This window comes from Burkholderia alba (assembly GCF_034721475.1).
Lineage (GTDB): Bacteria > Pseudomonadota > Gammaproteobacteria > Burkholderiales > Burkholderiaceae > Burkholderia > Burkholderia alba.
The window spans coordinates 213114-269711 of record NZ_JAWJWL010000007.1 but is presented as its reverse complement, the minus strand read 5'-3'; the positions used below and the strand labels follow the sequence as shown (position 1 = coordinate 269711).

General features: G+C 69.1%; 50 protein-coding genes (2 of these 50 running past the window's edge). 31 read left to right on the top strand and 19 right to left on the bottom strand.

Translation table 11 applies throughout. The features are described from left to right. The 3 genes from RZR99_RS10685 to metH form a co-directional block, all read left to right on the top strand. A protein-coding gene (locus RZR99_RS10685; protein ID WP_323119721.1) for a BTH_I0359 family protein crosses the window boundary here: on the top strand, positions 1 to 243 show its 3' portion. It extends 15 nt beyond the left edge of the window; the window shows 243 of its 258 coding nt (coding positions 16-258); its start codon lies beyond the left edge, outside the window; it ends in the stop codon at positions 241 to 243. Positions 244 to 456: 213 nt separating this feature from the next. Further along, entirely contained in the window at positions 457 to 1542 is a 1086-nt protein-coding gene (locus tag RZR99_RS10680) for a homocysteine S-methyltransferase family protein (protein WP_323119720.1), read from the top strand. Positions 1543 to 1591: 49 nt separating this feature from the next. After that, positions 1592 to 4309 carry a methionine synthase gene (metH, locus tag RZR99_RS10675; protein WP_323119719.1) on the top strand — a complete coding sequence of 906 codons (2718 nt, stop codon included), beginning with the start codon at positions 1592 to 1594 and terminating at the stop codon, positions 4307 to 4309. A gap of 112 nt (positions 4310 to 4421) precedes the next feature. Here the strand turns inward: metH and RZR99_RS10670 are convergent, their stop codons facing one another. Further along, positions 4422 to 4745 carry a DUF1840 domain-containing protein gene (locus RZR99_RS10670; protein ID WP_323119718.1) on the bottom strand — a complete coding sequence of 108 codons (324 nt, stop codon included), beginning with the start codon at positions 4743 to 4745 and terminating at the stop codon, positions 4422 to 4424. A gap of 200 nt (positions 4746 to 4945) precedes the next feature. Between RZR99_RS10670 and argS the strand changes: the two genes are divergently transcribed. The 4 genes from argS (at position 4946) to RZR99_RS10650 (ending at position 9112) form a co-directional block, all read left to right on the top strand. Beyond that, positions 4946 to 6730, top strand: coding sequence for an arginine--tRNA ligase (gene argS / locus RZR99_RS10665; RefSeq protein ID WP_323119717.1), 1785 nt, complete (start codon positions 4946 to 4948; stop codon positions 6728 to 6730). A gap of 81 nt (positions 6731 to 6811) precedes the next feature. After that, entirely contained in the window at positions 6812 to 7615 is an 804-nt protein-coding gene (locus RZR99_RS10660; protein WP_323119716.1) for an SPOR domain-containing protein, read from the top strand. 64 nt (positions 7616 to 7679) lie between these two features. Continuing rightward, positions 7680 to 8318, top strand: coding sequence for a thiol:disulfide interchange protein DsbA (dsbA, locus tag RZR99_RS10655; RefSeq protein WP_323119715.1), 639 nt, complete (start codon positions 7680 to 7682; stop codon positions 8316 to 8318). Between the two features lie 20 nt (positions 8319 to 8338). After that, positions 8339 to 9112 carry an SDR family oxidoreductase gene (locus tag RZR99_RS10650; RefSeq protein WP_323119714.1) on the top strand — a complete coding sequence of 258 codons (774 nt, stop codon included), beginning with the start codon at positions 8339 to 8341 and terminating at the stop codon, positions 9110 to 9112. Between the two features lie 21 nt (positions 9113 to 9133). On the opposite strand, the gene RZR99_RS10645 is transcribed toward RZR99_RS10650, so the two are convergent. Continuing rightward, the gene (locus RZR99_RS10645) at positions 9134 to 9847 is read right to left on the bottom strand and encodes an SDR family oxidoreductase (protein ID WP_323119713.1); all 714 of its coding nucleotides are present in this window, start codon (positions 9845 to 9847) and stop codon (positions 9134 to 9136) included. Between the two features lie 205 nt (positions 9848 to 10052). Between RZR99_RS10645 and RZR99_RS10640 the strand changes: the two genes are divergently transcribed. From RZR99_RS10640 to RZR99_RS10625, 4 genes are all read left to right on the top strand, one after another. After that, a complete protein-coding gene (locus RZR99_RS10640; protein ID WP_323119738.1) occupies positions 10053 to 10469 on the top strand; it encodes a MarR family winged helix-turn-helix transcriptional regulator in 417 nt (138 codons plus the stop codon). Positions 10470 to 10562: 93 nt separating this feature from the next. Then, positions 10563 to 11135: a TetR/AcrR family transcriptional regulator gene (locus RZR99_RS10635; protein WP_323119712.1), complete on the top strand. Its 573-nt coding sequence runs from the start codon at positions 10563 to 10565 to the stop codon at positions 11133 to 11135. Positions 11136 to 11499: 364 nt separating this feature from the next. Continuing rightward, entirely contained in the window at positions 11500 to 12684 is a 1185-nt protein-coding gene (locus RZR99_RS10630; protein ID WP_323119711.1) for an acetyl-CoA C-acyltransferase, read from the top strand. Positions 12685 to 12861: 177 nt separating this feature from the next. Beyond that, the gene (locus tag RZR99_RS10625; RefSeq protein WP_323119710.1) at positions 12862 to 14451 is read left to right on the top strand and encodes an ABC transporter substrate-binding protein; all 1590 of its coding nucleotides are present in this window, start codon (positions 12862 to 12864) and stop codon (positions 14449 to 14451) included. Between the two features lie 314 nt (positions 14452 to 14765). Here the strand turns inward: RZR99_RS10625 and ctlX are convergent, their stop codons facing one another. Both ctlX and RZR99_RS10615 read right to left on the bottom strand, forming a co-directional pair. Continuing rightward, positions 14766 to 15698: a citrulline utilization hydrolase CtlX gene (gene ctlX / locus RZR99_RS10620; RefSeq protein WP_323119737.1), complete on the bottom strand. Its 933-nt coding sequence runs from the start codon at positions 15696 to 15698 to the stop codon at positions 14766 to 14768. Positions 15699 to 15733: 35 nt separating this feature from the next. After that, positions 15734 to 16810: an ornithine cyclodeaminase gene (locus RZR99_RS10615; RefSeq protein WP_323119709.1), complete on the bottom strand. Its 1077-nt coding sequence runs from the start codon at positions 16808 to 16810 to the stop codon at positions 15734 to 15736. A 200-nt stretch (positions 16811 to 17010) separates the two neighbouring features. Between RZR99_RS10615 and RZR99_RS10610 the strand changes: the two genes are divergently transcribed. The 4 genes from RZR99_RS10610 to RZR99_RS10595 all read left to right on the top strand — a co-directional run bounded on the left by RZR99_RS10610 (position 17011) and on the right by RZR99_RS10595 (position 20585). After that, positions 17011 to 17442, top strand: a complete 432-nt coding sequence (locus RZR99_RS10610; protein WP_323119736.1) for an Lrp/AsnC family transcriptional regulator — start codon at positions 17011 to 17013, stop codon at positions 17440 to 17442. A gap of 190 nt (positions 17443 to 17632) precedes the next feature. Beyond that, entirely contained in the window at positions 17633 to 18391 is a 759-nt protein-coding gene (locus tag RZR99_RS10605; protein ID WP_323119708.1) for a dimethylarginine dimethylaminohydrolase family protein, read from the top strand. Positions 18392 to 18475: 84 nt separating this feature from the next. Then, positions 18476 to 18940: an Lrp/AsnC family transcriptional regulator gene (locus RZR99_RS10600; RefSeq protein ID WP_323119707.1), complete on the top strand. Its 465-nt coding sequence runs from the start codon at positions 18476 to 18478 to the stop codon at positions 18938 to 18940. A gap of 127 nt (positions 18941 to 19067) precedes the next feature. Further along, a complete protein-coding gene (locus RZR99_RS10595; RefSeq protein WP_323119706.1) occupies positions 19068 to 20585 on the top strand; it encodes an amino acid permease in 1518 nt (505 codons plus the stop codon). 175 nt (positions 20586 to 20760) lie between these two features. On the opposite strand, the gene RZR99_RS10590 is transcribed toward RZR99_RS10595, so the two are convergent. Next, positions 20761 to 21840 carry an MBL fold metallo-hydrolase gene (locus RZR99_RS10590; protein WP_323119705.1) on the bottom strand — a complete coding sequence of 360 codons (1080 nt, stop codon included), beginning with the start codon at positions 21838 to 21840 and terminating at the stop codon, positions 20761 to 20763. A 293-nt stretch (positions 21841 to 22133) separates the two neighbouring features. On the opposite strand from RZR99_RS10590, the gene aceK reads away from it, so the two are divergent. From aceK to bioB, 10 genes are all read left to right on the top strand, one after another. Next, positions 22134 to 23942 (top strand): bifunctional isocitrate dehydrogenase kinase/phosphatase, encoded by a 1809-nt coding sequence (aceK, locus tag RZR99_RS10585; RefSeq protein ID WP_323119704.1) that lies wholly within the window; start codon positions 22134 to 22136, stop codon positions 23940 to 23942. Between the two features lie 37 nt (positions 23943 to 23979). Continuing rightward, positions 23980 to 24750: a carbonate dehydratase gene (gene can, locus RZR99_RS10580; RefSeq protein ID WP_323119703.1), complete on the top strand. Its 771-nt coding sequence runs from the start codon at positions 23980 to 23982 to the stop codon at positions 24748 to 24750. Then, on the top strand, positions 24737 to 25930 hold the full coding sequence (locus RZR99_RS10575; protein WP_323119702.1) for an acetyl-CoA C-acetyltransferase: 1194 nt from the start codon (positions 24737 to 24739) through the stop codon (positions 25928 to 25930). Before can ends, RZR99_RS10575 begins: the two co-directional genes overlap by 14 nt. 26 nt (positions 25931 to 25956) lie before the next feature. Further along, entirely contained in the window at positions 25957 to 26634 is a 678-nt protein-coding gene (locus RZR99_RS10570; protein WP_323119701.1) for an SDR family oxidoreductase, read from the top strand. A gap of 33 nt (positions 26635 to 26667) precedes the next feature. After that, positions 26668 to 27102, top strand: a complete 435-nt coding sequence (locus RZR99_RS10565; protein ID WP_323119700.1) for a YchJ family protein — start codon at positions 26668 to 26670, stop codon at positions 27100 to 27102. 367 nt (positions 27103 to 27469) lie between these two features. Beyond that, positions 27470 to 28750 carry a dienelactone hydrolase family protein gene (locus RZR99_RS10560; protein WP_323119699.1) on the top strand — a complete coding sequence of 427 codons (1281 nt, stop codon included), beginning with the start codon at positions 27470 to 27472 and terminating at the stop codon, positions 28748 to 28750. Between the two features lie 354 nt (positions 28751 to 29104). Further along, positions 29105 to 30451: an adenosylmethionine--8-amino-7-oxononanoate transaminase gene (gene bioA / locus RZR99_RS10555; RefSeq protein ID WP_323119698.1), complete on the top strand. Its 1347-nt coding sequence runs from the start codon at positions 29105 to 29107 to the stop codon at positions 30449 to 30451. Continuing rightward, positions 30448 to 31668 (top strand): 8-amino-7-oxononanoate synthase, encoded by a 1221-nt coding sequence (bioF, locus tag RZR99_RS10550; RefSeq protein ID WP_323119697.1) that lies wholly within the window; start codon positions 30448 to 30450, stop codon positions 31666 to 31668. The genes bioA and bioF overlap by 4 nt, the downstream gene beginning before the upstream one ends. Then, positions 31665 to 32384: a dethiobiotin synthase gene (bioD, locus tag RZR99_RS10545; RefSeq protein ID WP_323119696.1), complete on the top strand. Its 720-nt coding sequence runs from the start codon at positions 31665 to 31667 to the stop codon at positions 32382 to 32384. The genes bioF and bioD overlap by 4 nt, the downstream gene beginning before the upstream one ends. 42 nt (positions 32385 to 32426) lie before the next feature. Next, a complete protein-coding gene (gene bioB, locus RZR99_RS10540; RefSeq protein WP_323119695.1) occupies positions 32427 to 33446 on the top strand; it encodes a biotin synthase BioB in 1020 nt (339 codons plus the stop codon). Positions 33447 to 33518: 72 nt separating this feature from the next. On the opposite strand, the gene RZR99_RS10535 is transcribed toward bioB, so the two are convergent. From RZR99_RS10535 to RZR99_RS10500, 8 genes are all read right to left on the bottom strand, one after another. After that, complete coding sequence (locus RZR99_RS10535; protein ID WP_323119694.1) at positions 33519 to 34229, bottom strand: copper homeostasis protein CutC; 711 nt, start codon at positions 34227 to 34229, stop codon at positions 33519 to 33521. A gap of 63 nt (positions 34230 to 34292) precedes the next feature. After that, on the bottom strand, positions 34293 to 35033 hold the full coding sequence (locus RZR99_RS10530; RefSeq protein ID WP_323119693.1) for a hypothetical protein: 741 nt from the start codon (positions 35031 to 35033) through the stop codon (positions 34293 to 34295). Positions 35034 to 35043: 10 nt separating this feature from the next. Further along, positions 35044 to 36450, bottom strand: coding sequence for an alkaline phosphatase (locus RZR99_RS10525; RefSeq protein ID WP_323119692.1), 1407 nt, complete (start codon positions 36448 to 36450; stop codon positions 35044 to 35046). Between the two features lie 32 nt (positions 36451 to 36482). Next, positions 36483 to 37928: an alkaline phosphatase gene (locus RZR99_RS10520; protein ID WP_323119691.1), complete on the bottom strand. Its 1446-nt coding sequence runs from the start codon at positions 37926 to 37928 to the stop codon at positions 36483 to 36485. Positions 37929 to 38219: 291 nt separating this feature from the next. After that, positions 38220 to 38630, bottom strand: coding sequence for a hypothetical protein (locus RZR99_RS10515; protein WP_323119690.1), 411 nt, complete (start codon positions 38628 to 38630; stop codon positions 38220 to 38222). A gap of 2 nt (positions 38631 to 38632) precedes the next feature. Continuing rightward, the gene (locus tag RZR99_RS10510; protein ID WP_323119689.1) at positions 38633 to 39028 is read right to left on the bottom strand and encodes a hypothetical protein; all 396 of its coding nucleotides are present in this window, start codon (positions 39026 to 39028) and stop codon (positions 38633 to 38635) included. A 104-nt stretch (positions 39029 to 39132) separates the two neighbouring features. Beyond that, the gene (locus RZR99_RS10505) at positions 39133 to 39660 is read right to left on the bottom strand and encodes a GNAT family N-acetyltransferase (protein ID WP_323119688.1); all 528 of its coding nucleotides are present in this window, start codon (positions 39658 to 39660) and stop codon (positions 39133 to 39135) included. Positions 39661 to 39730: 70 nt separating this feature from the next. Then, the gene (locus RZR99_RS10500) at positions 39731 to 41014 is read right to left on the bottom strand and encodes a sensor domain-containing phosphodiesterase (RefSeq protein WP_323119687.1); all 1284 of its coding nucleotides are present in this window, start codon (positions 41012 to 41014) and stop codon (positions 39731 to 39733) included. Positions 41015 to 41302: 288 nt separating this feature from the next. On the opposite strand from RZR99_RS10500, the gene RZR99_RS10495 reads away from it, so the two are divergent. Further along, on the top strand, positions 41303 to 42970 hold the full coding sequence (locus RZR99_RS10495; RefSeq protein ID WP_323119686.1) for a Na+/H+ antiporter: 1668 nt from the start codon (positions 41303 to 41305) through the stop codon (positions 42968 to 42970). 86 nt (positions 42971 to 43056) lie between these two features. Here the strand turns inward: RZR99_RS10495 and RZR99_RS10490 are convergent, their stop codons facing one another. Then, positions 43057 to 44196: a nucleoside hydrolase gene (locus tag RZR99_RS10490; RefSeq protein WP_323119685.1), complete on the bottom strand. Its 1140-nt coding sequence runs from the start codon at positions 44194 to 44196 to the stop codon at positions 43057 to 43059. A gap of 385 nt (positions 44197 to 44581) precedes the next feature. Next, positions 44582 to 48154, bottom strand: coding sequence for an indolepyruvate ferredoxin oxidoreductase family protein (locus RZR99_RS10485; RefSeq protein WP_323119684.1), 3573 nt, complete (start codon positions 48152 to 48154; stop codon positions 44582 to 44584). 369 nt (positions 48155 to 48523) lie between these two features. Between RZR99_RS10485 and RZR99_RS10480 the strand changes: the two genes are divergently transcribed. Further along, entirely contained in the window at positions 48524 to 49138 is a 615-nt protein-coding gene (locus tag RZR99_RS10480; protein ID WP_323119683.1) for a glutathione S-transferase family protein, read from the top strand. Here the strand turns inward: RZR99_RS10480 and RZR99_RS10475 are convergent. Both RZR99_RS10475 and RZR99_RS10470 read right to left on the bottom strand, forming a co-directional pair. Beyond that, entirely contained in the window at positions 49125 to 50066 is a 942-nt protein-coding gene (locus RZR99_RS10475) for an ion channel (RefSeq protein ID WP_407655431.1), read from the bottom strand. The two genes, RZR99_RS10480 and RZR99_RS10475, sit on opposite strands and share 14 nt — an antisense overlap. Before the next feature lie 184 nt (positions 50067 to 50250). Then, a complete protein-coding gene (locus tag RZR99_RS10470) occupies positions 50251 to 51270 on the bottom strand; it encodes a sulfate ABC transporter substrate-binding protein (RefSeq protein WP_323119682.1) in 1020 nt (339 codons plus the stop codon). A 161-nt stretch (positions 51271 to 51431) separates the two neighbouring features. Here RZR99_RS10470 and RZR99_RS10465 point away from each other — a divergent pair, with 161 nt between their 5' ends. The 3 genes from RZR99_RS10465 (at position 51432) to RZR99_RS10455 (ending at position 53735) form a co-directional block, all read left to right on the top strand. Then, entirely contained in the window at positions 51432 to 51557 is a 126-nt protein-coding gene (locus RZR99_RS10465) for a hypothetical protein (RefSeq protein ID WP_323119681.1), read from the top strand. Positions 51558 to 51692: 135 nt separating this feature from the next. Beyond that, positions 51693 to 52577, top strand: a complete 885-nt coding sequence (gene dapA, locus RZR99_RS10460; RefSeq protein ID WP_323119680.1) for a 4-hydroxy-tetrahydrodipicolinate synthase — start codon at positions 51693 to 51695, stop codon at positions 52575 to 52577. Positions 52578 to 52616: 39 nt separating this feature from the next. Then, a complete protein-coding gene (locus tag RZR99_RS10455; RefSeq protein WP_323119679.1) occupies positions 52617 to 53735 on the top strand; it encodes a hypothetical protein in 1119 nt (372 codons plus the stop codon). Here the strand turns inward: RZR99_RS10455 and RZR99_RS10450 are convergent. Continuing rightward, on the bottom strand, positions 53680 to 54597 hold the full coding sequence (locus RZR99_RS10450) for a LysR substrate-binding domain-containing protein (protein ID WP_323119678.1): 918 nt from the start codon (positions 54595 to 54597) through the stop codon (positions 53680 to 53682). The two genes, RZR99_RS10455 and RZR99_RS10450, sit on opposite strands and share 56 nt — an antisense overlap. Before the next feature lie 108 nt (positions 54598 to 54705). Here RZR99_RS10450 and RZR99_RS10445 point away from each other — a divergent pair, with 108 nt between their 5' ends. Then, positions 54706 to 55986, top strand: coding sequence for an MFS transporter (locus RZR99_RS10445; protein WP_323119677.1), 1281 nt, complete (start codon positions 54706 to 54708; stop codon positions 55984 to 55986). 32 nt (positions 55987 to 56018) lie between these two features. Here RZR99_RS10445 and RZR99_RS10440 read toward each other — a convergent pair whose 3' ends face one another. Continuing rightward, positions 56019 to 56598, bottom strand: the 3' portion of a protein-coding gene (locus RZR99_RS10440; protein ID WP_323119676.1) for a glutathione S-transferase family protein. Its footprint extends 59 nt past the window's final position; 580 of the gene's 639 nt are visible here — the last part of the coding sequence; the start codon falls outside the window, past its right edge; the stop codon is at positions 56019 to 56021.

Below are 56598 nucleotides of genomic sequence, written 5' to 3'. Positions count from 1 at the left end.
AACAGCCCCAACTACTGCGTCGTCGAATTTCCGCCGCAGGACGGTCACCACGCGATGAATTCGGGTGGTTATGAAATCGTCGACAAGAACGCGCAACGCGAAATCTTCATCGACGGCGAACTGGCTGCGCGTTTTCGCGAGCACGTGAAGCAACTGATCCAGGAAGAGCCCAGTCTCGACGAGGTCGATGAATTCCTCGGACAGTTCGACAGCCTGATGACCCAGCCGGTCGTGCTGCACTGACGATATCGCGTGCGCCAAGCGGCCCGCCGGCCGCGACGTGCCCGCCCATTCGTCTGGCTGATGTCGTAGAGCATTTCGTTTCAGCGCACTCCCCGCCCCCGTCCGGTTCGCCGCACGGGGGTTTTGTTTGGCGCGGCCGCCCGCGCCGCGCCCGGCGGGTGCTGTGCCCAGCGGCTACAATGGCGGTTTCCAAGATTCGCCGGTTATCCGCTCATGTCCGCGCCCTCCCCGTTCGCCTCGTCCGTCAAGTCAGCCGCCCTCGCTGCCCGCTATACGCGCGGCGCGGCGCTGCCGCAGCTGCTGCAGCAGCGCATCCTGATCCTCGACGGCGCGATGGGTACGATGATTCAGCGCTACAAGCTCAATGAAGCCGCCTATCGCGGCGACCGCTTCAAGGACTACCCGCGCGACATCAAGGGGAACAACGAGCTGCTGTCGATCACGCAGCCGCAGGTCATCCGCGAGATCCACGACCAGTACTTCGCCGCGGGCGCCGACATCGCCGAGACCAACACGTTCGGCGCGACCACCATCGCGCAGGCCGACTACGGGATGGAAGACCTCGCCGTCGAGATGAACCTCGAATCGGCGAAGCTCGCCCGCGAATCCGCGCTCAAGTACGCGACGCCCGACAAGCCCCGCTTCGTCGCGGGCGCGATCGGGCCGACGCCGAAGACGGCCAGCATTTCGCCCGACGTCAACGATCCGGGCGCGCGCAACGTGACCTTCGACGAGCTGCGCGCCGCCTACTATCAGCAGGCCAAGGCGCTGCTCGACGGCGGCGTCGACCTGTTCCTCGTCGAAACCATCTTCGACACGCTGAACGCGAAAGCCGCGCTGTTCGCGCTCGACGAGCTGTTCGAGAACACCGGCGAATGCCTGCCGGTGATGATCTCCGGCACCGTCACCGACGCCTCGGGCCGCATCCTCTCCGGCCAGACGGTCGAAGCGTTCTGGAATTCGCTGCGCCACGCGAAGCCGCTCACGTTCGGCCTGAACTGCGCGCTCGGCGCCGCGCTGATGCGCCCGTACGTCGCGGAACTGGCGAAGCTCTGCGACACCTACCTGTCGTGCTACCCGAACGCGGGCCTGCCGAACCCGATGAGCGAGACGGGCTTCGACGAAACCCCGGACGTCACGTCGAGCCTGCTGAAGGAATTCGCGCAGGCGGGCCTCGTGAACGTCGCGGGCGGCTGCTGCGGCACGACGCCCGAGCACATCGCCGAAATCGCGAAGGCGCTGGCCGACGTGAAGCCGCGCCGCTGGCCGAGCCAGTACAGCGGCGCCGACGCCGCCTGACCCGCGCCGTCCCGCTCCCTCCCAACCCGTCCAACGCACCGCACCCGCCATGACCGATCACACGATGCGCCTCGCCGGCCTCGAGCCGTTCAACGTTACGCCCGGCACGCTCTTCATCAACGTCGGCGAACGGACCAACGTCACCGGCTCGAAGGCCTTCGCCCGGATGATTCTCAACGGCCAGTTCGACGAGGCGCTCGCCGTCGCGCGCCAGCAGGTCGAGAACGGCGCGCAGGTGATCGACATCAACATGGACGAGGCGATGCTCGATTCGAAAGCCGCGATGGTGCGCTTTCTGAACCTGATCGCGTCGGAGCCGGACATCGCCCGGGTACCGATCATGATCGACTCGTCGAAATGGGAAGTGATCGAAGCGGGCCTCAAGTGCGTGCAGGGCAAGGCGATCGTCAATTCGATCTCGCTGAAGGAAGGCGAGGACGCGTTCCGCCATCACGCGAACCTGATCCGCCGCTACGGCGCGGCGGCCGTCGTGATGGCGTTCGACGAGAAGGGCCAGGCCGACACCTTCCAGCGCAAGACCGAGATCTGCAAGCGCTCGTACGACTTCCTCGTGAACGAAGTGGGCTTCCCGCCCGAGGATATCGTCTTCGACCCGAACATCTTCGCGGTCGCGACGGGCATCGAGGAGCACAACAACTACGCGGTCGACTTCATCGAGGCGACCCGCTGGATCAAGCAGAACCTGCCGCACGCGAAGGTGAGCGGCGGCGTGTCGAACGTGTCGTTCTCGTTCCGCGGCAACGATCCGGTGCGCGAGGCGATCCACACCGTGTTCCTGTACCACGCGATCCAGGCGGGCATGGACATGGGCATCGTCAACGCCGGCCAGCTCGGCGTGTACGCCGATCTCGACGCCGATCTGCGCGATCGCGTCGAGGACGTGATCCTGAACCGCCGCGACGACGGCACCGACCGCCTCCTCGAAGTCGCCGACAAGTTCAAGACGGGTGCGGCGAAGAAGGAAGAAAACCTCGAATGGCGCAACCAGCCGGTCGAGAAGCGGCTCGCGCACGCGCTCGTGCTCGGCATCACCACCTTCATCGTCGACGACACCGAGGAGGCCCGCGCGAAGATCGCCGCGGCCGGCGGCCGTCCGATCAGCGTGATCGAAGGGCCGCTGATGGACGGCATGAACGTGGTCGGCGACCTGTTCGGCCAGGGCAAGATGTTCCTGCCGCAGGTCGTGAAGTCCGCGCGCGTGATGAAGCAGGCGGTCGCCCATCTGATCCCGTTCATCGAGGAGGAGAAGCGCCTGCTCGCCGAGGCGGGCGGCGACGTGCGCGCGAAGGGCAAGATCGTGATCGCCACCGTGAAGGGCGACGTGCACGACATCGGCAAGAACATCGTGTCGGTCGTGCTCCAGTGCAACAACTTCGAAGTCGTCAACATGGGCGTGATGGTCCCGTGCAACGAGATCCTCGCGAAGGCGAAGGTCGAGGGCGCGGACATCATCGGGCTGTCCGGCCTGATCACGCCGAGCCTCGAGGAAATGGCCTACGTCGCGGCCGAGATGCAGCGCGACGACTACTTCCGCGTCAAGAAGATTCCGCTGCTGATCGGCGGCGCCACCACTTCGCGCGTGCACACCGCCGTCAAGATCGCGCCGAATTACGAAGGCCCGGTCGTCTACGTGCCGGACGCGTCGCGTTCGGTGTCGGTCGCATCCAGCCTGCTGTCCGACGAGGGCGCGACGAAGTATCTCGACGAGTTGAAGTCCGACTACGAGCGCATCCGCGACCAGCACGCGAACAAGAAGGCGCTGCCGATGGTCACGCTTGCCGAGGCGCGCGCGAACAAGACCAGGATCGACTGGGCGAACTACCGCCCGGTCAAGCCGAAATTCATCGGCCGCCGCGTGTTCAAGAACTACGACCTGAACGAGCTGGCGCAGTACATCGACTGGGGCCCGTTCTTCCAGACCTGGGACCTGGCCGGCCCGTACCCGGCGATCCTGAACGACGAGATCGTCGGCGAATCGGCGCGGCGGGTGTTCTCCGACGCGAAATCGATGCTCGCGCGGCTGATCCAGGGCCGCTGGCTGTCCGCGAACGGCGTGATCGCGCTGCTGCCCGCGAATACGGTGAACGACGACGACATCGAGATCTACGCGGACGAATCGCGCACGGATGTGCTGATGACCTGGCGCAACCTGCGCCAGCAAAGCGTGCGCCCGGTGGTGGACGGCGTGATGCGGCCGAACCGCTCGCTCGCCGATTTCATCGCCCCGAAGGCATCGGGCGTCGCCGACTACATCGGCATGTTCGCGGTCACGGCGGGCCTGGGCGTCGATGTGAAGGAGCGCCAGTTCGAGGCCGATCACGACGACTACAGCGCGATCATGCTGAAAGCGCTCGCCGACCGCTTCGCGGAGGCGTTCGCCGAGACGCTGCACGCGCGGGTGCGCCGCGATCTGTGGGGCTACGCGGCCGCCGAGACGCTCGGCAACGACGACCTGATCGCCGAGAAGTACGTCGGCATCCGCCCCGCGCCCGGCTATCCGGCCTGCCCGGACCATCTGGTGAAGCGCGACATGTTCGACACGCTGCTGACCGACGAGGTCGGCATGAGCCTCACCGACGCCCTCGCGATGCTGCCCGCCGCCAGCGTGTCGGGCTTCTACCTCGCGCACCCGGACAGCACGTATTTCTCGGTCGGCAAGATCGGCCAGGATCAGCTCGACGATTTCGCGCGACGCATGTCGCTGTCGAAGGCGGATGCGCAGCGCGCGCTCGCGCCGCAGCTCTGAACGGCCGCGCGCCGCGCCGCCCGGCCATTCGTCTGAATAATAAGGGTCATGAAAAAAGCCCGCTTCCCGCGGGCTTTTGCTGTTGCGGCCTGCGCCGGCGCGGATTCCGCGCTCAGAATCCCCAGTGAACGTCGGCGTTCTGCGCCTTGGCTTCGCGCAACATGGTCAGGAACGGCGCAACGCGCTGCGCGATGCTGACCGGCACTTCGTGGTGGGCGTGGTCCGGCTCGTCCTCGTGAAAGTGGCCGGCATGCTCGGCCCGTGCCTGCTTCGCCTGGTTGACCGCGCCTTCGAGCTTGGCGATCGCGTCGTCCAGTTCCTCCGACGTGATCACCCCGCGCTCGCCCAGCTGTTTGCCGACGACGCCCAGCACGTAGACCGCGAAATCCTTCAGAACGTCCAGGTCCTGTGCCGCTTTGCTTTTAAACGTAATCATGACAATTCCCTTTTCAACTTGTTGTGCTCGCCGCAACCCCGTTTCGGACCTCCGGCCGGCGCGCGTCAAGCCTCTCCGGCGCGCGGCGCCTGAGCGGCATATTAGCACCTGTTAAAATTCAGCGATTCCTGAAACGCGTGCCCTCCGGCGCGCCGGCGCCCCGGTTCTGGCGGACCGCCGTCAACGAGACCACGACCAGCATGCTGCCCGCTCAAAAACACATTCTCGAAACCCTGCTCGCCGACAGCGTGAAGCAGGTCGTCCAGGCGCTCAAAGGCGACGCCGAAGCCAGCTTCGTCGCGCCCGCGATCACGCTCGAACGCCCGAAGGCGGCCGCGCACGGCGACGTCGCCTGCAACGTCGCGATGCAGCTCGCGAAGCCGCTGTCCGCCAATCCGCGCCAGCTCGCCGAGCAGATCGTCGCGGCGCTGACGGCCCATCCGGCCGCGCAGGGCCTCGTGGACGCCGCCGACATCGCCGGACCCGGCTTCATCAACCTGCGCCTGTCGGCCGCGTCCAAGCAGGCGGTGGTCGGCGCGGTCTTCGCCGAGGGCCGCGCGTTCGGCCGCTCGGACCGCGACCACGGCAAGCGGGTGCTGCTCGAATTCGTGTCCGCCAATCCCACCGGCCCGCTGCACCTGGGCCACGGCCGCCAGGCGGCGCTGGGCGACGTGCTCGCCAGCGTGCTCGCCAGCCAGGGCTACGCGGTGCATCGCGAGTTTTATTACAACGACGCCGGCGTGCAGATCGGCAACCTGGCGCTGTCGACGCAAGCGCGCGCGCGCGGCCTGAAGCCGGGCGACATGGGCTGGCCGGAAGCCGCGTACAACGGCGAATACATCGCCGACATCGCGCGCGACTACATGAGCGGCGAGACGGTCGCCGCGTCGGACGGCGAACCGGTGACGGGCGCGGCCGACCTCGACGATCTGGAGGCGATCCGCAAATTCGCGGTCACCTACCTGCGCCGAGAGCAGGACATGGACCTGAAGGCGTTCGGCGTGAAATTCGACGAATACTTCCTCGAATCGTCGCTGTACAAGGCCGGCCGGGTCGAGCAGACGGTCGACGCGCTGGTGAACGCCGGCATGACCTACGAGCAGGAAGGCGCGCTGTGGCTGCGCACGACCGACGAGGGCGACGACAAGGACCGCGTGATGCGCAAGACCGACGGCACCTACACGTACTTCGTGCCGGACGTGGCCTATCACGTGGTGAAATGGGAGCGCGGCTACACCAAGGTCATCAACATCCAGGGCTCCGACCACCACGGCACGATCGCGCGGGTGCGCGCGGGCCTGCAGGGCCTGCACATCGGCATTCCGAAGGGCTATCCCGACTACGTGCTGCACAAGATGGTCACCGTGATGCGCGACGGCCAGGAAGTGAAGATCTCCAAGCGCGCGGGCAGCTACGTGACGGTGCGCGACCTGATCGAGTGGTCGGGCGGCGCGACGCCGGGCGCCGAGGTCTCGCCGGACCAGCTCGACGAGGCGATGCTCACGCGCGGCCGCGACGCGGTGCGCTTCTTCCTGATCTCGCGTAAGGCCGACACCGAATTCGTGTTCGATATCGACCTCGCGCTGAAACAGAACGACGAAAATCCGGTCTATTACGTGCAGTACGCGCACGCGCGGATCTGCTCGGTGCTGAACGAATGGAAATCGCGCTATCAGTCCGACGACGCGCTGCTGGCCTCGGCCGACCTCTCGCAGCTGTCGAGCAAGCAGGCGCTGTCGCTGCTGCAGAAGCTCGCCGAGTATCCGGACGTGCTCACGCATGCGGCGGCCGAACTGGCGCCGCACGCGGTCGCGTTCTATCTGCGCGACCTCGCAGGCGAGTTTCACTCGTTCTACAATGCGGAGCGCGTGCTCGTCGACGACGAGGCGCCGCGCAATGCGCGCGCGTCGCTGCTCGCCGCGACGCGCCAGGTGCTGGAGAACGGCCTCGCGATGCTGGGCGTGTCCGCGCCCGCGAAGATGTAAGCCGCCAGGCCAAGCAGCTACGGGCCGCAGCCCCTCCGGGCCGCGGCCGTTTCACGATTCTTTTTGCAGGTGACTCAAGCAATGGCAAAACCACGCCGCACGTCGAAGCAGTCGAAACAAGCCGGGGGAACATTTCTTGGGATCGTGCTGGGCCTGATCGTCGGCCTCGCGATCGCGGTCGTGGTGGCGCTCTACATCACGCGCGCACCGTCGCCGTTCGTCTCGAAGGTGGCGCCGCCCGCCGACAACGGCGCGAGCCAGCCCCAGCAGTTCGACCCGAACCGCGCGCTGCAGGGCAAGACGCCCGGCCAGCCGGTTCCGCAGGCCGCGCAGCCGACGCCGCCCAACACCGCGCCGGGCCAGGCGGCCAACCCGACCCAGCCGGGCCTGCTGCCGGAGCCGCAGATCGTCGAAGTGCCGTCGTCGGGGAATAACACCCCGGCCGCGAACACCGGCGCCGACAACGGCGTGGCCGTCGCGCCGAAGCCCGCCGACACCACCCCGCCGCCGGTGAAGAAGCCGCAGACCGCCACGGCGAACGCCGCGTCGGCGCCGGCCAAGACCGCGCAAACGCCGCCGAAGGCCGGCTCGTCGACCGCCGCCGCCACGCCGGCCAAGCCGACCTCGGGCGCGAACGCCGATGCGAACACCGGCTACTTCCTGCAAGTGGGCGCTTACAAGACCGAGGGCGACGCGGAGCAGCAGCGCGCCCGCCTGGGCTTCCAGGGTTTCGAGTCGAAGGTGTCGAAGCGCGATGTCAGCGGCGTCACGTACTATCGCGTACGGGTCGGCCCGTTCGCGAAGTTCGACGATATGAACTCGGCGCGCCAGCGGTTGTCCGACGCGGGTGTCGATACCGCGGTCATCCGCTTCACGAAGCAATGAGCCGGCGGCTCGCCGCCGGCCGCCCGTCCGTTATGCCAACCACGCAACCGTTCGAATCTTCAATATGAAAAAACTGCTTAGCACGCTGTTTCTGTCCCTGAGCCTCGTCGCGGGCTTCGCGCATGCGTCGCCCGCCGCGCCGGTGGCCGGCAAGGATTTCGAAGTCATGAAGGCCCCGCAGCCGGTGTCCGCCCCGGCCGGCAAGGTCGAAGTGATCGAATTCTTCTGGTACGGCTGCCCGCACTGCTACGAATTCGAGCCGACCATCGAAGCCTGGGTGAAGAAGCAGGGCGACAACATCGCGTTCAAGCGCGTGCCGGTGGCGTTCCGCGACGATTTCGTCCCGCATTCGAAGCTGTTCTATGCGCTGGCCGCGCTCGGCGTGTCGGAGAAGGTGACGCCCGCCGTGTTCAACGCGATCCACAAGCAGAAGAACTATCTGCTGACGCCGGAAGCGCAGGCCGACTTCCTCGCGACGCAAGGCATCGACAAGAAGAAGTTCCTCGACGCGTATAACTCGTTCAGCGTGCAAGGCCAGGTCAAGCAGTCGGCCGACCTGCTGAAGAACTACAACATCGACGGCGTGCCGACCATCGTCGTGCAGGGCAAGTACAAGACCGGCCCCGCCTACACGAACAGCCTGGAAGGCACCGCGCAGGTGCTCGACTTCCTCGTGAAGCAGGTCCAGGACAAGAAGCTGTAATTCTCCGCCCGGGCGCCGGCATGACTTCTCCGTTGAAGGTCTTCATCACCGGCGCCTCGAGCGGCCTCGGGCTCGCGCTCGCCGAGGAATACGCGCGGCAGGGCGCCACGCTCGGCCTCGTCGCGCGGCGCGGCGACGCCCTCGCCGCGTTCGCGCGGCGCTTCCCCGCCTGCCCGGTCTCCGTCTATCCCGCCGACGTGCGCGACGCCGACGCGCTCGCGCAGGCCGCGGCGCAGTTCATCGCCACCTACGGCTGCCCGGACGTCGTGATCGCGAATGCCGGCATCAGCCAGGGCGCGATCACCGGCGAAAGCGATCTCGCCGCGTTCCGCGCGGTGATGGACATCAATTACTACGGCATGGTCGCCACCTTCGAGCCGTTCGTCGGCCCGATGACGGCCGCGCGGCGCGGCACGCTCGCCGGCGTCGCGAGCGTCGCCGGCGTGCGCGGCCTGCCCGGCTCGGGCGCGTACAGCGCGTCGAAATCCGCCGCGATCAAGTATCTCGAAGCGCTGCGGGTCGAATTGCGGCCGAAGCAGGTGGCGGTCGTCACGATCGCGCCCGGCTACATCCGCACGCCGATGACCGAGCACAACCCGTATCCGATGCCGTTCCTGATGGACGCGGACCGTTTCGCGGAACGCGCCGCGCAGGCCATCGCGCGCAAAGTGCCGTTCCGCGTGATCCCCTGGCAGATGGGGATCGTCGCGAAGCTCCTGCACGTGATGCCCCGCTGGCTGTACGACCGCCTGTTCGAAAAGGCGCCGCGCAAACCGCGCGCGGCCGCCGAGTAGCGCGCCGCGCACAGCCCGGCGTCAGCCCTTCCACCACTCCGTCACGTACACCGGCGGCTCGGCGGCCAGCCGCGCCTTGACGCCGCGCGTCGCGTCGTCCGCCAGCACCTCCTCGCGCCCCGCTTCGAGCGCGTCCAGCGTGCGCCGCGCGACGTCGTCGGGGCTGACCTTCGCGACACCTTCGACGTGGCCGCTCATGTCGGTATCGATGTACCCCGCGTGCACCGCGACCACCAGCGTGCGCTGCTCGCGCAGCTCGTTGCGGATCGCGTTGGTCGCCGACCACGCGGCCGCCTTCGAGATGCCGTACGCGCCGGCGTTCGGCAGGCTGAGCCAGGCCAGCGCCGACAGGACGTTCACCAGCGCGCCGCCGCCGTTGTCGCGCAGCACCGGCGCGAACGCCCGGGCGACGGACAGGATGCCGTGGAAATTCGTGTCGAGCAGCTCGCGCAGCGCCTGCGCGCCCGCGTCCGACAGCAACGGCGCCTGCCGCAGGATGCCCGCGTTGTTGATCACCAGATTGACGTCGCGCAGTTCGCGCGCCGCGGCCGCGACATCGTCCGCGTGGGTGACGTCGAGCCTGACGGGCTGCACGCCCGGCACCGTCACGCGCGCCGGATCGCGTGCCGCCGCATAGATTTTCTTCACGCCGGCCGCTTGCAGCTGCTTCACGTAGGCCAGCCCCAGCCCCCGGTTCGAACCGGTGACCAATGCAACGGTATCCCGCAGTTTCATCGCTTGCTCCTTCCTTTCGGATCATTGAAACATCGGCCGGATCGGCGCCTGCCGCGCAAAGCCGCGCGAGCGCGTCGTCCCGGCTTCAAACATGCATGAAAAATGCGCTTTCCATGCATATACAATCTTTACGACGTACTATCCTTTCGGATCGATTCCCGCCCTCAACCTTTCGAACAAGGACCCCGTGATGAGCGACGCCCCGATGAGACTGCCCTGCCACTGCGGCACGCTGAGGCAGGCTGCCCGCGCGATTACGTCGATCTACGACGCCCATCTCGCGAAGCACGGCATCCGCGTCACGCAGTTCACGATCCTGATGGCGCTCGGCAGCCGCGAGTCGATCCCGACCGGCCAGCTGTCGTCGCTGCTGCTCCTCGACCAGACCACGTTGAGCCGGACGCTCGCCACGCTGCAGACCCGCCAGCTGGTTCGCTCCGAACCCGGCGAGGATCAGCGGATGCGCTTCTGGAGCCTCACGCCGAAAGGCGCGGCGCTGCTCGAGGCCTGCACGGGCGACTGGGAAGCCGCGCAGGACGATGTGTATCAGCGCACCGGCAAGCGCCATATGCAGACGCTCGATCAGGACGTCTACCAGCTCGCGCAGGCGCTCGCCGGCTGACCCGGGCGGCCGCCGGCCGGCGGCGCCCGGGCGAGCGCCGGCAAGCATGACGTGCGTCATATAATGATGTTTTGAGCCCCGACCGGTACCCCGATGCGATACGACCCCGAACACAAGGCGCGCACGCGCGAGCGAATCGAAGCCACCGCGGCCGAGCGATTCCGTGCCGAAGGCATCGACGCGGTCGGTGTCGCGAGCCTGATGGAGAGCGCCGGCCTGACCCACGGCGGCTTTTACGCCCACTTCGAATCGAAGGATGCGCTGGTCGCCGCCGCCATCGCGCACGGCGCCGAACAGGCGCTCGCCCACCTGCAGAAGCGCATGGCGCGTCATCCGGCGCTGCCTAAGCCGGTCGCGTTCGCGAAGGTGTACCTGAGCGAACGCCATCGCGACAGCGCGGCCGAAGGCTGCGTGGCCGCCGCGCTCGGCGCCGAGATCGGCCGGCGCGACGACGCGACCCGCGCGCACTTCACCGCTCAGCTCGCGGCGATGCTCGACTGCGCGGCGCCCGAGCGCGGTACGCCCGCCGAGCGGCGCGACGCGGCGCTCGCAACGGTTTCCCTTGCGGTCGGCGCCCTGATCCTGTCGCGCGCCGTCGACGATCCCAAGCTGTCGAAACAGCTGCTCGCGGCCGGCGTGAAGGCGAGCGAAACGCTCGCGGGCTAGCGCGCCCATGCCTTCACACGGACGCGCGCGCATCCGCCGCGCGTGTTCCGCTCGCCGATGCGGGAACGAGCCCCCTCGCTTCGGCGGACCCCGGATCGCTCACCGGGGTTCCGAAGACACACCCGCGCGCGTTGCGCCGGACGCAGGAGGCCCGCATGGCCTCCGACGCACCCCACCCCGCTTTTCGTCGCACGGATAGCCCCACCCTCGACTCCGTCATGCTCGCCTCGTCCATCTTTAATATGATGATCGTCATCTTAATTGGATTTTGATCGCGCTGCGCAGCGTGCTGCTTTCAGCCTATATTTATGCATATGCATTTATCTCGTCGTCGTTTCCCCAACCCATTGTTCCGGAGCCAGCCATGTCCAGCGATCCCATCGTCATCCTGTCCGCCGCGCGTACGCCCGTGGGCCGCTATCTCGGCAAGCTGTCGCCGGTGAGCGCGACCGTGCTGGGCGCCACGGCGATCCGCGCGGCGATCGAGCGCGCCGCCGTCGATCCCGCCGCGATCGACGAGGCCTACGTCGGCTGCGTGCTGCCCGCCGGCCTCGGGCAAGCGCCCGCGCGGCAAGCCGTGCTGGGCGCGGGCCTGCCCCGCTCAGTCGCGGCGGTCACCGTCAACAAGGTGTGCGGATCGGGCATGCAGGCGATCCGCTACGGATTCGACGCACTGTCGAACGACAGCGCCGGGCTCGTCGTCGCGGGCGGGATGGAAAGCATGTCGAACGCGCCGTATCTCGCGCTGAAGGCGCGTGGCGGCTATCGATCGGGGCACGCGACGCTCTACGATCACGCGGCGCTCGACGGCCTCGAGGACGCATACGAGCGCGGCCGCGCGATGGGCGATTTCGGCGAGCAGTGCGCCGCACACTACGATTTCACGCGCGCGGCGCAGGACGCCTACGCCACCGAGTCGTTGCGCTGGGCACAGCGCGCGCAGGCAGAGGGCCGCTTCGACTGGGAACTCGCGCCGGTGACGATCGAAGGCAGGCAGGGAAGCGTCGCCGTCTCCGCCGACGAGCAGCCGCAGAGCGTCGATGCGGCGAAGATCCCGCTGCTCAAGCCGTCGTTCCGCGCGGACGGCACGATCACGCCCGCCCACTCGAGCCCGCTGTCGGACGGCGCGGCGGCCCTCGTACTGACCCGCGCGTCGGTCGCCGAACGCCTCGGCAAGCGGCCGATCGCGCGCATTCACGCGCACACGGTCCATGCGCAGGAACCGGCGTGGTTCACCACCGCACCGATCGGCGCGCTGCGCAAGCTGTTCGCGCGCACCGGCTGGCAGGCAGGCGACGTCGATTACTACGAGATCAACGAAGCGTTCGCGGTCGTGCCGATGGCCGTGATCCGCGAGTTCGGCCTCGCCCGCGAACGCGTGAACGCGCACGGCGGCGCCTGCGCGATCGGCCACCCGATCGGCGCATCGGGCGCGCGGATCGTCGTCACGCTGCTCGGCGTGCTGCGCGCGCGCGGCGCACGGCGCGGCGTCGCGACGCTGTGCATCGGCGGCGGCGAAGCGACCGCGTTGGCGGTCGAACTGCTGTAACGCCGCTGCATCGCGCCGCGCCGACGCCCCGGCACCGGTTCCGGCGCTGCAACGCAGCACGTTCCGGCGCTCATTAACGGTCCTCCCCGTATTGACGGTATGCTATTCCGCTGGCGTGCAGCCCCCGCGCTGCCCGCTCGCCTGCCGTCATCGGAATCAAGTCACGTGGGAGATCCTATGCGTTTCACGCTGTTCACCGCCGCGGCGCTGCTCGCGGCCGCCCCGGCTCTCGTCGCGGCCAAGCCGCTGACCGTCTGCACCGAATCGAGCCCCGACGGTTTCGACGTCGTGCAGTACAACTCGCTCGTGACGACCAACGCATCGGCGGACGTCATCTTCAACACCCTCGTGTCCTACGACGAGGCCGCGAAGAAGGTGGCGCCGGCGCTGGCGGACAAATGGGATGTCAGCGCGGACGGCCTCGCGTACACCTTCCATCTGCGCCCGAACGTGGCGTTCCAGACCACCGATTTCTTCAAGCCGACCCGCGTGCTGAACGCCGACGACGTCGTCTTCACCTTCGGCCGGATGCTCGACGACGGCAATCCGTGGCACAAGATCGCGGGCGCGAGCGGCTTCCCGCATGCGCAATCGATGGGGCTCGTCAAGCTCGTGAAGGCCGTCACGAAAGTGGACGACGCCACGGTGAAGTTCGAGCTGAACGAGCCGAACGCGACCTTCGTGCCGATCCTGACGATGGGCTTCGCGTCGATCTACTCGGCCGAATACGCGGACCAGCTGCTGAAGGCCGGCAAGCAGACCGACCTGAACGCAAAGCCGGTCGGCACCGGCCCGTTCGTGCTCAAGAGCTACACGAAGGACGCGGTGATCCGTTACGACGTCAATCCGTCGTACTGGGGGCCGAAGCCGAAGGTCGACCGGCTGATCTACGCGATCACGCCCGATCCGGCCGTGCGCGCGCAGAAGGTGAAGGCGGGCGAATGCCAGATCGCGCTGTCGCCCAAGCCGCAGGACGTCGCGGCGGCGAAGACAGACAAGGCGCTGAAGGTGGTCGAGACCCCCGCGTTCATGACCGCGTTCGTCGCGCTCAACTCGCAGAAGAAGCCGCTCGACAACGCCAAGGTGCGCGAGGCGCTCAATCTCGCGTTCGACCGCGCCACCTATCTGAAGGTGGTGTTCGACAACACCGCGACGCCGGCGAACAATCCGTATCCGCCGAACACCTGGAGCTATGCGAAATCGATCGCGCCGTATCCGTACGATCCGGCGAAGGCGAAACAGCTGCTCGCGGCGGCGGGTTTTCCGAACGGCTTCGCGACGACGATCTGGGTGCGCCCGACCGGCAGCGTGCTGAACCCGAATCCGAAGGCGGGCGCCGAACTGCTGCAGGCCGACCTCGCGAAGATCGGCGTGAAGGCGGAAGTCCGGGTGATCGAATGGGGCGAGTTGATCAAGCAGGCGAAGCTCGGCCAGCACGACCTGCTGTTCATGGGCTGGGCCGGCGACAACGGCGACCCGGACAATTTCCTGACGCCGCAGTTCAGCTGCAATTCGGTAAAGTCGGGCATCAACTTCGCACGCTACTGCGATCCGCAGCTCGACAAGCTGATCGCGGACGGCAAGGAAACCGCCGATCCGGCGAAGCGCACGAAGCTGTATGAAGCCGCGCAGAAGATCATCCACGATCAGGCGCTGTGGATTCCGCTCGGCTATCCGACCGCGTCGGCGCTCACGCGCGGCAACGTGAGCGGCTATCACGTCAGTCCGTTCGGACGCCAGAACTTCAACACGGTGTCGGTGCAGTAACCCACGCGGATCCGCCCTGGGCGTGAGCCGCGCCGCGCGCGCACCGGGGCCTCATTCGAGGCGGCCGCACAGGTTGCGCTCGCCTCTCCGACGATCGGGATCGCCGCCTTACCCGGTCGCGCCAGCGGGCCGCGCGCGCCGTCGTCGGCATGCCGCTCGGAACCTACGCAACGGGTATGACCGGGCGGGCGCCATCCCGGCGTGCGCCGCCCTCGTCCCTCGGGCGCGGCCCCGGATTCCCGCGGGGCATGGCGACCGACAACCACGGTAAAGCGCGCCGCCCGGATGCGCGGCGCCCCCACCTTCGTCGAACTTCAGTCGCGCGGCGCCAGATGGATCCCGGCCAGCATGCAGCGCACGGAGCCGCCCGCCATCTCGATCGTCGGCACATCGAGCGGCAGCAGGCGCGCCGAGCGTTCGATCGCCGCCCGCTGCCACGGCGCGAGGCACGCGGCCGCGCGCCGCGACAGCGCAAGCACCCGGCCGCCGCGCGCGGACAGTTCGAGCGCGTTGCCGGCGAAGTTGGCGATCTGCGCGCGATCCAGCGGGATCACCGTGCGTCCCGTCTCGGTCAGGCGGCGCCGGATCGCCTCGCGCCGCGCCGGGTCGGGAATCAGGTCGAGGCCGATCAGCGCGAAATCGGTCGCAATGCTCATCATCACGTTGGTGTGATAGATCGGTCGGCCGTCCGCATCGGCGGTATCGAAGCCCATCGGCTCGAAATTGAAATGCGTGCAGAAGCGCTCGAGCGCCACCGGATCGGCGCGATGCGACCGCGCGGCATACGCGATCCGCGCGACGTGATCGAACACCATCGCGCCCGTGCCTTCGAGGAACACCCGGTCGTATTCGAGGCCGGAGTAGTCGATCACGTCCTGCACGCGATACTCGGCCTTGAGCATCTCGACGACGTCGCCGCGACGCTCGCGGCGCCGGCTCTCGCCGTACATCGGATAAAGCGCGACGTGGCCGCCCGGATGCGTCGAGAACCAGTTGTTCGGGAACACCGAGTCGGGCGTGTCGCGCTCGCCGTGATCGTCGAAGACATGGGTGCGCACGCCCGCCGCCGACAGCGCTTGCGCGGCGGCCGACACCTCGTCGCGAGCGGCCGCGGACAGCGCCGGCGCGTCGCCCGTCGCCGCCGTGCGCTGGAACGCGTTGTCGGCCGCGGTCTCGGGATTCGGCAGAAAGCGGTGCGGGCGGATCATCACCACGCCCGCGGGCGCCTGGATCGAGACGAGATTCATCGCGGGCCGGAAGCGAAAAGCCCGTGCCGGCGGAATCAGTGCGTGCGCTCGCACGCGTCCTCCCTGCGCGGCGACGGGCGAAGCGGCACCGCGGGCCGGTCGCCGAGCAGCGCGAACAGATTCTTCGTATCGACGGCCGCCGGCACCAGCGCGATCTCGATGCCGGCATCGTGCCGCTGCGCCAGCGCGTGCAGATAGCACAGCGCCGAATAGTCCTCGAGCGCGAAGCCCACCGAATCGAACACCGTCACCTGCGCGTCGTCGTCGCGGCCGGGCGCCTCGCCGCGCAACACACGCCACAGCTCGACCACCGGAAAATCGGCGGGCAACTGCTGGATGTCGCCCTCGATGCGCGTCTGCGGTTCGTATTCGACGAACACGCGGCTCATGCGCAGCACGTCCGCGTGCAGCTCGGTCTTGCCGGGGCAATCGCCGCCGACCGCGTTCAGGTGCATGCCGGGTTCGATCATGTCGGGCGTGACGATGGTCGCGTAGGCCTTGTCGGCGGTCACGGTCGTGACGATGTCCGCGCCCCGCGCGGCGTCGGCGACCGATGCCGCGCGCACGACCTTCAGCGTGGGATACGCGCGCAGGTTGCGTACCAGCTTGTCGGTCGCGGCCGGATCCACGTCGAAGACGCGGATTTCGGTCATGCCCAGCAGCACATGGAACGCGACCGCCTGGAATTCGCTTTGCGCGCCGTTGCCGATCAGCGCCATGGTGCGGGCGCCGGGCCGCGCGAGCGCCCGCGCCGCGAGCACGGACGTCGCGGCGGTGCGCAGCGCGGTGGTGAGCGTCAGCTCGGCGAGCAGCAGCGGGTAGCCGGTGTCGACCTCGGCGAGCGCGCCGAACGCCATGACCGTGTGCATGCCGCGCGCCGCGTTGATCGGGTGGCCGTTCACGTACTTGAAGCCGTACATCCGCGCATCGGCGACGGGCATCAGCTCGATCACGCCGTAGCGCGAATGGCAGGCGACGCGCGGCGATTTGTCGAAATCCTGCCAGCGCAGATAGTCGGCGCGCAGGATATCGACCAGCTCGCCCAGCGCACGCGCGACGCCGGTATCGGCGATCAGCCTGGCGGTGGTGGGAACGTCGAGGAAGCGGGTCATGGGTGTCTCCTGTATCGGTGGAATGGCGGCTGCGTGCCGCTCGACAGGACCATTGTTTCCGAAACCCCGGCCAACAGAAAGCCGGCAAGAGCGTAAGATTTGTCGATAGATTTTGCAAAATGCGAGATCTGACCGGCAATATGCTCCATTACCACCCGGCTCGCCCGCCGCCGGTGGCCATCCCGAAGGAGACCCGCACCATGATCGTGCTCGACGATATCGACCGGCAACTCATCGCGCTGCTGCGCGACGACGCGCGTCTGCCGGTCGTCGCGCTCGCGAAGCACCTGCGGGTCGCGCGCGCGACCGTGCAGAACCGCATGACGCGGCTCGAACGGGGCGGCGTGATCGTCGGCTACACGGTGCGGCTGAAGCCGACCGTCGAGCGCCACCGGATTCGCGCGCTGATGTCGATCGCGGTGCAGGGCAACCGGGCCGCCGAGATCGTCAAGGGACTGCGCGGCCATCCGAGCGTCGTCACGATTCACAGCACCAACGGCCGCTGGGATCTGGTCGCGGAGTTGTCCTCGGATTCGCTGGAGAGCTTCGACCGCGTACTCGGCGCGATCCGCCTGATCGACGGCATCGCCAACACCGAAACGAGCATCCTGCTGTCGACGCACAAGGCCTGAGCGCGATCGGGCGCGGCCGGACGCGAGCGCCGAATCGGCTGCCGGCGCGTTGAAATTCGACGGAACCGGCTGTGGGCACAGTCGAAATCGACGCGTTCCCTCCATTTTGACGGCGAATAATGAATCCGAATGCGAAGCGGCCCGGCCGCGCATCGTGCCGGGCGCCGCTCGATACCCAGGAGGAGTTCCGATGCACTTCACGAAGGCAATCGTCCGCCGTCCCGCCGCGTCGTGCGGCGCCGGCCTGACCACCGCGCAAAGCGGCGCCCCCGACTACGACCGGACGCTCACGCAATTCCACGCGTACTGCGAAGCGCTGCGCGCGCACGGTGTCGAGCCGGTCGAACTGCCCGCGCTCGATGCGTTCCCGGATGCGCATTTCGTGGAAGACGTCGCGGTCGTCACACCGGAGTTCGCGGTCATCACCCGTCCCGGCGCGCCCGCGCGGCGCGGCGAGATCGATTCGATCGCCGCGCCGCTCGCCGCGCACCGCCCGCTGCTGCCGATGCGCGACGGCCGCCTCGACGGCGGCGACGTGATGCGGGTCGGCCGGCGCTTCTACATCGGCCTGACGAGCCGCACCGACGCCGCCGGCATCGCGGCGTTCGGCGCGCTCGTGGCGCCGCACGGCTACACGGTCGAGGCGATTCCCGTCGGCGCGGGGCTGCACCTGAAATCGGTCGTCAACGCGCTCGGCGACGACGTGCTGCTCGCCACCCGGGCGCTCGCCGGACATCGCGCGTTCGACGGCTTCCGCGTCATCGAGATCGACGCGGCCGACGAATACGCATGCAATACGCTGCGGATCAACGACACGCTGCTGACGCCCGCCGGCTATCCGCGCGTGCACGAGAAGATCGACGCGCTCGGCATGCCGCTGCACGTGCTCGACACCGGCGAGTTCCGCAAGATGGACGGCGGGCTGACCTGCCTGTCGCTGCGCTTCTAGCGGAGTCGCGCGCCGGGTCGGCGGATAATGTGGCGCGCCGGGACAGGAGACGCCCCGGCGCCCTACCCCGACCGGAGCGCGCGGATGACCGACAAGAAAATGCAACTCGACAAGATCGATCTCCGGATTCTCGACATCCTGCGCCACGACGCGCGCATCTCGTACCGGAAGCTGTCCGAGCAGGTGAACCTGACGCCGCGGCCCTGCCAGGCGCGGGTGGAACGGCTCGAGGCGCTCGGCGTCATCGCGGGCTATCGCGCGGTGATCAAGCCGCCGCGCGACAAGCAGTCGATCGTCGTGCTCGCGCAGATCGTGCTCGCCGATCACGGCCGCTCGCAGGCGCCGTTCGAGGAAGAGATGCGCTCGAATCCGGCCGTGCTCGACTGCTGGCTCGTCAGCGGCACCTTCGATTTTCTCGTGCGGCTGGCTTGCGAGGATCTCGACGAATACCGCCGGATCGCGAACGCCTGGCTCGACAGCCCGCGCTACCGGATCGAGAAGATCGTAACGTCGGCCGAACTGCAGGCAATCAAGCGCAGCGTGGCCTGACATCCGCAGGCCGGCCAGCGCGGCGGCGCCGATGGATCGGATGCCGCTTCGCCAAAGCGGGCGGGCCACGCATATCGATTCGAATACCGAATCAAATGGACGAGACGGCAACCTTCGAGGTGAAGCGATGGACAGTGTACGCATGACGGAGCAGGCGGAGCCGGGATCAGCCGCGCCTGCCGCGACGACGCTCCAACGCCGGCTGAAGGGCCGGCACATCACGATGATCGCGATCGGCGGCTCGATCGGCACCGGCCTGTTCGTCGCGTCCGGCGCGTCGGTCGCGCAGGCCGGCCCCGGCGGCGCGATCGCCGCGTATGTACTGATCGGCCTGATGGTGTACTTCGTCGTGACGGGGCTGGGCGAGATGGCCGCGCTGGTGCCGGTATCGGGATCGTTCGCCTACTACGGCAGCCAGTACGTCGACGCAGGTTTCGGCGTCGCGCTCGGCTGGACCTACTGGTACAGCTGGGCGGTCACGATCGCGGTCGAGCTGGTCGCCGCGCAGATCGTGATGCGCTACTGGTTTCCGGCGCTACCCGGCGTGTGGTGGGGCGCGGCGTTCCTGGTGCTGATCTTCCTGCTGAACACGCTGTCCGTGCGCGGGTTCGGCGAAGCCGAGTACGGGTTCTCGCTGATCAAGGTCGTCACGGTGATCGCCTTCATCGCGGCCGGACTGCTGATCGCGGCCGGCGCGCTGCACGGCAGCCCCGCCGTCGGCTGGCGCAACTTCACCGCCGGCGACGCGCCGTTCGTCGGCGGCGTGCGCGCGATGATGAGCGTCGGCCTGATCGCGGGATTCTCGTTCCTCGGCACCGAACTGGTCGGCGTCACGGCGGGCGAATCGGCGCATCCGCGCACGACGATCCCGCGCGCGGTCAGGCAGATTTTCTGGCGGATCCTGCTGTTCTACGTGCTGGCGATCTTCGTGATCGGGCTGCTGATCCCGTATACCGACCCGAACCTGCTGAAAAGCGACGTGACCGATATCGGCGTGAGCCCGTTCACGCTCGTGTTCCGGCACGCGGGCTTCTCGCTGGCCGCCGACGCGATGAACCTCGTCATCCTGACAGCCGTGCTGTCGGCCGGCAATTCCGGCACCTACGCAGCGACGCGGATGCTGTACAACCTGGCGGCCGAAGGAAGCGCCCCCGCGATGTTCGCGAAGCTGTCGCCCGGCGGCGTGCCGCGCAACGCGCTGTACGCGACGATGGCGGTTGGCGGCCTGTGCTTCCTGACGTCGCTCTCCGGCAGCCAGGGCATCTATCTGTGGCTGCTCAACACGGCGGGCATCACGGGTTTCATCGCGTGGCTCGGCATCGCGGTCAGCCACTACCGGTTCCGCAAGGGCCTCCTCAAGCAGGGGTTCAGCGTCGAGCAGCTGCCGTATCGCGCGAAGTGGTTTCCGTTCGGACCGGCCTTCGCCTTCGCGGTGTGTCTCGTGATCGCGCTCGGCCAGGGCTACCAGGCGTTCTTCGCCCCGCGGATCGACTGGATGGAGGTGGTATCGACCTATGTGTGGGTGCCGCTCTTCGTGGTGATCTGGCTGGGGTATCGGCGAGCCCGGCGCGGCAGGCTGGTGCGTTACGAAGACATGGAAATCGCACCGTGGCTCGCGCGCTCGGGCGAACGCGGCACGGAGTAACCGGCGCGGGCCGTGCGCGCGCGATAGCCGGGCATGCGCGGGCGATCCGCCGGCAACACCCGGCGGCGCGACGCGAAACGCGAGCGACGCGCGATCCGGATCGAGACAGGACGCCGGCGCGACGAGGCAATCGATGCATCCGTGCGGCACATAGTCGGCTTGTCGCCCGCCGTCGTCAGCGCGCGGGCCGGAACCGCAGCACGCCGTCGCCGCCCTGCTCGCGCGCCAGTTCGCCCGCCAGCCACAGCAGATGCAGGTGGGCGATCGCCTCGCCCAGCGCGAAGGTCGTCTGGTGGATATCGAGCTCGCGGCGGCGGAACATGATCGGCACGATGTCCGCCGCGCTCATCGGCCGCTCCGCGCAGGCCTCGCGGACTTCGGCGAGCCGCGCGGCGTGGTGGTCGCGCAGCTGCGCGATGCGGGTACGCAGCCCGCGAAACGGCTTGCCGTGCGACGGCAGCACCAGCGTGTCCGCCGCCATCGTCTCGTAGCGGCCGAGCGAATCGAGGAACAGCGCGAGCGGATTCGCCTCGGGTTCGAGATCGAACACCGACACGTTGGTCGAGATGCGCGGCAGCACCATGTCGCCGGAAATCAGCACGCCGTCCGCCGCGCTGTGCAGCGCGCAATGTTCAGGAGAATGGCCGAACCCCGTCACCACGCGCCAGTCGCGCGCGCCGATCCGCACCGTGTCGCCTTCGCGCAGGCGCCGGTAGCGGGGCGGCACGGCCGGCACGAGATCCGAGTAGTAGCTGCGGCGGTTGCGCAGCTTGTCGAGCGCGACGGGATCGGTCAGCCCGTGGCGCGCGAAATGCTCCGCCGCGGCCGCGCCGCCCGCGTTCGACCCGTTGCCGGCCGCCATCAGGCAGCCGAACGCGTACTCGCCGAGCGTCATCCACAGCCGCACGTTCCAGCGCTTGCGCGCCCCGCCCTCGCACAGCCAGTTCGCAAGACCGAAGTGATCCGGATGGCAGTGGGTGACGAGCACCCGCAGCACCGGCAGGCCGTCGAGCTGCGTCTCGAGGATACGCTCCCAGTGCGCGCGGATCTCGTCCGACGCGATCCCGCAATCGACGATCGTCCAGCCCGCCCGGCCGTCGATCTCGTCGCGCAGCAGCCAGAGATTGATGTGGTCGAGCGAGAACGGCAGCGGCATGCGCAGCCAGCGTACGCCGGGCGCGACCTCGAACGTCTCGCCCGCGGCGGGCAGCGTGTCGGCGAACGGATAATCGAGTTGGAGTTCCAGGGCATTCATCGGGGGCGTCTCGTCGTCGTGCGCCGCCGGGCGCGGCGATGGCCCGGCGGCTGGCTGGAACCGATTCTAGCGCCCCTTGCGCCGGGGCGTCATCCGGCGCACTTGGACAGCAAAAAAAGTTCGCGCCACAATCCGTTCCAAAGGCGGATCATTGCCGGAAGATGCCCCGATCATCGGCGAACGTCCGTGAACCGGACCTCGGCCGTTTTTTTCAGACCGCCCGCCGGCAGCGGCGCCGGCCCGCGCCGGCGCTAAAATGGCGGGTGCTCCCAGCCCCTGAGCCTGCACGCGACATGAATCATTTTCCCAAACTGCTGTCCTCGCAAATCGGCTTCGACGTCGCGCAGACGATGCTCGAGAATTTCGATCGCCACTACCGGATCTTCCGCGACGCGGCGGTCGACGCGAAGGCATTGTTCGAGCGCGCCGACTGGCACGCGCTGCAGCAGCTGGCCCGCGAGCGCATCACGTCCTACGACGATCGCGTGCGGGAATGCGTGGAGCTGCTGGAAGACGAATACGATGCGGAAAACATCGACGACGACGTCTGGCAGCAGATCAAGCTGCACTACATCGGCCTGCTGACCGCGCACCGCCAGCCCGAGTGCGCGGAAACCTTCTTCAATTCGGTGTGCTGCAAGATCCTGCACCGCTCGTACTTCAACAACGATTTCATCTTCGTGCGCCCGGCGATCTCGACCGAGTACATCGAGAACGACGAACCCGCGGCGAAGCCGACCTACCGCGCGTACTACCCGGGCGGCGGCGGCCTCGCCGCCACGCTCGAGCGGGTGGTGACGAATTTCCAGCTCGATCCGCCGTTCGAGGATCTCGGCCGCGACATCGGCTGCGTGATGCAGGCGATCCAGGACGAATTCGGCACGTTCAGCGAAGCGGTGAATTTCCAGATCCACGTGCTGTCGTCGCTGTTCTACCGCAACAAGACCGCGTACATCATCGGCCGCATCATCAACGGCGACCGCGTGCTGCCGTTCGCGGTGCCGGTGCGCCACCTGCGCCCCGGCGTGCTCGCGCTCGACACCGTGCTGCTGCGCCGCGAGCAGTTGCAGATCATCTTCAGCTTCTCCCATTCGTATTTCCTGGTCGACATGAACGTGCCGTCCGCCTACGTCGAATTCCTCGGCACGATCATGCCGGGCAAGCCGAAAGCGGAGATCTACACGTCGGTCGGCCTGCAGAAGCAGGGCAAGAACCTGTTCTACCGCGACCTGCTCCACCACCTGTCGCATTCGAGCGACCGCTTCATCGTCGCGCCCGGCATCAAGGGGCTCGTGATGCTGGTGTTCACGCTGCCGTCGTTTCCGTACGTCTTCAAGATCATCAAGGACAACTTCCCGCCGCCGAAGGAGACGACCCGCGCGCAGATCATGGAGAAGTACCAGCTCGTGAAGCGCCACGACCGGCTCGGCCGGATGGCCGACACGCTCGAATATTCGAGCGTCGCGCTGCCGGTCGCGCGGCTCGATCACGCGCTGGTGCGCGAGCTGGAGAAGGAAGTGCCGTCGCTGCTCGAATACGAGGGCGACGATCTCGTGATCAAGCACCTGTACATCGAGCGCCGGATGGTGCCGCTCAACCTGTACCTGCAGAACGGCAGCGACGCCGAGGTCGACCACGGCGTGAAGGAATACGGCAACGCGGTGAAGGAGCTGATCAAGGCCAACATCTTCCCGGGCGACATGCTGTACAAGAATTTCGGCGTGACCCGCCACGGCCGCGTGGTGTTCTACGACTACGACGAAATCGAGTACCTGACCGACTGCAACGTGCGGCGCGTGCCGCCGCCGCGCAACGAGGAGGACGAACTGTCGGGCGAACCCTGGTATTCGGTCGGCCCGCACGACATCTTCCCGGAAACCTACGGGCCGTTCCTGCTCGGCGAGCCGCGTGTGCGCGACGCGTTCCTCAGGCATCATGCGGACTTCTTCGATCCGGCGCTGTGGCAGGACAGCAAGGATCACCTGCTGCGCGGCGAGCTGCCCGATTTCTTCGCCTATGACACGGCGTTGCGTTTCAGCGTCCGCTACCCGGAACGCTTCGACGGAACGTCCGCCGCGGACGGCGCCAAGCGCGCCGCCTGACGCGCACCCAACCTGCCTCTCACGGACACTCACCGCGATGAATACGACCGACAATCCGCTGTCCCATCTGTTCGACAACAACGACGCCTGGGTCAAGCGCAAGCTTGAAGACGACCCGCAATACTTCTCGCGCCTCGCCGATCAGCAGGCGCCCGAATACCTGTGGATCGGCTGCTCCGACTCGCGGGTGCCCGCCAACCAGATCATCGGCCTGCCGCCCGGCGAAGTGTTCGTGCACCGGAACATCGCGAACGTCGTCGTGCACACCGACCTCAACTGCCTGTCGGTGATCCAGTTCGCGGTCGATCTGCTGAAGGTCAAGCACATCATGGTGGTCGGCCACTACGGCTGCTCGGGCGTCAACGCGGCGCTGCTGAACCGCCGCGTCGGCCTCGCCGACAACTGGCTGCACCACGTGCAGGACGTGCGCGAGAAGCACGCGGGGCTGCTCGACGAATGGCCGGTCGGCGAGGCGCGCTACCGCCGGCTGATCGAACTGAACGCGATCGAACAGGTCGTCAACGTGTGCCGCACGACGATCGTCGGCGATGCATGGGCGCGCGGCCAGGCGCTCACCGTGCACGGTCTCGTCTACGGCGTGCACGACGGCCGGATGCGCAACCTCGGGATGGCGGTGTCGCAAGCGGACGCGCTGGAGGCGACCTATCGCCGCTGCGTCGACGGCGTATCGGCAAAGCGCGCGCATTCGGCGGACAATGACATGGTGGCGGCCGATGCGGCGAAGCTTGCCGGCGCCGCCGGACTCATCGGAAAAACCATCAAGGAGACGAAGCATGACGGCTGTTAATCACGATCCGATCGTCATCGCCGCGGCGGCGCGCACGCCGATCGCGGGCTTTCAGGGCGATTTCGCGGCGCTCACCGCGCCGCAGCTGGGCGCGGCGGCCATCGCGGCCGCGCTCGAACGCTCGGGACTCAAGCCCGAACAGATCGACGAGGTCGTGATGGGTTGCGTGCTGCCCGCCGGCCAGGGCCAGGCGCCCGCCCGGCAGGCGGCGCTCGGCGCGGGCCTGCCGCTCGGCGCCGGCTGCACGACGATCAACAAGATGTGCGGCTCCGGGATGCGCGCGGCGATGTTCGCGCACGACATGCTGGCGGCCGGTTCGGCCGACGTGCTGGTCGCGGGCGGGATGGAGAGCATGACCCACGCCCCGTACCTGCTGCCGAAGGCCCGCGCGGGCATGCGCATGGGCCACGGCCAGGTGCTCGACCACATGTTCCTCGACGGGCTCGAGGATGCGTACGACAAGGGCCGCCTGATGGGCACCTTCGCCGAGGAGTGCGCGGGCCAGTACACGTTCTCGCGCGAGGCGCAGGATGCGTTCGCGATCGAGTCGCTCGCGCGCGCGAAGCGGGCCAACGAGGACGGCTCGTTCGCCTGGGAAATCGCCCCCGTCACGGTGGCGGGCAAGAAGGGCGACACGATCGTCCGGCTCGACGAGCAGCCGTTCAAGGCCAACCCCGAGAAGATCCCGACGCTCAAGCCCGCGTTCAGCAAGACCGGCACGGTGACGGCCGCGAACGCGTCGTCGATTTCCGACGGCGCGGCCGCGCTCGTGATGATGCGCGCGTCGACCGCCGAACGGCTCGGCGCGCAGCCGCTCGCCCGCGTGGTCGGCCATTCGACCTTCGCGCAGGAGCCGTCGCGCTTCACCACCGCACCCGTCGGCGCGATCCGCCGGCTGTTCGACAAGAACGGCTGGCGCGCGGCGGAAGTCGACCTGTTCGAGATCAACGAAGCGTTCGCCGTGGTCGCGATGGCCGCGATGAAGGATCACGACCTGCCGCACGACAAGGTGAACGTGAACGGCGGCGCCTGCGCGCTCGGCCATCCGATCGGCGCCTCGGGCGCGCGCATCCTCGTCACGCTGATCGGCGCGCTGCGCGCGCGCGGCGGCCGGCGCGGCGTCGCCAGCCTGTGCATCGGCGGCGGCGAGGCCACCGCGATGGGGATCGAACTCATCTAACCGCCCTGACCGGCAGGAGTCCTTCGATGAAAACCGTATTGATCGTCGGCGCATCGCGCGGCCTCGGCCGCGAATTCGCCCGCCAGTACAAGCGCGACGGCTGGAACGTGATCGCCACCGCCCGCGACGGCGAAGCGCTGCAGGCGCTGCAGGCGCTCGGCGCCGACGCGCACGCGCTCGACATCGCACAGCCCGAGCAGATCGCGACGCTCGGCTGGAAGCTCGACGGCGAGCGGCTCGATGCGGCGATCCTCGTGTCGGGGGTGTACGGCCCGCGCACCGACGGCGTCGAGACGATCACGGCGGAGGACTTCGACGCGGTGATGCACACCAACGTGCGCGGCCCGATGCAGCTGCTGCCGATCCTGCTGCCGCTCGTCGAGGACACCCGCGGCGTGCTCGCCGCGGTGTCCAGCCGGATGGGCAGCATCAGCGAGGCGACCGGCACGACCGGCTGGCTGTACCGCGCCAGCAAGGCCGCACTGAACGACGCGGTGCGCGTCGCGTCGCTGCAGACCCGCCATGCGGCCTGCATCTCGCTGCATCCGGGCTGGGTGCGCACCGACATGGGCGGCGCGCAGGCCGCGATCGATCCCGAGACCAGCGTCACCGGCATGCGCCGCGTGATCGCGCAGGCCGCGGGCGATCGCGAGCAGGCCAACGGCCGTTTCTTCCAGTACGACGGCGTCGAGTTGGGCTGGTAAGCCCGCGCCGCCTTCCCCGCCACGCATGAACGCATGACCGCTTCCCGACCTCTCGACTGCCCGTGCGGCGGCGCCGCCCTTCATCCTCCGCCCGGCGGCGCCGGCGCGCCGCGCTACGCCGACTGCTGCGGGCGCTTCATCGACGCCGGCGCGGCCGCGCCCACCGCGCTCGAACTGATGCGCTCCCGCTACAGCGCGTACGTACTCGGCGACACCCGCTATCTGCGCGCGACCTGGGATACGCGCACCTGCCCGGCCGACCTCGATGCCGACGGCGACGGCGCGCCGCGCTGGCTCGGCCTGTCGATCAAGCGCCATACGCCCCTCGACGACACCCACGCCGAAGTCGAGTTCGTCGCCCGCTACAAGGTCGGCGGTCGCGCGCACCGCCTGCACGAAACGAGCCGCTTCGTGCGCGACGGCGACGGCCGCTGGCGCTATGTCGACGGCGATGTGAGCGACCGCTAGCGCCGGCTCGCCTCCGGGGCAACCCTGCCTCCTGCGCGCGTCGCGGCGGTTCGGTGGTTCAGCAGACCGCCCCCATCTCAACGCACGGCATCGGCCCGATTCGTGGGCCCCGTGCCACACCGGCCGGCACACTCCGCCACCTCTTCATCTCCGCCCGACTCCCGCAACACGCCAGGAACGCGTCGCTCGTTGCACCCCGGGCAAGCTTTCCGGCGTAATAGCGGCCGGAATGTAAGCGACCGCCGAGTCGGCGATGCGATCGCGAATGCCGTGTAACGAACGCCGGGTAACTCCCGCATTGCACAACTCGAAAGTGTCGGGCTACGATGGGGCACATTCGAGTGAACCGGTTCAGCAGGTGCGGCAGATGGCGTTCAGCAAGATTCTGGTGGGATGGATAGCGGCATGCGCGCTGTCGGCCGTTCAGGCCGACCCGCTGCCGGCCGCCGCCGCTGCCGCCGATCCGGGCGGCGCCCTGGCCCACGCCGAGCGTTTCGACTACGGCGATTCGGGGCTGCCGCAAGTCGCGGCCGATCTGAACGAACAGGTCGTGCGCATTCCCGTCGACACAGCCGGCACGGTCACGCTCGAAGCCACCATCTTCAAACCCGACGGCCCCGGCCCGTTCCCCCTCGTCGTCTTCAATCACGGCAAAAACCCCGGCGACCTGCACGATCAGCCGCGCAGCCGTCCGCTGTCGTTCGCTCGCGAATTCGTGCGGCGCGGCTACGCGGTCGTCGCGCCGAACCGGCAGGGCTTCGCCGGCTCGGGCGGCAGCTACGTGCAGGAAGGCTGCGACGTCGAACGCAACGGGCTCGCGCAGGCGCGCGACGTCGAGGCGACGATCGGCTACATGGCGAAGCAGCCGTACGTCGATGCGCGGCACGTCGTCGTCGCCGGCACCTCGCACGGCGGCATGGTGTCGCTCGCCTACGGCACCGAAGCCGCGCGCGGCGTGAGAGGCATCATCAATTTCTCGGGCGGCCTGCGCCAGGATCTGTGCGAGGACTGGCAGAAGAATCTCGTCAGCGCGTTCGACACCTACGGCTCCGAAACGCACGTGCCGTCGCTGTGGCTGTACGGCGACAACGATTCGGTCTGGTCGCCCGCGCTCGTCGGCGAGCTGCGCGATGCGTATATGGCGCATGGCGCCAGCACGTTGTTCGTCGATTTCGGCCGCTACAAGGACGACGCGCACCGGATCATCGTCGACCGCGACGGCGTGCCGATCTGGTGGCCGCCCGTCAGCGCGTTCCTCGCGCAGCTGCGGATGCCGACGACCGTGCGCTACGCGGTCGCCAGTCCGCGTGAACCGAATGCCAGCGGCTACGCCTCGATCGATGCCGTCAACGCGGTGCCGTTCGTCGACGACGCCGGCCGCGAAGGCTATCGCCACTTCCTGAGCCAGCGCCCGAGCCGCGCGTTCGCGGTGTCGGACGGCGGCGCGTGGTCGTGGGCCGAAGGCGGCGACGATCCGATGGCGCTCGCGCTCGACAACTGCAAAAAACAGGGGACAGGGTCCTGCCGCCTGTACGCGGTCAACGAACGGGTCGTGTGGCACGACGGCCCGGCCCAGACCGCCGCCGATACCGACACCGGCCCCACTCGCGCCGACCTCGCCGCCGCCCACGCGCTCGCGAGCCGCTGAAGCACTGCTCGATCCTCTTTTTTCCCCCGTATTTTCCCGGCTGTCGCCCGAAGTCCGTCCGGCGGGTGGCGCCGCTTTGCCGTCGTCTTCCGCGGGCTTCTCCAAGGAACGGAATCGAACCGTCGCGAGCGGTCGCGAACTGCGCTGAACGCCAAGCCAGCAAAGGCGCTCGCGCTTTGTAACGGGTAGTGCAACGAAGCCCGGAACACGCTAATCTCAGCCCGGTTTTCGTTTTGTACGCACGCGTTTTTGCTGCCGTATCGGGGTCCGGATCACCGGTCCGCCGCCTTCGGCCGTGCATCGGCGGGTTGCGTTGCGCCGCGCCCGCCGCGCGTTTCCGTTTCGGAGCCGTTTTTGAATACTCATGCAACCGATGACTGGGTCGCGCGCAGCCTGCGTGCCGTCTGGCATCCCTGTACCCAGATGAAGCACCACGAGCAGCTGCCGCTCATCGCCGTCGCGCGCGGCCAGGGGCCGTGGCTGTACGACCGCGCGGGCCGCCGCTATCTCGACGCGATCAGCTCGTGGTGGGTGAACCTGTTCGGCCACGCGAATCCGCGCATCAACGACGCGCTGAAGCAGCAGCTCGATACGCTGGAGCACGCGATGCTCGCGGGCTGCACGCACGAACCCGCGATCGAACTCGCCGAGCGTCTGGCTGCGCTCACGCAGCACACGCTCGGCCATGCGTTCTTCGCCTCGGACGGCGCATCGGCCGTCGAGATCGCGCTGAAAATGAGTTTCCATGCGTGGCGCAATCGCGGCCGCGGCGCGAAACGCGAATTCGTCTGCATCGCGAACGGTTATCACGGCGAGACGATCGGTGCGCTCGGCGTGACCGACGTCGCGCTGTTCAAGGATGCCTACGATTCGCTGATCCGCTCCGCGCACGTCGTCGCATCGCCCGATGCGCGCCTCGCGCAGCCGGGCGAGACCGCGGCGGACGTCGCCGCGCGCGCGCTCGCCGACGTGCGGCGCCTCTTCGCCGAGCGGGCCGAACACATCGCCGCACTGATCGTCGAGCCGCTGGTGCAGTGCGCGGCCGGCATGGCGATGCACGATCCGTCTTACGTGCGCGGCCTGCGCACGCTGTGCGACGAGTTCGACGTGCACCTGATCGCCGACGAGATCGCCGTCGGCTGCGGCCGCAGCGGCACCTTCTTCGCCTGCGAACAGGCCGGCGCATGGCCCGATTTCCTGTGCCTGTCGAAAGGGATCAGCGGCGGCTATCTGCCGCTGTCGCTGGTGCTGTCGCGCGACGCGATCTTCGCGGCGTTCTACGACGACGATACCGCGCGCGGCTTCCTGCACTCGCACTCGTACACCGGCAACCCGCTCGCATGCCGCGCGGCGGTGGCGACGCTCGACCTGTTCGACAGCGACGACGTGCTCGCCGCCAACGCACGCAAATCGGCAGTCCTGCGCGCCGCGCTGCAGCCGCTCGCCGATCATCCTCGGGTGCGGCACCTGCGCGAGCGCGGCACGATCTTCGCGTTCGACGTCGCGCTCGAAGGCGACGCCGCGAAGCGCTTCTCGCGCAGCTTCTTCGAGCAGGCGCTCGCGCGCGAAACGCTGCTGCGCCCGATCGGCACATCGGTCTACCTGATGCCGCCGTACATCCTCGACGACGACCAACTGGCCTGGCTCGCGGCACGCACGCGCGACACGCTCGAAGCCACGCTGACGGAGGTGCATGCATGAACCCGAATCCGGACCTGCTCGGCACGCTCGAGCGCGGGCTCGCCGAGATCGACGCGCAGGGCCTGCGCCGACGGCGCCGCATCGCCGACACCGCGTGCGACGCGCACATGACGGTCGACGGACGCCGCGTCATCGGTTTCGCGAGCAACGACTATCTCGGTCTCGCCGCGCATCCGCGGCTGGTCGACGCGTTTGCCGAAGGCGCGCGGCGCTACGGCTCGGGCAGCGGCGGCTCGCATCTGCTCGGCGGCCACTCGCGCGCGCACGCGCGGCTCGAGGAAGAGCTGGCCGCGTTCGCGGGCGGCTTCTCGGACGCGCCGCGCGCGCTGTACTTCAGCACCGGCTACATGGCGAACCTCGCCGCGCTGACCGCGCTCGCGGGCCGCGACGCGACGATCTTCTCCGATGCGCTGAACCATGCGTCGCTGATCGACGGCGCGCGGCTGTCGCGCGCGGCCGTGGAGGTCTACCCGCACAACGACATGGACGCGCTCGCGGCGCGGCTCGCCGCGTCCGACGCGCGCATCAAGCTGATCGTGTCCGATACCGTGTTCAGCATGGACGGCGATCTCGCGCCGCTCGCGCGCCTCGTCGCGCTGGCCGACGCGCATGGCGCGTGGCTCGTCGTCGACGACGCGCACGGCTTCGGCGTGCTCGGCCCGCAGGGACGCGGCGCGCTCGCCGCGCTCGCGCTGCGCTCGCCGAACCTCGTCTATGTCGGCACGCTCGGCAAGGCGGCGGGCGTTGCCGGCGCCTTCATCGTCGCGCACGAGACCGCGATCGAATGGATGGTCCAGCGCGCGCGCAGCTACATCTTCACGACCGCCGCGCCGCCGTCCGTCGCGCACGCGGTATCCGCGAGCCTCGCGATCATCGGCGGCGCCGAGGGCGATGCGCGGCGCGCGCACCTCGGCCAGCTGATCGCGCGCACCCGCGTGATCCTGCGCCGCACGCGCTGGCAGCCGGTCGATTCGCATACCGCCGTGCAGGCGCTCGTGATCGGCGGCAACGACGACACACTCGAGGCGATGCGCGCGCTCGACGCGCACGGCCTGTGGGTGCCCGCGATCCGGCCGCCGACGGTGCCGGCCGGCACGTCGCGGTTGCGCATCTCGCTGTCGGCCGCGCACTCGCTCGACGATCTCGCGCGCCTCGAAGCCGCGCTGATGCAAGCGAGCGACGCCGCCGCGCCGCACCCCGCCGAGCACGCGGCATGAGCGCGCCTTACTCGCTGTTCGTCACCGGCACCGACACCGAAATCGGCAAGACCTTCGTGAGTGCCGCGCTGCTGCACGGCTTCGCGCGGCACGGCCTGCGCGCCGCCGCGATGAAGCCGATCGCCGCCGGCGCGTTCGAGCGCGACGGGCTCTGGTGCAACGAGGACGCGGACCAGCTCGACGCCGCCGCGAACGTCGCGCTGCCGCCCGAGATCCGCACGCCGTTCCTGCTGAAAGCGCCCGCCGCGCCGCACATCGTCGCCGCACAGGAGCGGGTGACGCTCGACATCGGCACGATCGTCGCCGCGTACCGCGCCGCGTGCGACGCGGCCGACATCGTGGTGGTCGAAGGCGTCGGCGGCTTTCGCGTGCCGCTCGACGCGCGCCTCGACACGGCCGATCTCGCGGTCGCGCTCGGCCTGCCGGTCGTGCTCGTGGTCGGCATGCGGCTCGGCTGCATCAACCACGCGCTGCTGAGCGCCGACTCGATCGCCGCGCGCGGGCTGAGGATCGCCGGCTGGGTCGCGAACCACATCGATCCGGCCATGCATTACGCCGACGAGAACGTCGACACGCTGCGCACCTGGCTCGACCGCGAGCATCGCGCGCCGCTGGTCGGCCGCCTCGCGCATCAATCGCCGCCGCTGCCGGAAGCCGCCTCGCGCGCGCTCGACATCGGCAGCCTGCTGAACACGCTGCGCACGACGCAGCCCTAACCCCGAATCCCCATTCGACGCCCCCTTGCAAGGATGAACGAGATGACCCAAGCCCAGACCGCCTCCCCGACGCCCGTCGCCGTGCCCGTCGCGGCGCCCGCCGCCCCGCGCTGGCGCGTTGCCGATGTGATCGCCCTGTACGACCTGCCGTTCAACGATCTCCTGTTCCGCGCGCAGCAGACGCATCGCGAGCACTTCGACGCGAATGCGATCCAGCTGTCGACGCTGCTGTCGATCAAGACAGGCGGCTGCGAGGAGGATTGCGGCTACTGCTCGCAGTCGTCGCATCACGAAACGGGCCTGAAGGCCGAGAAGCTGATGGAAGTCGATGCCGTGCTGGCGGCCGCGCGCGTGGCGAAGGAAAGCGGCGCGTCCCGGTTCTGCATGGGCGCGGCGTGGCGCAATCCGAAGGACCGCCACCTCGAGCCGATCAAGGAAATGATTCGCGGCGTGAAGGAGATGGGCCTCGAAACCTGCGTGACGCTCGGCATGCTCGAGGACCATCAGGCGAAGGCGCTGTCCGAGGCCGGGCTCGACTACTACAACCACAACCTCGACACGTCGCCCGAGTTCTACGGCCAGGTCATCTCGACGCGGACCTACCAGGATCGCCTCGACACGCTGGAGCGGGTGCGCGACGCGGGCATCAACGTGTGCTGCGGCGGCATCATCGGGATGGGCGAGTCGCGGCGCGAACGCGCGGGCCTGATCGCGCAGCTCGCGAACCTGAACCCGTATCCGGAATCGGTGCCGATCAACAACCTGGTCGCGATCGAAGGCACCCCGCTCGAAAACGCCGAGGCGCTCGACCCGTTCGAGTTCGTCCGCACGATCGCGGTGGCCCGCATCACGATGCCGAAAGCGATGGTGCGTCTGTCGGCCGGCCGCGAACAGCTCGACGACGCGATGCAGTCGCTGTGCTTCCTCGCGGGCGCGAACTCGATGTTCTACGGCGACCAACTGCTCACCACCGGTAATCCCCGCGCACAAGCCGACCGCAAGCTGCTCGCGCGGCTCGGCATGAAGGCGGACGACGCGAGCAAGCCGGGCGCGGCCGCATAAGCCGCCCGGGCTCGGGACGCCGCGGCGCAGCCCGATGCGGCGCGGCGAGCCCGAATATCGCGGCGCGGCCGGCTAGGCCGCCGCCGTATCCAGCGCGGCGCGCGCCTTCGCGACCGAACGCGCGTTGACCGGCGCGAGCAGTTCGCCCCGCTCGCGCACGCCCGAACCGACATGCACGGCACGCACGCCGGTCGCCCGCACGAACTCGCCGAGCGCCTCCACCGTCAGGCCCGCGCCCGCCAGCACCGTGCACGGCGTGCCCGCCGCGCGGCGCGCGAGCCGCGCGATCACGTCGCGGCCGTCGAGCGCCGAACGATGGCCGCCCGAAGTCAGCACCGACGTCACCGCCGGTACGCGCAGCAGCGTGTCGAACGCCGCGTTGAGATCCCGCGCGACGTCGAATGCGCGGTGGAAGGTGAGGGGGTTGCCGCCCGCCGCGTCGGCGATCCGCTCCAGCGCGCCGAGATCGACGTCGCCGCGCGCATCGAGCATCCCGAACACGATACCGTGCGCGCCCGCCGCCACGGCGGCGCGCACGTCGCGCTCGATCACGCGGAGTTCGTCGGCGTCGTAGACGAACGAGCGGCTGTGCGGCCGCACGATCACGTTGACGGGAATCGGCACGGCGGCGATCACGGCTTCGATCAGGCCGATGCTCGGCGTGAGGCCGCCCTCGCCCATCGCGGTCACGAGTTCGAGACGGTCGGCGCCCTCGCGGGCGGCGACGCGAGCATCGCTCACCGTGGTGGCGATCACTTCGAGAAGCAGGGGGGAGGTAGGCATCGGAAGGCTCGTCGTCGAGTGGAACCAGCCAGCATCCTACCCGACGCCGTGCGAGGCACAGGGTCAGTCGAGGAAGTCCGCGTACTCCTTGCGCGCGTAGCCCATCAAGCGCTGCCACGGCGCGGTCGCGACGCGCGTCGCCGGCGTGAGCGTCAGCTTGCGCGCGATCCGCCCGTCCGCGCTGCGGTACTCGATCGCGAGCGGCGCCTGCAGCGCGTCGCTCCACAGGATCCGGTTCACGCCGTTCGCGTTCGCCGTCGCGACCTGCTGCGCGTACCAGCGCGTGCCGGGCGCGCTCCCCGGCTTCGCCGTCGCGTCGAGCTTCTTCAACTGCGACGGCGGCGTGATGAAGTACGCGTTGTCCCACGAACCGTCGAAGCCCGTCGTCTCGTACTCGGCGGGCGGCACGTCGACGACCGTGCGTTCGGCGGCATTCACGTATTCGATCCGCACGGTCTTGCCGTCGTTCGTCACATGGCGCGACGCCGATGCGAAGTCGAAGTGCTTGTGCCCCGCGTGCGCGTCGGCCGCCACCGACCGCACCCCGCCCTTGCCCGGCGACGCATCGGCGTGCCGGTGCGCGTGGGCGCCGTCCGCCGCCGCGGGCAGCACCCGCTCGACCCATACGTGGCCGTCGCGCCGCACCATCCGCTCGCGATACGACGCCGTGCGCGTCACGCCGTCCGCGCTCACCGACGTGCTCTCGTGCAGCAGCACCGCGTCCAGATCCGGCGCGGCAAGCACGGACGCCGCCGCGCACCCGCACACCGCGCCCAGCACGGCGCGCTTGATCGTCCCGTTCATCGTCGTCCGCTCAGAAACCTAACGCCGAGCGCACGAGACCGAACACGCGCGTGTTGTCGATCGTGCCCTTGAACGCCTTCGCGTCCGCGCCGTCGGCGAACAGCATCACGTCGCCGCCGCCGTGCGTCTCCGAACCCGGCCCGCCCATGCGCACGCCCACTTCCTGCAGGTAGGCCTCGTTGGTCGCCACCGCCGGATCCACCGATGCGCGCACGTTCGGCCGGTTCGCGCCGTTGCCGAACACGAGCGTCGTATAGGTGTTGCCGTCCGCGTCCTTGCTCGGCTGGCCGTCGCGATAGCTGCGGCTCACGTCGAGGATCGGATTGCCCCGCTTCGAGTAGCCGTTGATCGTCATCGTGTGATCGTGGTCGGCGGTCACGACGATCAGCGTGTTCGACAGGTCGACCTTCGACAGCGCGACGCGGATCGCCTCGTCGAACGCGACGGTGTCCTCGAGCGCGCGCTTCGCGTTGGTGCCGTGCAGCGCATGATCGATCCGGCCGCCCTCGACCATCAGAAAGTAGCCGTTCGCATTCTTCGACAGCACGTCGATCGCCTTCGACGTCATCTCCGCGAGGCTCGGCTGCGTCGGGCCTTCGCCCTTGCCCGCCGCGCGGTCGAGTTCGTATTCGAGATGGCTCGTCGAACTGAACAGGCCGATCAGCTTGCCGCCGCTCGCCTGCGCGAGCTGGTCCTTCGTCGCCGCGACCGCGTAGCCCTTCGCCTGCAGCTCGGCGAGCAGGTTGCGCCCGTCCGCGCGGCCGCGCTTGTTGGTGGCCGGATCGAACGGCGTCCAGTGATTGCGGCCGCCGCCCATCAGCACGTCGACGCCGTCGCCCAGCGCGGTGTTGAAGCCCGCGCCCCCCGGCACCGCCTGCGCGGCGATGTCGTACTGCGCGTCGCGATGGCAGATGTGCGAGTAGGTGGCGGCGGGCGTCGCATGGGTCAGCTCGGTCGTGGTGATCGAGCCGACCGACTTGCCGCGCGCCTTCGCCAGTTCGAGCAGCGTCGCGACCGGGCGGCCGTTGGACGGCGCGCAGTTGTTCACCGTCTTGTTGCCGTTCGCGTCGTTGCCCGGCGCGACCGCGCGCGTGTCGGACGACATCGACAGCACTTCGTTGTTCATCTTCACGCCGGTCATGTAGGCCGCCATCGACGGCGCGCTGTCCGTCGTCTGCGCGTCGTTCGAGAAGGTCTTGACGCGCGCGGTGCGCGCGAGCTTTTCCATCGTCAGCTGGCCGGCTTCGCCGACCTTGTAGATGCGGCTCGCGGTGACCGTCGTCGGGCCCATGCCGTCGCCCAGAAAGAAGATCACGTTCTTCGCCTGGCCCTCGGCATGCGCCGCCTGACCCAGACCCATGCCCGCGAAACCCGCCACGGCGAGCGTCGCCGCCGCGATGCGCTTGAATGTCGACATCCTGTATTCCCCTGTTCCCGTAAAGGCCGCGCTCACAGCTGCACCGCGTTGCGGACCAGCTCGAACACCTTGTTGTTCTCGATCACGCCGTGGAAGTTCTCCGCGCCCTTGCCGATCGCCCCCAGGAACACGTCGGTGCCGCCGTGCGTTTCGCCGCCCTTGTCCATCCGCACGACCGCTTCCTGCCGGTAGTCGTCGGCGCCCGTGACCGCGTCGCTCAGGTTGGTGCCCGCGCGGCTGCCCTGCACGCGGTTCTCGCCGTTGCCGAAGCCGATGATCGTGTACGGCGCGCCGTCCGCGTCCTTCGCGACCGCGCCCGTCTGGTAGCTGCGCAGCACGCCGAGCACGCCGGGCTTGCCGGTCTCGGTCTTGCCGGTGCGCGCCGCGTAGCCGTTCAGCACCAACGTGTGGTCGTGATCGGCGGTGACGACGATCAGCGTGTTGGCCAGCTTCGGATCGGTCTTGCGCACCTTGTCGAGCGTCGCCTTGATCGCGTTGTCGAACGCGACCGTGTCCTGCAGCGCGCGTTTCGCGTTGGTGTCGTGCAGCGCGTGGTCGATCCGGCCGCCCTCGACCATCAGGAAATAGCCCTTCTGGTTCTTCTGCAGCACGTCGAGCGCGCGCGTCGCCATTTCGGCGAGGCTCGGCTCCTTCGCCGCGTTGCGGTCGAGGTCGTAGCTCATGTGGCTCGACGTGAAGAGGCCGACCAGCTTGCCGCTCTTCGTCGCGTCCGCCGCCTGCAGCTCGTCGCGGGTCTGCGCGAACGTGTAGCCCTTCGCCTTCAGCTCGTTGACGAGATTGCGGCCGTCGGCGCGCTTGCCGCCGCCGTCCTTCGGCACGAAGAACTGCGCGCCGCCGCCGAGCACGACGTCGACGCCGTCGCGCAGCGCCGCGTTGTAGCCCGCGCCGCCCGGCACGAGCTGCGCGGCGATGTCGCTTTCCGCGTCGCGATGGCAGACGTGCGAATAGGTCGCGGCCGGTGTCGCGTGAGTCACGCGGGTGGTGGTCACGACGCCCGTCGCCAGCCCCTTGCCCTTCGCGATCTCGAGCAGCGTCTGCACCGTCTTGCCGTTGTTCGCGCCGCAGTTGCCGGTGAGATCCCGGGTCGGTTCGATCGCCTTCGTGTCCGGCGACATCGAGATCACTTCGTTGTTGGTCTTGACGCCCGTCATGTACGCGGACATCGACGGCGCGCTGTCCGTCACCTGCGCATCGTTCGAGTAGGTCTTCACGAACGCGGTTTCGGGCAGCGTGTCGAGCGTCAGCGCGCCGTCCTCGCCGACCGCGTAGATCCGCGCGGCGGTCAGCGTCGTCAGCCCCATTCCGTCGCCGAGGAAGAAGATCACGTTGCGCGCCGCGGTGGTCTGCGTCTCGTCGTCGACCCGGGGAACCGCGCTGGTCGGCCCGTCGTCGCTACCGCAGCCTGCCGCCGCGAAGACGCTTGCACAGAGCAGCGCCGCCAGTCTCGTTCGCTTCATGTTTTCGGCTTCCTTGGTGAATTCTTTCAAAACGAAAGGACGATAAGGGGCCGATGTGACGCCGGTGTGAATAAAAATGAAAGGTGATGGAAATTAAAACGGAAGGATGACGCGGGGCTGGGGCTGGGGCTGGGGCTGGGGCTGGGGCTGGGGCTGGGGCTGGGGCTGGGGCTGGGGCTGGGGCTGGGGCTGGGAGCCGGAGCCGGTGACGGGTAGCCGATGAACGGCGACCGACAAACGGAGAACCGGTGAAGCCGGGCGCACCGACCCGCGTACCGGCGCCCCGCGTCCCTACCCCCTGCGCGGCGGCATCGCCAGCCACCACCCGACGAGCCCGAGCGCGATGCCGGCGGCCGCGCCGCGCATCAGTCCGCTCACCGGCACCTCGATCGCGATGCCGTGATTGGCCGCCGCCAGGATCGACAGGAGCGCCGGAAACAGCCGCATGGCGGCCAGCGCGAGCACGTCGAGCAACGTAATCGCCGACGTGACCAGCAAGCCGATGCCGACCGGCCGCAAACGCGGTGCGAACGCGCCGACGAGCGTGCCGAGCGCATACAGGACCGCCGCGATCAGCAGCGAAACCCCCACGCCCCAGCGCTTCGCGGGCACCGACGGCGCCCAGATCAGCAGCATCTCGACCACCAGCACGACGAAGCTCGCGGCGAGATGGAACAGCAGCCCGATGGCGTTGCGGATCACCCTCACGACGCGGCCCGCCCGAAGTAGGCGGACGCGGCGGGGCGATACAGCAGAAAGAGGAACAGCGCGACGAGCGCCGCGCCCGGCAGCAGCATCGGGTTGAGCGGCGCGATCGCGAACGGGATCACGAGCCCCACCAGCGCAACGATCGTGTAAAGCATGCGCGCCCACGGACGCCCCTTCAGGATGCCGAACCCGGCCACGACGTTCAGCACTTCGAACACGATGCTGGTCGACAGCAGCAGCACCCATATCGGCGGCACCATCCGCCATTCGAGCGCTTCGACGGCCTGGCGCGCGGCATCGCTTTGCGGCGTCCACGGCGACGTCAGCAGCGCAATCGCATTGACCACGATGAGGAACCACCCAAGCACGCCCAGAGAGACCGGTCTTTTCATGAAGTTCTTCTAGTTCGTTCTGTTGCCGGTCGCGCGCATCGGAAAGGCCTGCGCGCCGCCGCTGGCTGAAGCCGCGCCCATTCTCGGCGCGCACAGTCGAAAAATCAATCGGCCGCGCAGGGCGCCGCCGCCGGAATCCGGTAGACGAGCGCCTCGTACTTCGGCGTCGTCCGCGTCTCGACGACCACGCCGCCCAGCGACTCCGCGATGCGGCGGCTCGGGTGGTTCCGTTCGGCGACGGGATAGATGAACGCGTCGGGCTTGAAGGTGCGCGCGCCCCACTGCGCGACGGCGGTCACCGCTTCGCGGCCATACGCATGGCCGTGCCGGTCTTCGCGGATCCAGATGCCCAGCTCGGGGACGGCCGCGCGGGCATGGTGCAGCCCGACCATGCCGACGAAGCCGCCGGTCTGCGCGTCGCGGATCGCGAACGAGAAATCCTCGCCCGCGTCGATCGTCGCGAGCCACCGTCGCCAGATCGCCTCGAACGCGGCCGGCGACGCCTCCGGATCGAACGCCATGTAGCGGGTGAGCGACGGCGTCACGCAGGCAAACGCGTCGTCCGCATCGGCCGCCGTGAACGGCCGGATCGTCAGCCGCGCGGTGCGGATCTCGACGGTGCTCCAGATCATCGGGTTCTCCTGGCAAGCGGCGGGGCATCGCGCCCCGCCCGCATGGAACACCGATTCTCGCACGGCGGCGCTACGCGTCGGCCTCCTCGTCGAGCCAGTCGATATCGCCGCACAGCACGCACAGCGTGTCGTTGACCCGGATCGCCGCCGACAGCGTCACGCACGGCAGCGCTTCGTTGATCGACAGGTAGGGCCGCGTCGCGTGCACGCGCTGCGGTTCGGCGATCGCCGCCCGGAAGTACGGCCGCCGCAGCCAGTTCGCGCCTTGCGCATCGGCGAGCGGCATGAAGCGCGTTTCGGGCGATGCGCGGTCGGCGCGCAGCACGACGTTGCGGCCCGCCTGCCGTCCGTTCGCATCGAGCAGGAAGCAGCGCGCCGCATGATCGATCGCGAGGAAGTTCCAGCAGACTTCGTCGAGCGGCTCGCCCGCCGCGAGCCGCTCGGCCGCCCGCTCGAATGCCCGCAGGTAAGGCGCGAGCCGCTGCGCGTCGCGGCGCTCGCGTGCTTCGGTCTGCTTGCGAAAGCGCTCGGTCAGCTCGCCGATGCAGGCGGACGCCGCCGCGCTGTCGGGCAGCCCCGGCGCCGGCCGGCCGAAGAAGTAGCCCTGCACGAAATCGGCTTCGCACGACAGCGCGATCTGCGCCTCGTGTTCGGTTTCGATCCCCTCGATCAACACCAGCTTGCCTGCCTCGTGCAGCAGCGTGACGAGCCCGTGCAGGATCGCGGTCAGCCCCGGCCGGTGCTGCGCGTGCGACAGCATGATGCGGTCGAGCTTCACGATATCGGGATTCAGCTGCCAGATCCGCTCGAGATTCGAATGGCCCGCGCCGAAATCGTCCAGCGCGATCAGGAAGCCCTGCGCGCGGAATTCGCGCACCGCCTCGGCGAGCCGTTCGAGATCCTCCGCCCGCTGTTCGAGCACTTCGAGCACGACGCGACGCGGCGAAATGCCGAGCCGCTTCAGGTTCGCGAGCAGCGCGGCCGCCTGGAACGGGTCGGTGAGCACGCAGGGATTGACGTTGAGGAACAGCCACTCGCGCTCCGCGCCGAGCAGCGAGAAATTCTCCAGGTGCAGCGCCTGCGCCAGCCGGTCGACCTGCATCACGTCGCCGTGACGCGCGGCTTCGCCGAACACGTCGAGCGGAGAAACCGGCCGGTCCAGCGCATCGTGCGCGCGCAGCAGCCCTTCATAACCGACCGCGCGCAGATGCGACAGGCTGAAGATCGGCTGGAACACGCTGGTCAGCGTCAGGTCGCGATGCTGCGTCGCAACACGCTCGAGGCCCGACGTGACCTCCGCTTCGAAGCGGTAAGGCGATGCGGCAACGGGACGTTCCTGTTGAGCAAGGGTCATGTCTGCCTCCTCATGACGATACTGTCGACAGGCAGGAATGTCGGCTCTCGGGTTCTCATGGCGGATCCTCGGTTATCCAGTTGTTTTGTAGACTAGCTTAAGCAAGCTCCGTGCTCGCTCCCGGCACCCGCCACCACGATAGTTCGGCCCCCGATTCATTCCGCATGCCTGTCGCCGGGGCTTTTTCGCACCATTCCAGTGCAAACCGCCGGCCCGGCCCTCGCGACGCGTGTCGCGCGAGCACGCTAAACTTCGACCCTCTCGTCACCTTCCACCTATACGTTATCGATGGAAATAGTCTTTACCGTCTTGATCCTGTTGCTGGCCGTCGCGCTGTCGGGCGTCATCACGCGGGTGCTGCCGCTGCGCCTGCCGCTGCCGTTGATGCAGATCGCGATCGGCGCGCTGCTGGCGTGGCCGACATTCAACCTGCACGTCACGTTCGATCCCGAAATCTTCATGCTGCTGTTCATTCCGCCGCTGCTGTTCGCGGACGGCTGGCGCATTCCGAAGCGGGAGCTGTACCTGCAGCGGCGGGCGATCCTGATGCTCGCGTTCGGCCTTGTCTTCATGACGGTACTCGCGGTCGGCTACTTTGCGCATTGGTTGATTCCCGGCCTGCCGCTGCCGATCGCGTTCGCGCTCGCGGCCGTGCTTTCGCCGACCGACGCGGTCGCGCTGTCCGGCATCGCGGGCCGGGGCCGGATCCCGCCGCAGCTGATGCATATCCTGGAAGGCGAGGCGCTGATGAACGACGCGTCGGGCCTCGTCGCGCTGAAGTTCGCGATCGCCGCCGCGCTCACCGGGATGTTCTCCCTGCGGGAGGCGTCGCTCAGCTTCGTGATCGTCGCCTCGGGCGGCCTTGCGACGGGCGCGCTGGTGTCGTGGCTGTTCAGCGCGCTGTCCACCCGCTTCCTCAACGCGTCGCAGGAAGGCGACCCCGCGCCCGGCATCGTGATGACGCTGCTCGTGCCGTTCGCGTCGTATCTGATCGCCGAGCATCTCGGCCTGTCCGGCATCCTGTCCGCCGTCGCGGCGGGGATGATGATGAACTACACGAGCTTCTCGCGCAGCAGCACGGTGGCCGCGCGGGTCCGCGCGGAAAGCACCTGGGCGATGATCGAGTTCGTGTTCAACGGCATGGTGTTCATCATGCTCGGCCTGCAGCTGCCGCACATCATCGGCCGCGCGCTGCTGGACGCGCACCACACGAGCGACGCGCTGGTCGGCGCGATGATCGGCTACGTGGTCGCGATGATGGCCGCGCTCTATGCGATCCGCTTCGCGTGGGTGTGGCTGCTGCGCTGGATCGCGAGCCGCCGCGCCGCGAAGCAGGGGCTCTCCGGCACGATGGCGGGCATCCGCACGATCGCGGTGATGACGGTCGGCGGCGTGCGCGGGGCGATCACGCTGGCCGGCGTGCTGTCGATTCCCGTCGCGCTCGACAACGGCCAGCCGCTCGCCGGCCGCGATACCGCGATCTTCATCGCGTCGGGCGTGATTCTCGGCTCGCTGTTCGTCGCGGTGCTCGGCCTGCCGCTGCTGTTGCGCGGCTTTCGCACGATGCGCAACCCGCACGCGGAAGAGGAACGCGCCGCGCGCGCGGCGGCCGCGCAGGCGGCGATCCGCGCGGTCGACGCGACCCACGACGCGCTCACCGTCGAACTGGACGAGGCGGCCGCCGCGCGCTGCGCGGATATCACCGCGCGGGTGATGGATCTGTACCGGCGCCGGCTGACCGGCCTCACCGAAGAGGGCGCCGAGCCGCGCGCAGAAGCGAAGCAGGCGGAGAAAATGGAGTTGCAGATGAAGATCGCCGCGATCCGCGCCGAGCGCGCGGTGCTCTACCGGCTGCGCGGCGAGCAGAAGATCAACGACGAAACGCTCGGCAAGCTGATGCGCGAGGTCGACCTGTCGGAGACCGCGCTGTCGACCCGCAAGAAGGGGCTGGCCTGACGCCTGAATACGACGAAGCGAGGCCTCGCCTCGCTTCGTTCACGCATCACGCACACGACACGCATCACGCGCGTCGCGCTCCGCGCTCAGTCCGCCAGTTTCACCGGCACCGGCCGCGTCAGCAGATCGACGTACAGATCGAAGAAACGCGCGTTGTCGAACTTCTTCACCACCTTCATCTTCTGCAGCGCGACGCCCGCGGGCGCTTGCGCATAACCGATCGAACGGCCGTTGTCCGGGCTGCCCGGCTTCGCGACGACGTCGACGTACTCCTCCGACACGTCGGTCGCATAGGCCGGATCGAGCAGGTACGCAACCGTCAGCGTGTCCCAGATGTTCTGCGTGTATGCCGGATTGTTCTCGAACCCGTTGGTGCCGCTGAAGCCATAGCCGATTTCCTTGCGGTAAACCTCGGTGACGGCGCTCGGGTGCGCCGGATGGGCGACGCGATCGTAGATCGCCTTCGTCAGGAACACCGTGTCGGTGACGTCGAGCGGCACCACCACCTGCGGAATCGGCAGGCGCACGACCTGCTGCGCGGCTTCCGGATCGAACCACCAGTTGAACTCGGCCGCCTTCGTGGTGTTGCCCGGCACGTGGAGCGCGCCGCCCATGTAGATGATCTGCTTGATCAGCGGCACGATGTCGGGGCTGCGCTTCACCGCGAGCGCGATGTTGGTGAGCGGGCCGATCGCGAGCACGGTAATCTGGTGCGGGTTGGCCTTGACGGTGCGGATGATGAAATCGACCGCGCTCTCGCGCTGCACCTGCGTGTGCGTCGCGAAACCGTCGGGCGGCGCCTTCAGGTCCGCCGCGCGACGCGGCTCGGGTCGGTTCCACGCGCCCAGGTAGCCGTCGCCGCCCGCGCCGGCCGCCAGCTCGCGCTTGATCGTCGCGTGATCGTGGTCGAGCGCGTAGTCCGCGCCGCGATACACGCCGATCTGCTTGCCCACGCCGAGCCGTTCGACCGACTTGAGCGCGTCGGCGACGCCCTGTTCGAGCCACTGGTTGCCCGACACGACGGTGATCCCCATCACCTTCAGCTTGCCCTCGGCCTGCAGCTGCGCGGCCATCACGCCGAGCTGGCCGTCGTCGCTCATGGTGTTGTAGTCGCTGTCGATGATGATCTTCGGCGGCTCGGCCGTCGCCGCCGCGGCGGCGCTGCCGGCCGTCGCCAGTGCGGCGAACGCCGCGATTCCCATCCACTTGATGATGCTCGTCTTCATCGGCTTGCGCCCCTCGAATGGCCGGGCCGCCGGCGGCCGGCCGAAGGCCGGGCCAGCCGGTGCGCCGGCTGCTGTTGGTATGGTCGCGGAACGGCCGCCCCGGGCCGCGAACGTCGATGCGGCCAAGCGATGCGGACACCTTTCGATGGAAGGGGGCGCCCGCGTCGGCGCACGCCCCTGTCCCGCGTATTCCGCGCGCGCCGTCCGGAACCGCCGTCATGCCGGCCGCCCGACGCCGCGCGCCCGTCACTATAACAAGCAGGACCGCCGGTTTCGCCGCGCCAAAAGAAAGCGGCCGGCGGAGCCTGTGCTCCGCCGGCCGCGATGAGCCGGGCGAGACGGACGGCCACGCGCCGCGCCCCTCCCCGCTCGCGCGAACCCCGGCCTACTTCGCGGCCACCACCGGGATGCCGCGCAGCGATCCCGCGCCCTTCATCTCGTCGAGCGCACGCTGCACGGCCGCGCTGGAGGCCGCCGGCACCGACAGCCGCGCCGCCAGCTCGCGCTCCGCGCGCTTCACGCCCGCGAGGCTCGCCAGCTTCACATGGCCGTAGCCGCGCACTTTCGCGTGCAGCTCCGCCAGCTGCGCGACCTGCTCCGCGTTGTCCGGGGACAGCGCGGCCAGCGCGCCGCGCAGCGTCGCCTCGTAGTCGTCGGCCAGCGCGCGCTCCATCCGTCGTTCGACGGTCCCGCCGAACGGATCGAGCCGCGTGCCGCGCAAGCCGCGCACGCGCGCCAGCCAGCCGAACACCGGCCACATCCACTGGCCGAACACCTGCTTCCTCGGCACCGCGCCGCCCTTGCCCGGCTTCGCCGTGGCCGGCGGCGCGAGGTTGAACTTCACCCGGAAATCCTTGCCCGCCGCGCCTTCGAACTGCGCTTCGAGCGCGCGGCGAAACGCGTCGTCGCTGTACAGGCGCGCAACCTCATACTCGTCCTTCACCGCGAGCAGCCGGTAGAAGGTGGTCGCGACACCGCGCGTCACGCGCTCGTCGCCCGCCGCGCGCGCGGCGCCGACCAGCCGGCGATAGCGCTCGACATACTTCGCGCCGCCGTAGCCCGCGAGACGCGCCTCGCGATCGGCGACCAGCGCGTCGAGGGTCTGCGGCGCGGCGGCCTCCCGCACCGGATGGCGCGCGTCCCACAACGCTTCGAGCGCCGCCGCATCGGCCGCCGCCAGCCGGCCCACCGCGAACGCGAGCCGGTTCATCGGCACCGCGACGTTGTTGAGTTCGATCGCGCGCATCAACGCAGCGTGCGACACCGGCACCAGCCCGAGCTGCCAGGCGAACCCGAGCATCAGGATGTTCGCGCCGATCGTGTCGCCGAGGAATTTCGTCGCGAGCGCCTGCGCGTCGCAGCTCGACAGGTAGCCGTCGCCCGCCGCGTGCTGCATCTTCGCGAGCAGCGCGTCGGCGTGCAGGTTCGCCTCCGGGTTCCGCACGAACGACGCATTCGGGATCGGGTGCGTGTTCACGACGATCCGGGTACGTTCGCGCCGCACGGTCTGCAGCGCATCGCCGCCCGCGCCCACCACCATGTCGCACGCGAGCAGCACGTCGGCCTGCTGCGTGTCGATGCGCACCTGGTTCAGCCACTCGTCGCGCGCGGCGATCCGCACGAACGACAGCACCGATCCGCCCTTCTGCGCGAACCCCATGAAATCGAGCACCGACGCGCTCTTGCCTTCGAGGTGCGCGGCCATGCTGATCAGCGCGCCCACCGTCACGACGCCCGTGCCGCCGACGCCGGTGACGAGCATGTCGTACGGCGCGGCGTCGAGATGCGTCGCGGGCGTCGGCAGCCCGTCGACGCGCGCGGCCAGCGCGGCCTCGTCGAACGCGACGCCCGCGGCCTTCTTGAGCTTCGCGCCCTCGACCGTGACGAAGCTCGGGCAGAAGCCGTTCACGCACGAGAAGTCCTTGTTGCACGACGACTGGTCGATGCGGCGCTTGCGGCCCAGCGGCGTTTCGAGCGGCTCGACCGACAGGCAGTTCGACTGCACGCCGCAGTCGCCGCAGCCTTCGCACACCGCGTCGTTGATGAACAGCCGCTTGTCCGGATCGGGGAATTCGCCCTTCTTGCGGCGGCGGCGCTTCTCCGCCGCGCAGGTCTGGTCGTAGATCAGCACGGTCACGCCGTCGGTATCGCGCAGTTCGCGCTGCACCGCGTCCATCTCGCTGCGGTGATGGAAGGTCGTGCCGTTCGGGAACAGGCCGTGATGGCCGTCGTATTTCTCCGGCTCGTCCGACACCACCACGAAGCGCGACACGCCCTCGGCCTCGACCTGCCGCGCGATCTGCGGCACCGAGATGCTGCCGTCGACCGGCTGGCCGCCCGTCATCGCGACCGCGTCGTTGTAGAGGATCTTGTAGGTGATGTTCGCGCGGGCCGCGACGGCCTGGCGGATCGCGAGAATGCCCGAGTGGAAGTAGGTGCCGTCGCCGAGGTTCTGGAACACGTGGCGCGTGTTGGTGAACATCGCGTGCGCGGCCCAGTCGACGCCTTCGCCGCCCATCTGGATCAGCCCGGTCGTGTCGCGCTCCATCCACGACGCCATGAAGTGGCAGCCGATCCCCGCCTGCGCGATCGATCCGTCCGGCACCTTCGTCGACGTGTTGTGCGGGCATCCCGAGCAGAAGTACGGCGTGCGCTTCACCGCGTCGGCCTCGTTCGACAGGATCCGCGGCGCGACCAGATCGACGACCCGCGCGCGGCGGTCGAGCGCCGGCTTGTGGCGCGCGAGCCAGTCGGCGAACACAGGCAGGATCCGCGACGGCCGCAGCTCGCCCAGCTCCGGCAGCAGCGGCGCGCCCGCCGCGTCGTGCTTGCCCAGCACGCGCGGGCGCGCGCCCTGCTCGCGGTTGTACAGGTAGTCCTTGATCTGCTGCTCGATCACCGGCCCCTTCTCCTCGATCACGAGCACGTCGGACAGGCCGTCGACGAACCGGTCGATACGCGTCATCTCGAGCGGGAACGACAGGCCGACCTTGTAGATCCGCACGCCCGCCGCGTCGAGATCGGCGACGGTGAGATCGAGCCGGCGCAGCGCTTCCATCAGGTCGAGGTGCGCCTTGCCGCAGGTCACGATCCCGACGTTCGCGTGCGCGCTCTTCGCGATCCACTTGTCGATGCTGTGGGTACGCGAGAAGTGGCGCACCGCGTCGAGCTTCGCGGCCAGCCGCGCCTCGATCGCGAGGCTCGGCAGGTCGGGCCAGCGGTTGTGCAAGCCATCCGCGGGCGGCTCGAAGCCGGCCGGCGCGGGCCAGTCCGTCTGCAGCGCGTCGAGATCGACGGTCGAGCCCGATTCGACGGTTTCGGAAATCGCCTTGAAGCCGACCCACGCGCCCGAGAAACGCGACAGCGCCCAGCCGTACAGGCCGAATTCGAGCATGTCGGCCAGGTTCGACGGATTCACGACCGGCATGTGCCACGCCATCATCGCGAAGTCGCTCTGGTGCGGCATCGACGACGACACGCAGCCGTGGTCGTCGCCCGCCACCACCAGCACGCCGCCGTGCGGCGACGCGCCGTACGCATTGCCGTGCTTCAACGCGTCGCCCGCGCGATCGACGCCCGGCCCCTTCCCGTACCACATCGCGAACACGCCGTCGACGGTGCGCTCCGGGTCCGCCTCGACGCGCTGCGTGCCGAGCACGGCCGTGCCGCCAAGCTCCTCGTTGATCGCGGGCAGGAAGCGCACGCCGCTCGCGTCGAGCAGCTTTTTAGCTTTCCACAGCTGCTGGTCGACCATGCCGAGCGGCGAGCCGCGGTAGCCGCTGACGAAGCCCGCCGAATTCACGCCGCGCGCGGCGTCGAGCGCGCGCTGCATCAGCAGCAGGCGCACGAGCGCCTGCGTGCCGGTGAGGAAGATCCGGCCGCGCGTCGCGGCGAGGTTGTCGGTGAGGCGGTAGTCGGACAGGTCGGGCTGGCCGTCGAGGGGCAACCGGGCGGTCATGGGGGTGTCTCCTGATTCATGTTGTTCTGGGCTGGCGCGCAATCGGGCGTCCGGGAAGCCGATCGGACGATTTCCGGCACACCGCCGAATGGACTCTATTTTTTAGCGCCGATCGGAGAAAATTTTTTCTTATCTCGCGAGCCGATCGACGATCGGAGCAAGACTGCCGACGCTTTTCACGGGAATTGAGAGAGATTTGCCGCGCCGCTCGCCCGGCCCGCCGGCGAACCGCAATGGTGCGGCGCAATAGCGGCACGGCGCCCCGCGCCGAACCGACCTCGCCCGCGGCCGCCGGGTCGAAGCCACTCGCCCGCCGCCGCCGCGCGCGATAAGCTGGCAGCCCGGCAACGCCATCGCAGGAGACGCCCGATGAAACTGTATTACTGGCCGAAGACCCGCGCGTTCCGCGCGCTGTGGATGCTCGAGGAAATCGGCACGACCTACGCGCTGGTGCCCGTCAGCCTCCCCGCGAACGAGCAGAACGGCGACGCATTCCTGAAGGTGAATCCGATGGGCAAGCTGCCCGCGCTGGAGGACGGCGGCGAGGCGTTCGGCGAATCGGAGGCGGTGCTGCTGTATCTTGCCGATCGTTTTCCGGACGCGCGCCTCGGCGCCCCCGCCGGCGATCCGTTGCGCGGCCGCTTCCTGCAGTGGATGACCTTCACGCCCGCGTGCCTGGAGCCCGCGATGGCGGAAAAACTCACGGGCGCGGCGAGCAATCCGGTCAGCTTCGGCTGGGGCAATCTCGAGCGCGTGCGGCGTGCGCTCGACGCCACGCTCGCCGGTCAGCCCTGGCTGCTCGGCGAACGCTTTTGCGCCGCCGACATCCTGCTCGCGAACACGCTCGAGATCGCACTGGGCGCGAAGGTCCTGCCGCGCGACGGGCTGTTCGGCGACTACGTCGCCCGGGCGCAAGCGCGCGACGCCTATGTGCGCGCGAAGGCAATCGAAGCGCGCGAGATCCGGCGCCTCATGCCCGGCTGACCTCGGCCGCGGGCAGCGGCTCCAGCGGCTCGACATCGTTGAAGCGGCTGTAGTCGATGTGCGTCATGCCGTCGACCTCGCTCATCAGATCGACGTAGCGGTGATTCCAGCTGATCTGGTCGTGCTCCCACGCATGGCGCGCCTGCATCACCTGCGCGGTGGTCTCGTCCGAGCCTTCGATCATCACCATCACGAGCGCGCTGCAGGCGGCGAGCGATTCCGGCGTCGCGCCGTGGAGCGGGCTCGCCTCGTCGATCACGTGCATCAGATTCCAGCCGAGCAGGAAGATCGGATGCTCGCTGCGGACCAGCTTCAGATCGTGGATCTTGAGCATTCCGTAGCCTTCGGGCGTGCCTTCCCTGCGCATCAGGCGCAGCTTCGCGCGTGCTTCGGCGATCACGTTCTGGCGTGCGTTCGCGGCACGCACCATCAGCGTCATGCGGCCGTTCAGCGGACGCACCACCGCGTGGCGCGCGAACAGGATCTTCGCGCGCGGCCGGGCGAAGCGCGCGAACACGAGGCCCGTCGACAACGCGATCCCCGACATCCCGACGAAGATCTCGAAGGTCGCGACGAGGTGCGCATAGACGGTCTGCGGATGCATGTCGCCGTAGCCGACGGTCGCGAGGGTTTCGACGCTGAAGAAGAACGCGCCCGCGAAACCCGGCGGCGACTGGTTCGCGATCGCCCCGCGCCCAAGCTGATAGAGCGTCGCGAATACCGCGTTGTTGACCAGGAACAGCAGCGCGAGCGACGCGAAAAATACCGGCCAGCTCACCTTCAGCGCCCAGTAGTACAGGTCGCGCCAGCCGGGCGCCGAGAGGCCGTACGCGGTCACGTAGCGGGTGCCGGACCAGATCCGGCGGCCGCGCGTCGGCCTGGGCCGGCCGGTCTCGCGGGCGGGTTCGGAACGGGAATCGACTGTCATCGCAAGCCTCGCCGGATCGGGGTGCGACGAGCGTAGCATGGCGCGCGGCCGGTTGACCTGACGGATCCGGCCGCGCTCGCGGGCGGCGGCGCATCCGCCGGGCCGCCGCAATGGCAACGGCAAGCAGGTTGCCCGTGCTTGCCGTTTTCCCCGCGCGGCGCGCCTGCCGCGCGCCCGGGGTTGCTTACTTCCGGTCGACGATGATCTGGTCGAACGTCCCGCCGTCGGCGAAATGGGTTTTCTGCGCGTTCGCCCAGCTGCCGAAAACCTGTTCGACGCTGAAGGTCTTGAGCGGCCTGAATTCGCTCGCGTGCTTCTTCAGCACGTCCGGATCGCGCGGCCGCAGATGATGCCGCGCGACGATTTCCTGCGCGGCGGGCGTGTACAGGTACTCGAGGTAGGCTTGCGCCTCCTTGCGGGTGCCCTTCTTGTCGACCACCTTGTCGACCACCGCGACGGGCGGCTCCGCGAGAATGCTCGCGGACGGGTACACGGCGTCGAAGTTCGCGCCGGACGCACCCGTGTCCATCAGCGCGACCTCGTTCTCGAACGTGACGAGCACGTCGCCGATGCCGCGCTGCGTGAAGGTGGTGGTCGCGCCGCGGCCGCCGGAGTCGAGCACCGGCACGTTGCGGAAAATCGCCTTCTCGAAGTCGAGCGCCTGCGCATCGCTCGCGCCCTTCAGCTTCTGGTAGCCCCACGCGGCCAGATACGCGTAGCGTCCGTTGCCCGATGTTTTCGGATTCGCGATGATCACCTGCACGCCCGGCTTCGCGAGATCGCTCCAGTCCTTGATCTGCTTCGGATTGCCCTTGCGCACCAGGAACACCATCGTCGTCGAGTACGGCGAGCTTTGGTTCGGCAGGCGCGCGCGCCAGTCCTTCGACAGCAGCTGGCCGCGCTCGGCGAGCAGATCGATGTCGTTCGGCTGGTTCATCGTCACGACGTCGGCCTGCAGGCCCTGCAGCACCGACAGCGCCTGCGCGCTCGACGCGCCGTGCGACTGCCGGATCGATACCGTCTCGCCGGTCTTCTGCTTGTACGCGGCGACGAACCCGGCGTTGATGTCCTTGTACAACTCGCGCGTGACGTCGTAGGACACGTTCAGCAGCGCGGTGTCGGCGTGCGCGCTCGCCGCCGCGCCCAGCGCCGCCGCCGTCGCGCCGGCCAGCAGCCAGCGGCCGATCCCCAGGGTGTGCTTCATCGATGATGCTCCGCTCGGATGGTTGTCAGGTATGGGTAAGCGGCGATTTTAGCCGGGCCGCGCGCGACTCCCTTAGAACCAATCGTGTTGAGATCAGCATCAAAAGTCATGAGCGGCCTCGGCCGCCGGGCGCTGGCCAGGCCACGGGCCGCGGTGCTAAGATGCCCGCTCAGTTCATTGTCCCGTCCGCCATGCCGATCGTCCCACGTTCGTTCCCGCTCTTCGCCGCCGTCGCGGCAGGCGCGCGCATGGCCGGCCTCAAACTGAAAAAACGACTCCTCGACTGACGGGGATGTCGCGTCCCGTCAGGCGATCAGCCGGACGGGATACTCGCAGGTGCGCTCACCTTCTCGAATGCCTCGCTCCGGCGCCCGCCGGCGGAACGGTTCCGTTCAATCCGTTTCATCAAGAGGCTCATCATCATGCAGGTTCGTTTCGAAGGTATCTGGCTGCCGATCATCACGCCGTTCCATCAGGGCGGCGTCGATCATGCCGCGCTCGCGCGGCTCGCGCGCCACTATGCGGCGGAGGGCATCGCCGGCTTCATCGCCGGCGCGACCACGGGCGAAGGCGCGCTGCTCGACGCGGCGGAACAGGAAGCCGTGTACGCGACCTTGCGCGGCGCGGCGCCCGGGCGGCCGATCGTGCTCGGCCTGTCGCACAGCGCGACGCAGGCCGCCGCCGACCGCGCGCGCGCACTCGCGGCGCTCGGCCCCGACGGCCTGCTCGTCACGCCGCCCACCTACGTGCGCCCGACGCAGGAGGGCATCCGGCGGCACTTCGAGGCGATCGTCGAGGCGTCCGGCCTGCCGCTGCTGGTCTACAACATTCCGTACCGGACCGGCGTCGACGTCGAGCTGGACACGCTGCAGGCGCTGGCGTGCGATCCGCGCGTCGTCGGCGTGAAGGAGTGCGGCGGCAGCATCGACCGGATGATGCGGCTCGTGCACGAAACGCCGCTGCGTATCTTCTCCGGCGACGACAACCAGAATTTCGCGGCGCTGTGCGTCGGCGCGCACGGCACGATCGCCAGTTCCGCTCACCTGCTGCCCGCGTGGCACGTGCGGATGCACGCGCTGTTGCGGCAACGCGAACTCGAACAAGCGCGCGGCATCGCGGTCGCGCTGCAGCCGCTCGTGCGCGCGCTGTTCGCCGAGCCGAACCCGGCGCCGGTGAAGGCGCTGCTGGCGCAGCAGGGATGGTGCGAGGACCGCCTGCGGCTGCCATTCATGCCCGTGAGCGACGCGTTGCGCACGCACTTGCGCACGCTGCTGGACACGCTCGAAGCGACGGCGGCGGCGGCCTGAGCGGCCCGCCCGAGCGCCTGCGTCCGAGCGCCTGCGTCCGTGCACCTCGGCGCAGCGCGATTCGGCGATTCGGCGATTCGGCGGTTCGGCGGTTCGGCGGTTCGGCGGTTCGGCGGTTCGGCGGTTCGGCGGTTCGGCGGTTCGGCGGTTCGGCGGTTCGGCGGTTCGGCGGTTCGGCGGTTCGGCGGTTCGGCGGTTCGGCGGTTCGGCGGTTCGGCGGTTCGGCGGTTCGGCGGTTCGGCGGTTCGGCGGTTCGGCGGTTCGGCGGTTCGGCGGTTCGGCGGTTCGGCGGTTCGGCGGTTCGGCGGTTCGGCGGTTCGGCGGTTCGGCGGTTCGGCGGTTCGGCGGTTCGGCGGTTCGGCGGTTCGGCGGTTCGGCGGTTCGGCGGTTCGGCGGTTCGGCGGTTCGGCGGTTCGGCGGTTCGGCGGTTCGGCGGTTCGGCGGTTCGGCGGTTCGGCGGTTCGGCGGTTCGGCGGTTCGGCGGTTCGGCGGTTCGGCGGTTCGGCGGTTCGGCGGTTCGGCGGTTCGGCGGTTCGGCGGTTCGGCGGTTCGGCGGTTCGGCGGTTCGGCGGTTCGGCGGTTCGGCGGTTCGGCGGTTCGGCGGTTCGGCGGTTCGGCGGTTCGGCGGTTCGGCGGTTCGGCGGTTCGGCGGTTCGGCGGTTCGGCGGTTCGGCGGTTCGGCGGTTCGGCGGTTCGGCGGTTCGGCGGTTCGGCGGTTCGGCGGTTCGGCGGTTCGGCGGTTCGGCGGTTCGGCGGTTCGGCGGTTCGGCGGTTCGGCGGTTCGGCGGTTCGGCGGTTCGGCGGTTCGGCGGTTCGGCGGTTCGGCGGTTCGGCGGTTCGGCGGTTCGGCGGTTCGGCGGTTCGGCGGTTCGGCGGTTCGGCGGTTCGGCGGTTCGGCGGTTCGGCGGTTCGGCGGTTCGGCGGTTCGGCGGTTCGGCGGTTCGGCGGTTCGGCGGTTCGGCGGTTCGGCGGTTCGGCGGTTCGGCGATTCAGCGGCTCAGCGGCTCAGCGACTCGGCGGCTCGGCGGTGCTGCGATTCAGCGGTTCGGCAGCGCCGCGACTCGGCAACCTCCCCGCACGGCCTACGCGCTACCGCATCCGCTCACGCCGCCAGCGCGTCGACCGCCGCAACGGGCATGCGCACCGCCTGCAGCATGATTTGCGCGAGCCGCTCGACAGTGGGCGTCGCCGCCGACGTGTTCTTCAACAACACGAGCGGCATCGTGGGCAGCGCGGGCAGGCCGGCCGCCGCCGGTTCGAGCGCGCGCACCGACGCGGGCAGCCCGTAGCAGGAGCGCACCGTCAGCCCGAGCCCCGCCGCCGCTGCCGCCCACAGTCCCGCGAGGCTGGGACTCGTGAACGCGACCCGCCACGGCACGCCCGCGCGGTCGAGCGCGGCGGTCGCCGCGCCGAAGAACACGCACGGCCGGTCGAACACCACGAGCGGCAGCGGCTCAGCGGCGTCGAACCCGGCGTGCGTCGCGGGGCCGATCCAGCGCATCGGGATCTCCGCGATCGGTTCGCCGACGACACCCGCGCGCGCGGCAAACGCCGCCGACGCCGAATCGCCCCACACCAGCGCGAGATCGAGCTGATTCGCGTCGATCCGTTCGAGCAATTCGGCATTACGCGCGACCCGCGCCTCGATCCGCACCTTCGGATGCGCGCGCGCGAAACGGCCCAGCACGTCGGGCAGCACCGCCTCGCCGAAATCCTCCTGCAGACCGATCCGCACCCAGCCGTCGAGATTCACGCCGCGTACCGCGGCGGCCGCCTCGTCGTTCAGTTCGATCAGGCGCCGCGCGTAGCTGAGCATCGCCTCGCCCGCATCGGTGAGCGCGAGGCCGCGCCCCTCCTTGCGAAACAGCGGCGCGCCGGCCTGCGCCTCGAGCTTCCGGATCTGCGCGCTGACCGCCGACGACGAGCGCGCGACCCGGTCGGCCGCCTTCGCGAAGCTGCCGAGATCCATGCCGGCGACGAGGCTGCGCAGCGCGGCGACGTCGAAGTTGGTTTGCGACATGACAACCATCCTGTTTTATCGAACGATTGATTCGAAACTTTCCGATATTCAGGATGAATGTACGGCGCGACACTGGGCTCCGTCAACGTCATTCAGGGAGTCCCCATCATGGAAACGCCGGCTGCCATCCCGTTCCGCCGGGCCGCACGCGCGCCTCATCCGCCGGCTTCGCACCGCTGGCGGGTGCTGGGCGTGGGCGTCGCCGCCAACATGAGTTTCTCCGCCGCCGCCGCCGGGATCCCGACCACGGCCGTCTGGCTGCGCGCCGACTACCACTTCGGCAACGGCGCGCTGGGCGTCGTGCTCGGTGCGTTCGGGCTCGGCGTGGCGCTCTCCGAACTGCCGTGGGGCATGGCGGCCGACCACTGGGGCGACCGCCGGGTGCTCTTGACCGGCCTGCTCGCCACCGCCGCCGCGCTCGTCGCGATGGCCTGCGCGGTGGTGCCGTCCGCGCACGGCGTGCCGCCCGTGATGCTGCTCGCGGCCGCGATGATGGGGGTCGGCCTGCTCGGCGGCAGCGTCAACGGTTCGAGCGGCCGGGCCGTGATGCGCTGGTTCGGCGAAGGCGAACGCGGTCTGGCGATGAGCATCCGCCAGACCGCGGTGCCGCTCGGCGGCGGCGTCGGCGCGGCGCTGCTGCCGTCGCTCGCGTCGCGATTCGGCTTCGCGGGCGTCTACGGCGCGCTGGCGCTGCTGTGCGTCGGTTCCGCCGCGCTCACGTGGCGCTGGCTGCACGAACCGCCCGAGCACGCCGCGCCGGGACGCCCCGCGTCCGCCCCGTCCGGCACCGGCGCCGACGCCCGCCGTCATCCGCTGCGCAGCGGGCCGATCTGGCGCGTCGTGCTCGGCATCGGCCTGCTGTGCTCGCCGCAGTTCGCGGTGCTCACGTTCGCGACCGTGTTCCTCCACGATTTCGGCCGCCTGGGCCTCGCGGGCATCACCGCGGCGATGGTCGCGCTCCAGGCCGGCGCCATGGTGATGCGCGTCTGGAGCGGCCGCTACACCGACCGGCACGGCAACCGCCGCGCGTACCTGCGCGGCTCGGTGCTGGTGGCCGCCGCGGCGTTCGCGATGCTGGCGCTCGCGACGGCGGCCGGACGCCAGATACCGATCGGCGCGATCGTGGCGTTGCTCGTGATCGCGGGGGTATGCGTGTCGGCGTGGCACGGCGTCGCGTACACGGAACTGGCGACGCTGGCCGGCGCCGATCAGGCCGGCACCGCGCTCGGCATGGCCAATACCGCCGTGTACGTCGGTTTCTTCCTGACGCCGCTGGCGATCCCGCCTCTGCTCGCGAGCGCCACGTGGGGCGTCGTGTGGCTGGCCGCCGCGCTGTGCGCATGCGGCGCCTACCCGCTATTTCCGCGCCCGGCGCACCGCGCGCCGTGAGCGCGGCGGGGCCGGCGCACCCGCCCGGGTCGTTACCGGCCCTCGCGCGCCAGCGCGCGCCGCACCGCGTCGCGCCCGGCCACGCGCTGCGTATGCGCGCTCCACGCGGGGTGGCGCTCCATCTCGAAGCCGACCGCCTGGCCCCAGCGGTACAGCACCAGCAGGAACGGATCGACGATCGAATAGCCGCCGGGCTCCGCCCACGCGCGGCCGTCGCCCAGCCCGGCCTCGATCGTGTCGTTCGCCGCCGCGATCACGCCGCGTCCGTGCGCACTGATCGTCCCGTGCACGGACGGATCGGCGGCAAAGCGGCCCGGCCGCCACAGCGCGCCGTAGCCGACGCCATGGGTCCAGCCGACGAGCCACGCGAGCCACTCCTGGCAGCGCGCCTCGCGCAGCGGATCGTCGAGCGGCAGCAACTGGGCGTCCGGATGGCGCCGCGCGAGATAAGTCAGGATCGCGGGCGTTTCGGTGAGCGCCCCCGCCTCCCCCGGAATCGCAAGCGCGGGTACTCGCGCCTTCGGGTTGATCGCGAGGTAGCGCGCGCCGGTGTTGTCGCCCGACGCGACCGAGACGACCTCCGCGTCGAACGGCGCGCCCGTTTCCTCCAGC

Excerpts from the sequence above, each read along its gene's own strand:
- RZR99_RS10560 (WP_323119699.1), top strand. The coding sequence starts at position 27,470 with ATGGCGTTCAGCAAGATTCTGGTGGGATGGATAGCGGCATGCGCGCTG.
- RZR99_RS10530 (WP_323119693.1), bottom strand. The coding sequence starts at position 35,033 with ATGAACGGGACGATCAAGCGCGCCGTGCTGGGCGCGGTGTGCGGGTGC.
- RZR99_RS10645 (WP_323119713.1), bottom strand. The coding sequence starts at position 9,847 with ATGAAACTGCGGGATACCGTTGCATTGGTCACCGGTTCGAACCGGGGG.
- RZR99_RS10570 (WP_323119701.1), top strand. The coding sequence starts at position 25,957 with ATGAAAACCGTATTGATCGTCGGCGCATCGCGCGGCCTCGGCCGCGAA.
- RZR99_RS10600 (WP_323119707.1), top strand. The coding sequence starts at position 18,476 with ATGACCGACAAGAAAATGCAACTCGACAAGATCGATCTCCGGATTCTC.
- RZR99_RS10615 (WP_323119709.1), bottom strand. The coding sequence starts at position 16,810 with ATGACCCGCTTCCTCGACGTTCCCACCACCGCCAGGCTGATCGCCGAT.
- can (WP_323119703.1), top strand. The coding sequence starts at position 23,980 with ATGAATACGACCGACAATCCGCTGTCCCATCTGTTCGACAACAACGAC.
- argS (WP_323119717.1), top strand. The coding sequence starts at position 4,946 with ATGCTGCCCGCTCAAAAACACATTCTCGAAACCCTGCTCGCCGACAGC.
- dapA (WP_323119680.1), top strand. The coding sequence starts at position 51,693 with ATGCAGGTTCGTTTCGAAGGTATCTGGCTGCCGATCATCACGCCGTTC.
- RZR99_RS10610 (WP_323119736.1), top strand. The coding sequence starts at position 17,011 with ATGATCGTGCTCGACGATATCGACCGGCAACTCATCGCGCTGCTGCGC.
- RZR99_RS10505 (WP_323119688.1), bottom strand. The coding sequence starts at position 39,660 with ATGATCTGGAGCACCGTCGAGATCCGCACCGCGCGGCTGACGATCCGG.
- RZR99_RS10465 (WP_323119681.1), top strand. The coding sequence starts at position 51,432 with ATGCCCGCTCAGTTCATTGTCCCGTCCGCCATGCCGATCGTCCCACGT.
- RZR99_RS10680 (WP_323119720.1), top strand. The coding sequence starts at position 457 with ATGTCCGCGCCCTCCCCGTTCGCCTCGTCCGTCAAGTCAGCCGCCCTC.
- RZR99_RS10595 (WP_323119706.1), top strand. The coding sequence starts at position 19,068 with ATGGACAGTGTACGCATGACGGAGCAGGCGGAGCCGGGATCAGCCGCG.
- RZR99_RS10575 (WP_323119702.1), top strand. The coding sequence starts at position 24,737 with ATGACGGCTGTTAATCACGATCCGATCGTCATCGCCGCGGCGGCGCGC.
- RZR99_RS10520 (WP_323119691.1), bottom strand. The coding sequence starts at position 37,928 with ATGAAGCGAACGAGACTGGCGGCGCTGCTCTGTGCAAGCGTCTTCGCG.
- RZR99_RS10660 (WP_323119716.1), top strand. The coding sequence starts at position 6,812 with ATGGCAAAACCACGCCGCACGTCGAAGCAGTCGAAACAAGCCGGGGGA.
- RZR99_RS10525 (WP_323119692.1), bottom strand. The coding sequence starts at position 36,450 with ATGTCGACATTCAAGCGCATCGCGGCGGCGACGCTCGCCGTGGCGGGT.
- bioF (WP_323119697.1), top strand. The coding sequence starts at position 30,448 with ATGAACCCGAATCCGGACCTGCTCGGCACGCTCGAGCGCGGGCTCGCC.
- aceK (WP_323119704.1), top strand. The coding sequence starts at position 22,134 with ATGAATCATTTTCCCAAACTGCTGTCCTCGCAAATCGGCTTCGACGTC.
- RZR99_RS10670 (WP_323119718.1), bottom strand. The coding sequence starts at position 4,745 with ATGATTACGTTTAAAAGCAAAGCGGCACAGGACCTGGACGTTCTGAAG.
- RZR99_RS10495 (WP_323119686.1), top strand. The coding sequence starts at position 41,303 with ATGGAAATAGTCTTTACCGTCTTGATCCTGTTGCTGGCCGTCGCGCTG.
- RZR99_RS10535 (WP_323119694.1), bottom strand. The coding sequence starts at position 34,229 with ATGCCTACCTCCCCCCTGCTTCTCGAAGTGATCGCCACCACGGTGAGC.
- RZR99_RS10490 (WP_323119685.1), bottom strand. The coding sequence starts at position 44,196 with ATGAAGACGAGCATCATCAAGTGGATGGGAATCGCGGCGTTCGCCGCA.
- RZR99_RS10510 (WP_323119689.1), bottom strand. The coding sequence starts at position 39,028 with ATGAAAAGACCGGTCTCTCTGGGCGTGCTTGGGTGGTTCCTCATCGTG.
- RZR99_RS10475 (WP_407655431.1), bottom strand. The coding sequence starts at position 50,066 with ATGACAGTCGATTCCCGTTCCGAACCCGCCCGCGAGACCGGCCGGCCC.
- RZR99_RS10485 (WP_323119684.1), bottom strand. The coding sequence starts at position 48,154 with ATGACCGCCCGGTTGCCCCTCGACGGCCAGCCCGACCTGTCCGACTAC.
- RZR99_RS10590 (WP_323119705.1), bottom strand. The coding sequence starts at position 21,840 with ATGAATGCCCTGGAACTCCAACTCGATTATCCGTTCGCCGACACGCTG.
- RZR99_RS10450 (WP_323119678.1), bottom strand. The coding sequence starts at position 54,597 with ATGTCGCAAACCAACTTCGACGTCGCCGCGCTGCGCAGCCTCGTCGCC.
- dsbA (WP_323119715.1), top strand. The coding sequence starts at position 7,680 with ATGAAAAAACTGCTTAGCACGCTGTTTCTGTCCCTGAGCCTCGTCGCG.
- RZR99_RS10445 (WP_323119677.1), top strand. The coding sequence starts at position 54,706 with ATGGAAACGCCGGCTGCCATCCCGTTCCGCCGGGCCGCACGCGCGCCT.
- bioB (WP_323119695.1), top strand. The coding sequence starts at position 32,427 with ATGACCCAAGCCCAGACCGCCTCCCCGACGCCCGTCGCCGTGCCCGTC.
- RZR99_RS10480 (WP_323119683.1), top strand. The coding sequence starts at position 48,524 with ATGAAACTGTATTACTGGCCGAAGACCCGCGCGTTCCGCGCGCTGTGG.
- RZR99_RS10500 (WP_323119687.1), bottom strand. The coding sequence starts at position 41,014 with ATGACCCTTGCTCAACAGGAACGTCCCGTTGCCGCATCGCCTTACCGC.
- RZR99_RS10565 (WP_323119700.1), top strand. The coding sequence starts at position 26,668 with ATGACCGCTTCCCGACCTCTCGACTGCCCGTGCGGCGGCGCCGCCCTT.
- RZR99_RS10625 (WP_323119710.1), top strand. The coding sequence starts at position 12,862 with ATGCGTTTCACGCTGTTCACCGCCGCGGCGCTGCTCGCGGCCGCCCCG.
- RZR99_RS10605 (WP_323119708.1), top strand. The coding sequence starts at position 17,633 with ATGCACTTCACGAAGGCAATCGTCCGCCGTCCCGCCGCGTCGTGCGGC.
- RZR99_RS10635 (WP_323119712.1), top strand. The coding sequence starts at position 10,563 with ATGCGATACGACCCCGAACACAAGGCGCGCACGCGCGAGCGAATCGAA.
- RZR99_RS10640 (WP_323119738.1), top strand. The coding sequence starts at position 10,053 with ATGAGACTGCCCTGCCACTGCGGCACGCTGAGGCAGGCTGCCCGCGCG.
- metH (WP_323119719.1), top strand. The coding sequence starts at position 1,592 with ATGACCGATCACACGATGCGCCTCGCCGGCCTCGAGCCGTTCAACGTT.
- RZR99_RS10630 (WP_323119711.1), top strand. The coding sequence starts at position 11,500 with ATGTCCAGCGATCCCATCGTCATCCTGTCCGCCGCGCGTACGCCCGTG.
- RZR99_RS10470 (WP_323119682.1), bottom strand. The coding sequence starts at position 51,270 with ATGAAGCACACCCTGGGGATCGGCCGCTGGCTGCTGGCCGGCGCGACG.
- ctlX (WP_323119737.1), bottom strand. The coding sequence starts at position 15,698 with ATGAATCTCGTCTCGATCCAGGCGCCCGCGGGCGTGGTGATGATCCGC.
- RZR99_RS10650 (WP_323119714.1), top strand. The coding sequence starts at position 8,339 with ATGACTTCTCCGTTGAAGGTCTTCATCACCGGCGCCTCGAGCGGCCTC.
- bioD (WP_323119696.1), top strand. The coding sequence starts at position 31,665 with ATGAGCGCGCCTTACTCGCTGTTCGTCACCGGCACCGACACCGAAATC.